This window comes from Candidatus Hydrogenosomobacter endosymbioticus (genome assembly GCF_021654655.1).
Classification (GTDB): domain Bacteria; phylum Pseudomonadota; class Alphaproteobacteria; order Holosporales; family GW7; genus Hydrogenosomobacter; species Hydrogenosomobacter endosymbioticus.
Map to the genome: position 1 here is coordinate 173,015 of NZ_AP025225.1, position 57,671 is coordinate 230,685.

Here is a 57,671-nt window from a genome sequence, read left to right on the forward strand (position 1 = left end):
CTTCAAAATGGTCTGGTTGCAGGTTGCGGAGCGCAGAGCTGATGCCGCTTCCTTCAAGTTGAAATATTCCAACAGTTTCCACATTGCGCAAAAGGTCAAATGTTTTTGCGTCGTCTAGAGGAATATTTGTAATGTCTATGTGAGTTCCGTTTTTCTCTGCCATATTTATGGCATTTTGTATTATGGTAAGCGTCTTTAGTCCTAAAAAATCGAACTTAATAAGGCCGGCTTTTTCTATGTATTTCATAGAAAATTCTGTGGCGGGAAGCGCTGAGTTTTCGTCTTTATAAAGAGGGACAGAGTTGCAAAGGGGCTCGCTGCCAACAACAACTCCAGCTGCATGAACAGACGCGTGTCTATACAACCCTTCGAGGCGAAGGCATACCTTCATCATGTATGCTATTTGTTCATCATTTTTCTCCATCTCGCGAAGTATTGGCTCCATCTTCAGAGCGTCCGAGAGATTTATTGGATGCGCTGGGTTCTGAGGAATGAGCTTGCAAATACCGTCAACCTGTTTATATGGCATCTGTAGCACGCGCCCTACATCACGAACAACGGCTCTTGCCTGGAGCGATCCGAACGTGATTATATGAGCGACCCTGTCTTCTCCGTATTTTTTTCGCACGTAGTCGATCACTTCATCTCGGCGATCTTGACAAAAATCCACATCGAAATCTGGCATGCTCACCCTTTCTGGGTTCAAAAATCGCTCGAATAATAGCCCAAACCTGATTGGATCAACGTCGGTTATGAACAAACTCCATGCTACAAGCGAGCTTGCTCCAGAGCCTCTTCCAGGCCCTACAGGTATTTTTTGCGACTTGGCCCACCTGATGAAATCAGAAACTATAAGAAAATACCCAGCAAATCCAAGTTTACAGATCATCTCTGTTTCATAGCGAAGCCTCGAAACATATCCAGCTTCTTTTTCTCCTCTATTTTCTAATTCCTCTATAGACTGCGCTTCTAATCTTTCGCACAAGCCCCTTTCGCTTCTTTTTATAAGCTCATCGGTCTGAGGAAGCTCGCATTGAAATGATGGAAGAACCGGCGGCTTAGACTTGAGTAAAAAACCACACCTCTCGGCAAAGCACACGGTGTTTTGAAGCGCCTCTGGTATATCTTCAAACAATTTTTCCATCTCTTCGGAAGATCTGAAGTATTTCCACTTTTCTAGGCGTTTTCTATCCGGATCCTGTACATATTTTCCGTCCGCAATACAACTCAGAGTGTCTGTGGATTCAAAATCATCAGGGGTCAGGAAAAGAGCTTCGTTAGATGCGATAACAGGAAGCTTGCGTTCGTATGCAATTTGCAGGACTTGTTTTTCAACGTCATTACTATTAGGGGAATAACGTCCATCTCGAAATATTTCTATATAAAGCCTCGATGGGAACAGTTTTTGAAATTCATCTAGAATGGACAAAGAAGAGTCGAGCTTTCCATCAAGTAGACCTTTGTATAAAAAACCGCTTTCAGAGCCGGAGAGACATAAAAGGCCTTCTGTATGACCCTCTATTTGATTTAGTGTTATTTTTTCTCGCAAATTATTCCCCTGCCCTACCGTTGTCATGGTGACAAGTTTGCATAGATTTGAGTAGCCAGCGTCGTTTTTAGCGAACACAGCAAACGAAAAGTCCGAATCAGCGCTTAGGGTAAGAGAGCATCCTATAATTGGCTGCATCCTAGCATCTTTACATGCGAACGCAAATTCAAGAGCGCCAAATAGGTGACCTCTGTCGCATAGCCCTAGCGCTTGCATTTTTTGTTCTTTTGCAGCTGTCACTAGATTTTTTATTGACATAGAGCTTTGCAAAAGCGAAAACGATGAGCAATTTCTAAGGGCAATGTAACGAGGCCTTACTCTGGATTTTAAACCTTTGTCTTCACGTTCATTCATGATTATGCGGGATTTTATCGTATTGCTCATTAAGTAGTGTTAATTCGATATGTGTATAGTGAACTATTATATAGCGTCATAGCTTGTTTAGAAAATACTGGCTGATGTGGGCGCGGTATTTTTGAAATTTATCAGATTTTAAAAGCTTGGCAGAGCGAAAGTGTATTGATTTTTTATTAAATAAAGGATAGCATCAGGTTGTGTCGCGGGATAGAGCAGCTTGGTAGCTCGTCAGGCTCATAACCTGAAGGTCGTAGGTTCAAATCCTGCTCCCGCAATTTTTTATCTCCTAGTTGGCTTCACTGTATCGTCTTTTCAGAGTTTTGATATACTCTTGCTTTTTTCTCGTCTGTATTTGCTTTTATGGATGAGGTGGCCAGATCTTCCGCTACGGCTCCTGGAATTGAAAATAGTCCTGCGGTTGTAACTCGCACCATATAGTAAAATTTGAATTCTTTTTGAGATGAGCCAAGCTGCAATACTGCATATTGGGTGTTTCCTCTGTTTTCTTGGCTAAGAACGGAAGATTCGCTATGAATTATTTTTTCAAGATGCGGGCTGAGATCTTTTACTTTTTCAACTGCGAAGGCAGCGGCTAGCTTATCAGTCAGCAGAATGCTAGCTGGGCGGCCTGCCACTTCTCTTTTTCCTGAAATAACGACGCATACAAGGTCGTTTTGTCTCAACTCTTTTATGCTTATTAGCTTTCCATCTTGAGAGAAAAATTCCTTCTTTATTAAAATTCCTCTTGGTTCTATGGAATTTACTTGGCCCGACATTGTAACGGATACCCAAATTTTATTTTTCCCGTGGTTTCTTATAGAAACTTTTCTTTGGTTTTCTCCGCAAGTGAATTCTGTTGCGCTGGATGTTTCTGAGATTTTGGCTGTTTGACCGCCGTCGACAGCTGCTTGGATATGAATTTCTGAATTTGCAGAGCAGGAGTAGGATGACCTTAAGTATGACTTTGATAAAAATGCCGCGCGAAGTAATAGTGATTTTTCTTCGCCATTAAGCTCTACAGTCCTTTTCGAAAATAACTCTGTAAGCTTTGTTACTAGAGCTCGCATTAATTCTTCATCCTTTAGATCTGGCAGTGAGTCGAAAATTTCGGATAAGACGATTATTGCAGAACAAATCCTTGAAATTCCCATAGCTTCGCTTGAGATGTCATCTACTTTACTGTTTTTTTTGAGCCCCAAAATTTCATCCATTCCGTTTTTTAAGAAGGGGACAGCGAGGTCTGAGTTGCCATTCAGCGCAAACGCTCCGGCGATGTAAATTTTTGCCAGAGGAGTGGAACAGCTTTCTATATCTTTGACAAAGTGTTTAAAGTCGGACAAAGAAAGGTTGCCAGTTTTCGAAATTACGAAAAATCCATGAGCTATGTTGTTTATATACTCATCTCGATCAGGATTAGAAACGCGCATATCGTGCCTAAAAAGTCTGTAACTATTTACAAGTCGAAAGAAAAACTGTTCAAAATTTTCAAATATACGCTTATCGACTGAGTAACCAGCTTCCGATGCGTTGATGGCAAACTCTGCTTCTTTAATTTTTGACGACGTATAGTGGTAATCCATTCTAATTATTTGTCGGTTACTATTACAGCAGCCCCTCCCCCTTTCTCCGCATAGCAGCCTCATAATTGCTTTGCGTATTGTACTTTTTGCGAATCCAACCGATATTTTACCGCCGGAAATTGCAACAGCAGAGTCTGTATACAAAAGTGGAATAGCTAAGTTTACCAGAGTATCTCCATACAAATCGTGCGCACTGTTTCCAATTGAAAGAAGGAGGTCTCTTAACGGAACCGGGAAATTTTCATTTGCTTGAATTTTGATAAGCACATTTCCAGCGAACTCGCTGGGGATTGAAATTTTCTCGGTTTTTCCTGGGGCTATTTCGGCAACATTATACCTTAACGCGTCGAATTTTTGGTCATAAACGGGAAGAAACACGGTTCTTGTGTATGGGGCATATCCAGGAACTGATATGTTTGCATCCAGTCGCGCGAATTTTTGCGTATGAAAATAGGAAGGGTCCTCGTTATTGGCGTTAGTGCTGTCTATGGCCGATATAAAGAATTTTCCTTCGTATTTTTTTTTGTCGTTTTTGGAGAACGGTAGGTCGGATGCGACGAAATTCTCTTGTGATATGCGGCTGCAATTGGATATTGAAATATTAACAGTCCCGCTTTTGCCGTCTGTTCTGTATATACTATATGGAATAACCGCTTTGTCTCCTTTGGTAAGGAATTTAGGTCCATATGTTTCGAATATAACAGGATCTTTTATAGTAATTAATTTTTCAGAAAGCCCGCTCGCATTTGCAGAAAACGCCATAACGGTAAGGCGTGCGGTTCCTGTAAATTCTGGAAGTTTGAATTTTATAGTAGCTGTTCCGTTTTTTCCTACTTTTGTCATACACGAAGATAAAGCCAAAAGATTGTGTATACTTTGCTTTGGCAAAAATGGTAAGCGGTATGCGTATGAGTTGATAGATCCGACGCCTCCCCCTCCAGTTTTCAGCTCTCCGCTTATAGTTTTTATTCCAAGGTTGATATAGTCGTACAAATCATACAAATTCCCAGAGTATTTATACTTCGAGCTAAAATAACCAGCTGGGGATATAGGTTTGAATTCTGAAATCGAAAGCAGCGCGTCGTCAGTAAGGAAAGCGCATACATAAACAGGTGATGATTCGTCTGCAGGAATTCTCGCGCTTCTGGTATCTATGTTTATTTTAAGGGAGTCTAGTGGTCGGACTGTGTTTGGAGAGTCTGTTTTAATTTCTATGTTTTCGCTTTTCTCTACATCGACCCATGTAATCCCAACAGATCGCAGAGGGAATGCAATTTTCTCTGTTTCAGTAGAACTGTTTTCTGCACAGTGGCAAAACTTCTTTATAAGAGATGCAGCTGGGCCGGAGTATAAGGTTCTTTTTGTTTCGAGAGGCCTGTAGGCATTGACTATTATATACACCCCGTTAGCCCATTTTTTTGTCACAGAGAAGCTTGCTTGAGCGCTTTTTTTATTTATGCGTATGTCTTTAGTATCTAATATTTCGTCGGACATAACGCTTACGTTGGCTACGCCATTTTCAAACGGAGCTGCGAACCTAACAGACAGTTTATCTCCTATTTTGTATGATTTTTTATCAGTTACTAGCGATATTGCCGTTGGAATTTGTGGTGCGTTAGATGCATTTACAGACCCGAGACTAAAATTGTATTTGTTGATAATTTTTCCTGTATCTTCGAAAACCTTTATAACGTAATCGGATGGGGCCTCTATGTCTCGCAAAACAATTTTTGCACTGTTTTTCCCAGTTGGTATGTGCACCCTCCCCTCTTTTACCAAAAATATTTTTGGGTGAGATACGTACGATATAGATCTTGAAGAGTTTTCCAGGCTTCCCTCATCAAGCTTTTTATTGATTCTATAGCTATGCCAATCACTTTTTTTGTATAAGGCAAAATATACAAACCGTTCTTTTGTGTCTGGTTTGTTGTTTTTTATTCTTGCTTTAGCTTTGTTGTCTATTATTTTCGCTAAAAATCCGATAGATGTGCGGCTGGTATTATCATTTGAAGAGTCGTTGACGATGCATTTTTTTGGATCGAACAACGGTTTTATGGCAACGAAGCTTTCTGCGCTGTCGTGAATTGAAACAAATATGTCCTTTTTTACAGTAAAACCTCCCTGATCTGCAACTTTTACTGATATTTTTACTTTTCCTATGACTGGTTTGGACATAATTTGTCTTAGGGGGAGCGCGATTTTTATTTTCCCGTCTTTTCCAAACCTTCCTAAATTTATGGTTTTAGAATGCGCTCCCATTTCCTCTTCAAAGGCGTCGCACTCAAAGCTATAGCCGTTAAGGTCTTTGGGAGACAAACCAGACACAACTGATACTGAGCATTCTGAGTCAAGTCCTTCCGCTGGTATGCCAAAAGAGTGCCTGCATTCTACGTTCAGCGTTATGTTCCCGCTTAGATCAATATCACTTGCAGATGCATCCAATTCTATTGACGGAGAATTAAACGACGCGATTACTATATCTAAAGATTTTAGTGGTCGAGCTGAAGGGTCTGAATATGCTTCTATTTTCCATTGTCCGTGTAGAAAATATTCCTTGAGCTCTATGGGACAAGAAAACGCTCCAGCTTCATTCGTACGCAAAACCTTCACAAGCACGAAGTCACCAGCTGGGTTTTTTAACTTAACTGTGATCGGGACTTTATTTACGCTGGAGGCAATATCGCTGCATTTGATTGCGCCTACAACATTTACTGTTTCCGATGGCCTATATAAAGTTCGGTCAGTTGTAATGAACAAATCTATAGGGTTATCCCTATCTCTGCCTTCAATGTCATAGCCGCTTAGATCTATCGAGTCGTTATTTTTATCGCTTAGGTCAGATATGATAAGAGTTGAGGTTCCTCCGGTCTTATGGGATGCGCATATCTTTGCTGGATAACTTTGTGTATTGGTCGTTAGTTCCGTAGATTTGCCAAGCATCTCATAGGAAATTCTAGCGCCGTCTCCGAAAATTTTGCTGGGGAATAATACTTTGCCATATTTGTCAGTATAGCCTTCTGCCAGAGTCCTTCCATTTTTTGACAGGATTGATACGCGCGCCCCGTGATATGGAGATGTGCTTGAGATAGAGCGCGCTGATACAAGTATATCCCCTGTTTTTGTCCTTATCGCCGAAAGTCCTATGTCCGTTACAAGTAAACGTTCCGTTTGAGCGGAGTCCGAATTATATCCATAGTACTCTGTATCCCCAACTTGCGCGCGAAGAAAATATGAGCATTGGATTGGTAGCGTCCGTACAAACGGCAACATTTTGTCTATAGGAACTTCGACATTTACTACCTTGTTATTGCTGTAAGGAATTTCTATGGATCCCTTCCAAACACGCTTTGTTTTTTGTAATAGAGCGTTGCTCGATAAATACCCAGAGCTTATAAGCCCTCCGGAAGGTTCTAAAACTTGATATAGCTCAAGCTTTATTTTCTTCGTATTTATGCATGAAACGGAGATCTTAGACTCTTTGCTAATTGTTTGTATTTTAGGTAAAACAGCTGCTTTATGTTTGAAAAATACATGGGAAGAAATATCTGGCACCTCCACAGCTAATTGATAATCTTTTACGAGGCTTTCTCCACATGAAGACAGAAGGTCTTTCTTAATTGTGCATTTATAAGATGTTCCGTGCTTTAAGCCTTCTATTTTTATTTTGTTCCCGAATATTTTCACGTCGCCAGCGCTAGGAGTGACCTGTACTAGCTTCTTGATATCGATTGAGGTGTCTATTGTATGTCGAAAATCTAGGTTCAGCTCTATGTATTTTCCTGCAGGCTCTATGTGAAAATGAACAACTTCAAACGGAGAAATATAAGCAAGCTGTGGATATAATGATCGGAGCTTTTTTATTGGGCACAGCTGATTAGATATTTGTATAAGCATTTCTGTATCCGAAAAGGATACGGCGCTTGCTGCTAGCAAAAGCGCGGCTAACTTCTCGTCGCTTAGATCAAATTTGTAAAGATACAGGCATAAGAACTTTGCATGCAATTGAAAAATTTCAGAAACAGTGGCAGAGCTTGCAGAGCCCTCATTTTCATTCTGAGTCTTGCTCGCCTCGCATATAAGCGAGAAAGCCAGCAAAAAGTCAGAAAAAAGCTCGTTCTTAGCTTCTTCTGAATCTAGTTTCGGAAAAGACAAAAGTAAATCGTGAAATTGTATTGATGCTCTTGCAAAGTCTTTGTTTTTTATAAGCTCTCCTATTTTGAATTTTCTCTTTTTATATTCTTCTTTTGAAAGACTTTTTCTGCCTTCAAACATTTTAAAAAAGTTTTCTGTTGAGTCCGGATTTTCATGCGGATAGTACAAAATGGAACTACGTAGCTTTTCGTAATCGAAGCGGGAAACAGAAATATCTTTTTCTTGTGTTAATAGAGGCTGCAGTGCAAGTGAATTGGACGCAACAGACAGGACGGTGATTACGCATGAGCATGTAAGGCAAAAGTTTATAAAAGGCGAGAGAAAAGTAAACACTGAGAGCAGCTAAAGAGTCAGCAAGTTTAAGCGTATAAGAGTATACCAAACAATCAGGGTTTTCCAGCAATGTTTTTCTGTTCTAGAATCCATGAACAAAAATGTTGAGCAACTCTTCGCGGAAACTAGGAAGTATTTAAAATATACAGCAATATGATTTGCTTGCTTCACTCTGCTTTTGCTTTTTCATCGCTTTGTTTGAGTGGCTGGCCTTTTGGCTCTATTACTATTGACCCGGCAAACCTAAGATCGATAGATGCTACTCCGGATAGAGGTATGTTTTTGTTGGACAAACTTTCAAAAGCTGTGCACAGTATGTTTAGCGCCTCTTCTGTATCGGTTTCTGGTAATTTCACAACTATGCCGTTTTCTAGGTGGAGGTTCCATCTGTGATTGCGCAAAAACACAGCAGCTACCACTTTTGGAATTTTTCTCTGAAACTTTGATATAGTTTGAAGCAACCCCTGAAAGTTAGAATTTGCTTGTTCTCCTACTATGGTGATCATATCTTGCGGGAATTCGTTTTCGTCGCATTTTATTGTTGTTCCAGATCTGTCTATAAGAAAAAACTTGCCATTAACTTGCCATACAGCCATTGGAATTCTCTCTGATATGCGGATGTATAGAGATCTCGGTAGCCATCGCTCGATAGAAGCAGAGCTTATCCATGGAAGTTGCTGTAGGTTATTCTTAGCTTTTTCTATGTCTATGGATAAGATAGGGTCGTCGATGCGCGCTCCTAAAGCGGCGCAAATCTCGCTTGTTGTTGTGCGAGATCTCCCGTCAACTATAACGTCTTTCAAAGAAAACCCGATTTTTTTGGATGTGCGCATGCACAGCTTTGCAACTGTTTTTGGAAAAACTAGCGTATATATAACCAAAAACGCGCTTATCATTAAAGCGATTATTTTCGCGTATCTAGCCAACAGCCTGTATATTTCTTTCATATTTTTTTGCCGAATGCGTTTATGCAAGTCTCCAAAGATGCGCAATATCTGATTTCGCATATAGTAATCTATAGCGTAAGTTTTGGAAATTAGCAAAAAAGCAATAAAGAGCACAAGAAACGTTTGACGGTATCAGACTCTATAATTGTGTAATTTTGGAAAAACTGCGTAATACGCGATAGACGCAATTATAGTGTCGTTAGATGACAGAAAAATTTTCTACTAAGGGGCTTGCAAATGGAAAAGTAAACTGGTAGCATTCTGATCAAGCGGTTGCTTTTTCATAGGCCGGTGGTTGGAGCGAGGAGTGTACACACGATCCCATCCCGAACTCGAGCGTGAAAATCCTCAGCGCTGATGGTACTGCGTCTTAAGGCGTGGGAGAGTAGGTCGCTGCCGGTCTTTGAAAGAGCGATTGCTTTTTTCTTTTTTTCTGCCTGATTTTTCCGTTGATTGCGTTTTGTTCTATAGACGGTCTGTTTTGCCGCCTTTCCACTCACTCACTCGCGCTTGCTTGCTTGGATTGCAGTGTGCGGGTGGCCCACTGGGGCTTTTCTGGAGCGGCACTATAATAGATTGGAACTGTTTTTGCGCGGTTTATGTTTGCTTGGGTATGTAGTGGCGCATATAATGGTGAAGAAGAAGTTTTCCTTGTAGCGGTTAAATGCCGAAGTTTTTTGTTATTGCTGGTGAGGCGTCCGGGGATATGATAGGGGCCGATGTAATTTGCGGTTTGCTTGAAGAGTTTTCGAGTAAGATAGAAATTATTGGAGTTGGTGGTCCGATGATGGAAAGGGCCGGAGGGTTCTGCTCTATGTTTCCATTTTCTCAGATTTCTCATATGGGGATTGGAGAGGTAGTAAGGCGACTACCACGAATCATAAAATTAATAAACGCATGCGTTAAAGAGATAGAAAGGGTTAGGCCAGATGCAATTATTACAATAGATTCACCAGAATTTTGTTTTAGGGTTAACAAAAGAGTGAAGGGGAAATTTCCTATAATACACTGTGTGGCCCCAGCTGTGTGGGCGTGGAGACGCGGAAGAGCGAAAAAAATACACAAGTATGCAGACCACATCTTATCGGTGTTTCCTTTTGAAGCCCCTTATTTTGCAAAATCCAAAATAAGCGTGAGTTTTGTTGGCCATCCGGCAGTTCAAAATTTTCACAATTTAGAAGGAGATTGTTTTTTGCAAAAGGATGAAGCTGCTCTTCTTAAAGCTGAACGTAGAAAAAAGTTGATGGACGAGCTTAAAATATCTGGCGACGAGAGGATTCTTTGCGTTCTCCCAGGAAGCCGAAGATATGAAGTATATAATTTTTTACCGATATTTAGTGAAGCGGCTAGGATCGTTCAAAATAATGCTAAGACTAAGGTGTTTCCCGTGATAGTCGCTACAAAACAGTGGCCTGGTGCTACAGACAGATACAGCGGCGGGTATCCAGTGGTCTTGGATGCTGATATGAAGAGAGCTGTATTTGAAAATTCTGCTGTTGCGATTGCTGCGTCTGGGACAGTTGGTCTTGAGCTGGCAGCGCATGGCGTGCCTATGGTTGTTGGATATAAAGCTCCAAAGATTACCGAGCTTATATTAAGGTTTATTTTAAAAACAGAGTGGATATCTCTTGTTAATATTTCTGCAGGCAGGAGAATAGTAAAAGAGTTTTTGCAAAATGAGTTTACTGAACACAATATTTCTGAAGAAATTTTATTGTTATTAGAGGACGAAGACTATGCAAAAGCTCAAAAAGACGAACTCTCTCGTGTTGCTGAATCGTTTGGTCATAGCCTTTCGTTTAAAAAAGCTTGCGCGCAGGAAATAGCTCGTATTTCTGGATTTTTAAGTTGATGTTTTAGCGGAGAGATTACGTTTATGTGTTTTTTGTTTATTTCTATTTCGGGCTTTTTAACTATATCTGCTGGAGCGGTTTGAGCTCTGTATTTGACGAAATCATTTTTGTATAGTTTTGTGCTGATGCTGAAAGTCTTGAATAAATGGTATTACTAATAATAACGCGCTTCTAATAGGCTAGAGTAGATTTCGCCTGGCCCGCTGCGCGAGTTGGGGCAATCTGCAAAAATATTATTGCATCAGCCTATACGAAGCCCTATCCCATATACATTCCGCCGTTAATATGGAGAGTGTGTCCTGTTATGAAGGAGGAACGGTCGCTCGCTAAAAACAGGGCCCCAGAAGCGATGTCGTCAGGAGAGCCTGCGCGCTCAAGAGGAATTGCAGAAAGAAACCTTTCTTTGGCCGAATCGTTCAGTGTCCCTGTCATCGCTGTTTCAATATACCCTGGAGCTATGGCGTTTACCCTTATTCCGTAGCGAGCGTATTCAGATGCTAAGGCCCTGGTAAGCCCTATTAGTCCGGCTTTTGATGCGACATAGTTTGATTGCCATGAATTCCCGCAAAAAGCGACAACAGACGATACGTTTACTATAGCCCCTCGCCTCCTCTTCATCATTTTTTTTATGGCTGATCTCGACAGGAAAAAAGAAGCGCTGAGATTGGTTTCGATAACTTCGTCCCACTCTTCATCTTTCATTCGTACGCACATTTGATCTTGTGTAATGCCTGCGTTGTTGATTAGTATGTCTATCCCTCCGATCTTGTCTTCTATTTCGTCGACAGCTTTTCTAATCTGATCTCTGTTTTTTACATCTAGGAGGTGTATATAGCACCGTTCATTCCCCATTGACTCTGATATTCTTTGCATAGCAGCCGTGTTTCTTCCGCACATGCAAACATTCGCTCCGGCGGAATGAAAGGCTCTGCTGATGGCTTCTCCTATGCCTCCACTCGAACCAGTTATTACTGCTGTTTTTTTATCTAGCGACAACACAGATATGTCCATATCCTCTCTCTACTAACGAATTTCTCACATCTTGGGAAAAGAAGCAAGGTATCAGCTGAATGAGCCGCTATGACGATTAGAAGAGTTTGTCGAACGTAGCGCTAACCGCTTTTTTACTTTTAAAAATATAAAGTCTTACACGTCTTATATGATGTTTAATGCGGGTAAGCTCTTGAAAAATTTTTTCCAACGTTACCGGGATAGTTTTTCTATGATAGCAATGTGTTCTATACTTTTTTACCCGGCGCTATGCATCGCTCATTCGTCTGAAGATCTTTTTTTAGAGGGAGATGATTTTACTGCGAACCATCGGAAATTCTCGGATGACGAGAATTTAGAGGGGGATGATTTTACTGCGAACCATCGAAAATTCTTGGATGACGAGAATTTAGAGGGAGATGATTTTACTGCTAGCTATCGAAAATTCTTGGATGACGAGAATTTAGAGGGAGATGATTTTACTGCTAGCTATCGAAAATTCTTGGATGACGAGAATGCGGCGGAAAGTAATTTTATAGCTAGCGGCAAGAGGTATTCTGTAAAATTTGGAAATAACAGCTTGATGTTGAAAGACTTCAGGGTAAAAGACTCATCTGCTTCGCAAGCCACTTCTATTGGAAGGCTATGCATTTCTGCAACAAAAGACGGGACTACTTATAACGCTACTTTTCTCAACGATTATGAAATGGGCGGGGGTTTTCAGCTTTTTAAAACAGCGCATACAGAGGTAACTGCTGATGACGGATATCACTATACGACAAGCGGAAGCATAACTGACTTCTTCGATATAAAAGTTGATGTAATTGATAAAGGGGGCTTAACAAGCCCAGTAAATGTAAGGTATTCATTTACAGCAAAGGAAGCGCTAACTGATGTGAGCATAGCTCTTATATATGATTTTTGTGATGGCGCTGCTACGCCGTCTTTGTTGAGCAGAGTTAATGCCGGGAAGACAGATTTGAATTTTATTGCTGCATGCGACACAACGCAGGGAAACTATTTTCCTGCCAGCGCTTTTTACATTAGTCCGGCTGATGTGGCCGGAAGCACTGCTTCGGATTGCAAAACCTTTGCTGGATGGCTTCTTTGGGATGATGTAGGAAAGCATATTTCTTTGTCGGTTCCAAGCACAGTGGGGGATTATGCTCCTTCGCTGTATGCTTTAGGGGCAAGCTCTGATCCGTCAACCGACACTATGACTGGATTTTCGATTAATGAAGGTGAGACTGTTGTTATGGACGTTTTTATAAACGCTGTGCCTGGCAAATATAACTCTTATGAAGAAGCCTTCTCAAGTGTCGATGAGCTGTTTCAAGGAGAGAAGACAGACTATTTTTTATGGCTTAAAAAACACTTTTCGCCCGCTGCACAGACATTAAGAGAAGCGATGGGGACCGCTTTCGAAGCGATGATATCGCAAACTCCTCCAACTGATGAGAGTGCTGCCGCGATATGGCAACAAATACACACGCGCGCCAGAAGCAAAAATACTAATTTATGGGTTGAAAAGGCAAAAAAGAATTTCGTAAAAAAACTTAAAAACGAAACAGAGTTATGGGCAGAGTATGAGTGAATCACGAAATGCTATTATTGAGATATAGGCCTTTTGAACGGATGTCTACGCGAAGATGCAGTTCTTTTCCTTATGAGCTTTTTGTTTAAATTTTTGATTTTAGCATGCGCTCTTTTCGATTTTCCTTTGTGTTTAAATGGAGATATTGCGCAGAAATTTTCCGAGTTCTCTCGTTGTGCTGTCATGAATACTAATCCAGGCAAAATTCTTGGACTTTTATAAAACGTTTCGACGAATGTTTGAACGTGCTTATCTCTGATTTGCGAAGTTTTTCCTCCTATGACAACAACAACAACAGGAATTTTTCCTCGAAGTGTTACTGTCGCAAGGTTGAAACCAGAAACAGCAATATATCCCGTTTTTCCAAACACCATTCCGGGAACCTTTCCAATAAGCTTATTAGTGTTTTTGAATATATTTTTTTTAAAGCAAAACGTTTTCCTCCTGAAATATTCAGAATAACTAGAAAACCTTCTCCAAAGGTTCGACGCCAGCACTGCCATATCTCGTGCGCTAGTTTTTTGAGATGCATCTGGAAGGCCTGATGGATTTTTAAAAAAAGAGCAGGACATTCCAAGAGAAGCTGCTTTTGCATTCATCCTGTCAACAAATCGCTCAACAGATCCTGCAAGATTTTCTGCAATTACCACAGCTATGTCATTGGCCGATTTTACTGCTAGGCATGATATGCAGTCTCTGACACATATGAACTCTCCAACTTTGACTCCCGCCTTGGAAGGAGCTTGCGCGACCGCCCTGGCAGAAACCTTAAATTTCGTGAATAAAGAGACGTTGTTTCTTTGTATTTCTTCGAATAGAAGAATAAGAGTCATCATTTTCGTAAGCGATGCAGGACAAACTCTGTCCCACCCATTCGCGCTACAAAAAATACGCTCTGACCTTGGATCCATTACAACTACGGCGAACCTTCTAGAAAACGATTCAGAACAGAAACATATCGCTAGTGATATGAAAAAGGTCCTATAGCTTGATAGTATGAGTTTTGCTGAGCGAAAGATGACTAATCTTGAACTGGCAAGCGCCTTTATGTAACGCAAATCCATAAACACCGGGCGAAAATACTAGAAACTGCTGAACTATATCATATATTTTTAGGAAACTTAATTGAAATATATCTGCCTTATGCCAGAGTCAACGAGAGAAGTTGCTGCTCGTCGTATTATAGACTTTAGCCTGTTTTTTGTTTTATATATTCAAAGCAAAATTCAATTTTGTACTTTTGATAGATATAGTTCTTCTCATAGATTTTTATTGACAACAATTTTTTAATCAAAAATCACTATTATCATGCATAAGAATTTTTATAATTGTTGATGTGGGTAAGGCATATGACTATTAATGGTGAGCATTTTTTGAGCGATGAAGAAATGGAAAAGTTTTACACTATTTTGCACAGCATGAGGGAAGAAGCCGAGCGTAAAATAGAAGTAACTTTGGATGAGATAAAAAATGAGTATTCTTATATGAAGAAAATCTATGATTTTTCAGCGGAAAAAATAACGCATGTCAGCCGCAGCGTGCTTCATCATGAGCAAGAATTACTTTATGAAATAAACTGCGCAATAGACAGGATAAAAGAGAACACATTCGGCTACTGCGAGGAGACAGGGGAGCCAATAGAGATTAAAAGGCTAGAAGCATACCCTATTGCACGGTTCAGCATAAAGGCTCAGGAAGACAGAGAGCGCATCTGCGGGGTGTAACTACAAAACAGAGAGCGTGGGCTCCCCTCCCCTTCTGATTACAGGTGGAGTTCCAGAGCAAAAAGAGCAAACAAGCTCGACGATCTAGCTCTGTTCCTGCTTCCGTTATCACAGAGCAACGTTTCAACCCAGACGTAACCAGACGCAGAATAGCCATTACTTTCGGAGTATAAGCGACGGTGATTCTATCGCTTCTTCGAGTTATGTCTAAGAAATGCTGGTATTGAAAGCTCGCTATGCTGATGGCCGCTTGCCTCAGGCCTTCCTCGAGTAATGCTCGCTAGAGGAGAAGCCGAGTCTTTGAATATATTGCTCTCTCCGCCAGGAATACCTACAGATTGTGATTTCTCACTTCGGTCTGTTGAAAGCGCGCCAGCAACATGGTTTTCGTGGGCTAAAGAGTCCGAAGAAGGCTCAAACAAAGACCGTTGATCATGCGAAAAAGCATCTTTTTTACCTGTCGAACCTGATATAGAAGAAATTCTTTTCTTAAAAAAGTGTCCCCTCCCCATGCTAGCAAGCCTGTTCATGAACGAAGGTTTTTTTGGAGATCCGCCTATAAGGCTGTCGTACTCTCTAGCGTCTTGGCGATCATGCGTTCTGCTGTCGTCTCCGAATTCAACGTCATCTTCTTGAAGCGAAAACTGTGAGGAGAAAGGCTGGTCTTCGAACGAAAAATTGCCGTGTCTACTTCCAACTTGGTCATAGTTTTTGTCATATTCAAACTCAGAATCGAGCGCAGCAGAGTCTACTCCTGAAGATTCTTTTTGATCATAACTGACAGTCTGTCCAGCTCCTGTCAAAGAGCTTTTCGCGTTAGCAAAATAAGCTTCCTCGTTCTTTTTTGAACTTTTTGCAACCACGGAAACGCGAATCGATCCCTGGAGGCTGTCGTCGAAAGTGGCTCCAAATATAATGTTTGCATCTACGCCTAGTTCTTGTTTTACATACCCTGCAGCCTCATCTACGTCATAAAGAGTTAGGTCTGGTCCTCCAGTTATGTTTACAAGCACAGACGCCCCTTCAAGAGATGTCGGTTCTATCAATGGACATGCTATAGCCATCTTAGCGGCGTTAACAGCCCTATCATCGCCTGAAGCCTCTCCAGTTCCCATCATCGCGCTTCCGCCAAGAAGCTCAGGGTCCGGGCTGCGCATAACAGAGCATATGTCTGCAAAATCAAGATTCACTAACCCAGGCTTTATCATCAAATCTGTGAATGTGCGCACAGCAGAGTACAGCACCTCGTCTGCCATTTCGAACGCTCGCGCAAACGTCGTCGAGTCATTAGCAAGTCTAAACAAATTTTGATTAGGAATTATCAAAAGAGTGTCCACAGACCCTTTCATTTTCTCTATACCGGTCTCAGCTGCAGTCATTCGCTGTTGCCCCTCGAAATAAAATGGTTTTGTGACTACCCCAACTGTCAATATCCCGTGTTTTCTAGCTGCTGACGCTATGACCGGGGCGCCCCCAGTTCCAGTTCCGCCTCCCATGCCAGCAGTCACGAAGAGCATATGAACTCCTTCTATTTGCTTCATTACGTCTTCGATACTTTCTTCTGCAGCCAACCTCCCAACATCAGGAGACGACCCTGCTCCCAGCCCTTTTGTCACACCAAAGCCAAGCTTTATCCGCTTTTCTTTCTGGCACAATGACTGTTGTAGCGCCTGAGCATCAGTGTTGCAAACAATGAAATCAACCCCTTCGAGGTTAAGCCTGAGCATATTATCCACAGCATTGCCTCCAGCGCCACCAACACCTATGACAGCTATATTAGGCCCCACAGACTCAGCCGTGATTTGATTCAAAGAACCGCCAACCATACACACATCTCCAAACAAACAAAACAGAACGGCATACATACCATACATGATATCATAAATTTCTTTTTAACAAAGAAGAAAGAGATGAGAAAGGATTTTTAGAGGTATGTACTCCCATGTATGTTTTTTGAAAAGACGGAGATTTTGCATACATAAGAGCGCCAGCAATTGCAGAAAATTCACCTCCAAGAGAAGGAGCATCCTCTATGTATAGCGGTTTTGCTATGCGAACCGGACTTTCTAGTATACGAATAGCCTGCTCTCTTATTCCTGGAAGCCGACTTGTTCCTCCTGTTAGCGCTATTCTGCTAGCTGCAAACCTGCAAATTGATGAGGCTTTTTCTAGTTGCGCCTTGGAATACGATAAAATTTCGTGTGTTCTGGCTTGTATTACGTTTATCAAAAATGAACGAGAAACGGTTGAGGTTTGGTCATCAGAATCTCCTAGCGTTTCAACAGAAAGGACTTCTTTATGGTCGTCTTGTGAGGGGATTGCAGCTCCATAAAGAATTTTTAGCCTTTCTGCGTGAGCGATAGAAGTGTCAAGGCCGCGAGCTATGTCCTGAGTTATATGAGAGCCACCTATAGGCACAAATCCGCAAAATACTATGTTTTTTTCAAAGAAAGAAGTTACAGTGGTGCTTGAATGTCCAATATCTATCACAGTTATCCCAAGGTCTTGTTCGTCGTTTACTGTGCACGCTAGACCAGCGCAATACCCAGACGCAGCAACGTCTTTTATGCTTATATGACGTCTGTTGAAGCAAGCGTATACGCTGCTTAACATCTGAAGAGAACAATGAACCGTATGTATATTTCCGTATAACGTATTACCTATCATTCCAACAGGATTCTTTACATTTCTCTGATCATCAACAGAGAATTCTGTAGCCAAAACATGCAAAGTTGAGTGGTTTTTTGCTTGTGACATTGCTTGTTCTATAATTTTTGATACATCGCCTGTTTTCACTATCCCGTCTTGTATTTTCGATCTAACGGAGGAGTACCTTGAGGCTATATCGCAAAAATTAATCGATAGAACTACTTCGTGAATTCTTGTTTTTGCGGCAGATTCTGCTGAATCCACTGCCAACGCTATGTCAGCTTCCATAGATGGGATGTCTACTATACGTCCGCAACTGAATCCTCTTGATAAAGATCGTCCAGAGCCAAAAATACGAAACTTGTCGTCTATATTTGCGATCCAACAGCAAACTTTGCTGCTTCCTATATCGACTGCTGCAACGGTGTGACGCCTAATACTAGAAAATCCAGGTAAATATTTGCTTTTCACTACTTTTATAATCCGATTACAACGACAAACCACAACATCAGAGGATTATAGCAGGTGCAATAGTTAATTGAAAATGAGTTTATAGGACTGCAAAAATTCGAATGGATCCAGAGCAGGCTATTTTGTTATAAATACGTAGAAAGTTTTGTCTATGAATTTTATAGAAATCAGTTTTTAGTTGTAACCGGTGCGATTGACGTCATTTTAGTCTTTGATTGGACTATGGGGGCAATTCAACCTGGAATAGACAAATACACTGAGTAGGGTGGCTATAAGCCGGGTTCTGTAATCTGCGACCATTCCTCTAGCGAACTAGTTACCTAATACGTCAAGCGGCCTACCCGAATAAAAAGACGTGAAAGCTACGCCTCGCGCAAGTGCACGATTTATCCATATTTGGCCTTGCTCTCGATGGGGTTTGCCGTGCCAGTGATGTTACCACCACTGCGGTGCGCTCTTACCGCACCATTTCACCCTTACCGCGCTATGCACGGCGGTATATTTTCTGTGGCACTTTCCCTCGGGTTTCCCCGGCCGGGCATTACCCGACATCGCGCTTCCATAAAGCCCGGACTTTCCTCCCTTTGAATATTGATTCAAACGGCGGCCGCACGCCACCCAGCTCACGATGGTATACAAAATAATTGATAAGTTCAATATGAATATGATAGGTCAGGATAGCAGAGACTTTTTGCAGATGATATAATTCCTTCTATACTCTGAAAACAGTGGCTGTGCCTTTACGGCAATATTAACCCAAATGATAGAAATTTTTACTGATGGAGCTTGTTCCGGAAATCCAGGGCCAGGCGGATGGGCTGGTCTGATAAGGGTTCCTGGTTGCGAAGATTTTCATGTGAGCGGAGGAGACAGCCACACCACCAACAATCGCATGGAAATGAAAGCTGCTATAAATTCTATCAAATTTGTTATTGAGCGCGAAAAACTTTGTATCGACAGCGAAGTAATTTTGTATTCGGACAGCAAATATGTGATAGATGGTATAACGAGCTGGATACTAAACTGGCGCAAAAATGGATGGAGAACATCGTCTGGCAAACCTGTTGAGAATAAAGATTTATGGGAAGAGCTCCACTCTGTTTGTTGCAAACTAAAGGTTCGGTGGGTATGGGTTAAGGGGCACAGCAATCACTCAGAGAATGAAATAGTGAATGCTGCTGCGCAAAAAATAGCTTCTTCTGGAGGGAAATGATTGGTTTCTAATTCTATTACGTGCACAAGAATTAGGAGATTGCGTCGATGCTATTGGCTTTGCGGAATAAATGGTAAAGAATAACATAGTTGGAGATAACCCTTGTATTGTTTTATGTTTGAATTTTGCCGTGTGCAAATGTGTGTATTTTCTTCGATACATTTTTGTCGGGCTAGAAAGCCGAAGGCAGGCAACCTGATGGATATGGCAGTATGATAGCGTTTCTTACAGGGATCGTCGCTTATGTTAGAGAAGATTGCGTGATACTTAATGTTGGAGGTGTAGGTTATAAGGTTTTCTTAAATGAGCGCGACTTGGGGTATGTCGCAGAAATATGTGCTGGAACCCCTTCGGTTCAGCTTAATCTCTTCATAGAAAGCGTTGCACGTGAAGAAGGGACGGTGCTTGTTGGATTTATTAATGATGATGAGCAGGAGTGGTTTCGCTATCTGACTCAGGTATCTGGTGTTGGCGTACGTATGGCGCTTAGTGTTATTTCAAAGTTTTGCGTCACAGTTCTATGCGATGCTATCATTCGCGAGAAAAAAACTATACTGCAGAAAGCAGACGGTATAGGATCAAGGCTCGCTGCAAGAATAATCGTAGACCTTAAAGATAGAGCAGAAAAATGGATGTCTTCTCGAGGGCTAGAGTCGGGCCAGCATAGTATGGATGGCACTATTGAACAATGCAACGTTCAAACCGGAGATAGTGTATATCTTGATTCTCTCTGCATTATAGAGCAGGAGGCTAACCAAGCCCTCAAGTCATTAGGTTATTCACAAAAAGACATAGATTCTGTGATTGCTAGGATTAAAGAGGCTGGCGATGAATATCGTTCAACTGAAGAGTTGGTTATTTTGTGTCTGAAATATGTGGGAGCAGCGTGATCTCTGCACATTTCTATCGTTGGGTGTTTTTTTAAATCGAATATCCTGGGATAATTGTTTTGGTGTAAGAATGTATGTTGGTTAGGCGATGATAGACGGCAGAATTAGGATAATGAATCCTTCTTCAGATGAATTTATGGATGAGGAGCAAATTGATCGCGCCCTCAGACCAACTACTCTTGCAGCATTCATAGGACAAGAGTCGATTTCTCGTAATCTTAAGGTTTTTGTTGATGCTGCTAGGGCGAGAAAAGAAGCTTTGGATCACGTTCTTTTATCTGGTCCACCAGGCCTTGGAAAAACTACGCTCGCTCATATTGTAGCTAATGAGCTTGGTTCTGGGCTAAAAATGGCGTCTGGGCCCGCTATATCCAAAGCTGGAGAGGTTGCTGCGATACTCACAAACCTTGAGCCTCGCGATGTTTTATTTATAGACGAAATTCATAGATTAAGCATAGCGTGCGAAGAGATTTTATATTCTGCGATGGAAGATTGTAAAATATCACTAATAGTTGGTGAGGGTCCCCACGCGCGTTCTGTTAGCTTGTCTCTTCCTGCGTTTACTCTTGTTGGAGCTACAACTAGGTCTGGACTCCTTTCTTCTCCTCTCCGAGACAGGTTTGGCGTTTTGTTTTCTTTAGAATTTTACTCTTCCGGTGAGCTGTCCGTGATTTTGCGCGCAGCAGCTGCTAAATTGAAGACAGCGATATCAGACGAAGCTTCGTGCGAAATAGCGAAAAGAAGCAGAGGAACCCCAAGAATAGCAATAAGACTTCTTCGCAGAGTAAGAGATTTTGCCGAGGTATTTGGAGACAAAAGCATCTCTCTTGTATCGGCGAAAAAAGCTCTTTCAAGCCTTGGTATTTCGGAGCATGGGCTCGATTCTCTTGATCAAAAATACTTGTCGCTTATAAAAGACACTTTTAATGGAGGACCAGTTGGAATAGAAACACTTTCTTCCGCTATTGGAGAAACAAAAGATACGCTTGAAGATATAACCGAGCCATACCTTATGCAATCTGGATTCATTATGAGAACTCCGCGCGGCAGAGTTCTGACGGAATTCGGTAGAGACCTTCTTGACAGATAGCGCGCTAGTTCATAGCGAACTAATAGGACTATATAAACTGTGCCAGACGGAAACTTCTACTAAGCTCCTTACGTTGCCAACACAGCAATTGCTTCAGAAAGACTCTGTATAATAGACCGTTTTATTATACATTGATTTATTGTGCATTAATAATAGAAATAGCTTCGTCCTGAGACACGAAATATTGCCTTTGATTTTTCATGTCACGAAGGGTAACAAAATTTTCTTCAAACTCTCGCTGTCCTATGATAGAGACGAACGGAATATTAGCTCTGTCCGCATATCGTATTTTTGCTTTTAGCCCCTTATCTCCTAAATACAACTCTGTGTTTATCCCTGCTGTACGCATCCTATTCGCAAAATCAGAACAATATGAAAAATATCGCTGGTCTTGAATTACAACAAGAAGCCTAGAGGTTGAAGAACTGCTTGAGTCAATAATCCCGCGCTCTATAAGTGCAGTTGCAAGCCTGGTAAGCCCTATAGACATTCCAACGCCTGGGAAATTTTTACTTGACAACGTATGAGCAAGATTGTCGTATCTTCCACCGCCAGATATGCTTCCAAGCTCTGGAAACGATGGAAGCACTATTTCGTATATCGTTCCCGTATAGTAGTCAAGTCCGCGCGCAAGAGATGGATCTATAATGATGCTATTTTCGTCAAGCCCCATTGATATTGAAGAATCAACAACAGTGCGCAATTCAGAAACGCCGTTGTCGAACGAATGCTTTCGGAGCATATCTGTAAATTGCTGCTTTTCAAAAAAATCAAACCATTCTTTTTTGCTTTTTTTCGAAAAGAACCACATCAAAAGTTCATTTTCATTGAATTCGTCGCCAATTATATATTGTAATTCTGCTAGGATTTGTTCTACAGCAATCTTCCCTTTTTTATCTATTGCTCGTATCGCTTGATAAATACTTTCGCTGATAGTTTGCGACTTATACAGTAGCGACTCGAAAAATGTCATCAAAATCTTGCGGTTGTTCACCTTAACATGAAAATCGCAAACCCCAATCGCTTTCAAAGCCTTGCATATAACAGTAAGAACCTCAGCATCGAACATCAGCGATAGAGATCCATCACCAACAACGTCTATATCGCACTGATAGAATTGTCTATATCTTCCAGACTGCGGACGCTCTCCTCTCCAAACTGGTGCGATATGGTATCTTCTATATGGAAACGACAATTGTCCATAGTGCTGAGAGACATATCTTGCTAGCGGTACTGTAAGATCGAACCTCAGCCCAAGCTCTCCATCTTTATCTTCTCCTCGAGCTCTGTGCAAAGCATATATTTCGTTAGAGTCGCACCCTTTTGCTAAAAGGGTATCGAGGCGCTCAACCGCAGGCGTGTCAATCGGACAAAACCCATTGCTCTCGAACACTTCAACAATAGTTCTTTTACATTTTTCGAACGCTATCTGCTGCGCCGGAAGAAACTCTGGAAATCCTGATATACGGGATATAGAAATCTCTAATCTCCATGACCAATGGCAAAATCTACGTAAGTCTACTATTTGAACGGAGCAAAGCCAATAGCAGAATGTTTTTATCGAATTGAAAGAGCGTAAAAACATTTTTTATACTTACTGTATAAAATAAATATAATGTGAATATATTTTTGGTAAAATTCATGAAAAAAATAGCTTTTCTTATATTTTTAGCGCAGTTTTGTTGCGATGCTTTTGCGACGTGCCCAGTAGAACTTAACAGTGAGTTGAGCTCAAAGGTGCTTTTGGCTCCGGTCGGAAGCGGAATAGAAACTGACGATGGAGAGTTTGTCATAAAACAAAAGAGAATAGAAATGGTTCCAGCAATTCCTGGTATTGGTCTCAGAACTATAACAGGAACTGCCGTAGTGGATCATTTAAATAACGACGATGCGTGCTCATACCAGATATCAGACGGAACACGAGACATAGCCTATGTTGAGCTGGTTGGATACTAATGACCAGCAGAAGCGAAAAGCTCACAAGATGTCGAATTTCGCTGCAGCACATGAAAGAACAAAGCTCAATGGCTCTTCACTCTACCCTCCAGAAGTTTGATAAAAGAGTCTATGTTGTTGTTAGTTGATCTAAGCATGCTTTGGTATTCTGTTCTTTTTGCGCTTATAACGCTGCCACAATTTTCAACCGTGATATTGTATATTTTTCCACTTTGAACACACACGAGCCACTGTACGTTTATCATCTGCCCGTTAGATTTTTGAACTCTGCTATCAACTTGCTGGTCTGAACCTTTTTGCTTTGACGACAAAACCGAAACCTCATACTCAGCTTTGTCGCAATACTTTCTTAATATGTTGAAATATGTTTTTATGCAGTCTTGTTTGCACAGCTTATAGAATTTTTGTTTTTGGGATTCGCTCGCTCTGCTCATCATGCGTCCGGAAATGTCTTTGACAAAGCGCTGAGCGTCGAACGAAGAGTCGATTATTTTTGCGAAGTCGGCGATTCCAGAAGGTGAATTTACAGCCCTCACTATGTTCGCAGACACCGCTTTTACTATATTTTTTGCCTTCTCCTCGTTTTCGTTGCAGGATTTTGCATTAGAAGCAGAGTAGCATTCGGACTCTGTATAGCATGTTGTTGTCAGTAACGCGGCGGCGGTAGCGAATACGCACGACGTAAAAGCGGTTTTGTATACATTGTTTATATTCATATGGTTCCCTATAAACTCACTTGTTCTTTTCATAATAGAATTTCCTCATTATAGCATATGGATCAAAAAATTCTTCTATTTCTTCAATTGCGCCACTATAGGCGTTTCGTCTGTTTATATAGTCTAGCCCGAATTTTATCGGCTTATATTTCAGCCATTTCATATGTTTTGGATCTAGCACGAATATGTCTATTGCAGCGTCTACGCTCATGCCTAAAGATTCTCTCGTACAGCTTGGGCCGATGATTGGAATCATTAAAAAGCAGCCCTGCGGAACTCCCCAATGTTTCATTGTTTTTCCAAAACCATCAAATTCTATACGCAACCCAATTTTGTCGGAAACATCAACAACTCCGCACATACCAAACGTAAGGTTAAGAGCGCTTCTAGTTGTGTGCATGATAGCTTTTTCAAACTCCAGCTGAAGGAGCGAGTTTACTATGCTGAGATATGAGAATGATAAATCTACAGCATTTGTAATGAATGATTGCACGCAACTCGGTATAAAAAAATCGTAAAATCCAACTATTGGTCTGATAAATATTTTATCAAAAAACATATTAAATACAAATATTTTCCTATTTATGTCTTCGAAAGGGTCTAGTTGTTCTATTTTATCGTCTTCTTCATCTGCAACTATGTCTGTTTCTTCTTTTACAGAATCTAGAGCGTTAATAGACTTTGTTTCGAAATTTTGCTCTATTCTAGCTATAGTGTTTTGAGGGCACCTATCGCAAGCGCACCCGCTGCACATAAGCAAGCCAAGGTACAAGGTTGATAGCAGAAAAAGTTTTGCAGGTGTCATTTGAAGCGCTATTGCAGTTTTCTCTCTTAACTAAATTTACCACCAGGTTTAGTTAGCATATGGTTAACATTGTCAAAATATAGCTTCCCATATTTCTTGTAAAACGAGAAACAGCTTATAGGTATTGAGGCGACGTAAGCGACAGCAAGAGACAGCGCGCTTTCCCATGGAGCAGCTATAAGGCTTGCCGTAATTGCTATCATGCTGACTAGAAACAGCCATATGTGCGAATGATCTATAGATATTTTCTTAAACACAAATGTTGGTATTTTGCTTATCATAAGAACAGCGCTTAAAATCACGCAAAAAGCGCAAACATACGCAGGCGCGCACAACAAATCAGGAGATTGTAGCAAGCCTGTTTGTCTGCTGCTAAAAGAAAATTCAAACATAAATGGCAAAATAGCAATAACTGCTCCACCTGGTGCCGGCACCCCAACAGAGAATGTTGCGGCCCTGTTGTCTGGAAACTTTTTATATGCATTAAATCTCGCAAGCCGAAGAGCACAGCACGCACTGAAAAACAAACAGCAGGCCCAACCACTTCTTCCAAATTGATGCAAAGATGCAAGATAAACCAACACTCCTGGAGCAACACCAAAATTCACTAGATCCGCCAACGAATCTAGCTCCGCTCCAAAATCAGAAGAACTTTTTAGCAAGCGAGCCAACCTTCCATCTATACCATCTAGCAACCCTGCAGCCAACACGCACACTGTCGCCGCCTCCCAATTGCGAGACAATCCGAAATATATAGCAGTCAATCCTATACACAACGCAACAACGGTAACCGCACTCGGAATTATTTTTCCAATTTTAGGATGATAATTTTCATTAAGTTTCTTTTTCTTAAATCGACTTATAAATTTCTTGCGTCTTTCTATTTTTTCTATTCTAAATTTAACATTCATAAAAACCTACTAACTAATCAGCAGCATAGTTATAAGGCCACTTTTTGTAGAGGTAATTATATACGTGATTTATGGTTAGAGGAAGAATATCCAGAAAGAAAACTATCTTAAGTTGCAAGAGATTTGGAAAACCATTGATTAACGTGAATTAAACAGGATCAGTGGTAGCGAATGGATGCCGTGGAGTAGCCATTTCATATGTGTTGCTGTTTTTTATTGCGCATGCATAAACCATGCGATAATTGACTTTTTTCATTTATTTTTGCACAATATAGACTCTGGGGATGTAGCTCAGTTGGTTAGAGCGCCGGCCTGTCACGCTGGAGGCCGCGGGTTCGAGTCCCGTCATCCCCGCCAGGTCTTTGTTTTCATATGTAACGTTGTTTTTTATAGTATCGTTGGTCTGTTTGTTAGAATGGCACGCATTTGCCTCCTTTACTTAGGCAGTCGTTTTTTGCTCCCTCTATGTGGTTATCCATTGGCACACAATTTCCTTTTTTTCTGTGCGTAGAAACCGTAGAATAGGTTTGAGTTCCGTCGGGCATATGGCATACCAAATAGTATTTTTCGTTACATACGCCAGACCCTCCAAAGACTGTGTTACAAAATGCTATAGAGCAAATTATAACTGAAGCGCTCGCCAATACTTTTTTATTCATAGTTTTTCTCCGTGGTGCTTACATTTTTAGATTGCACAGCTTAATTAAGCATCTTTGTTAGTGACATTTGTGCACGTTCCTCCGGGTTTATTGCACGTTCCTCCTGCATTTACGCAGCTGTTTTGTGCCCCGCTAACTCTTCCTGGAATTGGCACGCAATTTCCGTGAGATCTTTCCTGCGGAACTCTATAGACTATTTCCTCATAATCTGAGTTTCTGTTATTCCAATCTGCTGGTTTAAAACAATGCAAGTAAGAGTGGTTGTTGCATGGACCGATCCCTGCCGATGAAACGCCAGATACCGCAAGAGCCGCTATTGCGCAAAAAGCTGTGAATAATGTTTTGCTTTTCATATATTTTTCTCCTTTTTATTTGTTGAATGTGAACAAATATAAAAGTAAACTCATGTAATAAATTATATTTTGCAAACACTAAAAATTAGCTAAAAAAGAGTTATATATGTCACAGCAAAGCAATTTTGGTGTATAATTTTTTATACGTAGGGGCTTTGTCTAAACGTTTTTTCGTTCTTTAAAAGAAAAAAGGAGGCGCTTTGCTATGAATCATTTTTGCCAAAGATCAAAAGGAGAAGAGGCTCAAGTTCGCGGATTTTCTGGTAAACTTGGAGAGCTTACAGGAAGCTTAATCTCTCCTGTTTTTAAGAAAAAAGATAACGCATATGTGCGCCTCGCATTTGACTGGCCTTTTGTAGTGGGAAAAGACATAGCATCTTATACTTATCCACATAGAATAAAGAGCGATGGACTTGATAGTGTTTTCCATATATTAGTGCTACAAGAGAGGATTTTAGATGCGCTACATCAAACTCATCAGATTCTCGAAAGAACAAATGGATACTTTGGGTATATGGCTGTGAACAAGGTTGTATGTAAAAAAACCAGCATTATCTGTGCGTATAATGGATTGGATAATAGGTCTTGCTATAATAAAAAATCAGTTTTTTCGATAGACAAGCAAAAAGGTGGCTATTCAGATATGCCAAGAGATGTCCAAAAAAGGTTTTTGCATTCTAGTAAGGATAGTTTTCTTGACGATAAACTCAGGTCTTTTGCTGAAATTGTTTGTAGAGCAACTTAAACAAGAACGCATTTGTTGTTGCTTGAGTTACATCAGGGTCTGTAATTGTAGTGACTAGTTTGAGTTATTTGCAGCATACAAACAAAATAGCTGTAAGAAGGACAAACAGAGGAGTCAAACACACGATAGCCCATTTTGAATATGCTATAAACGACGGCATTTTGACGCCCCTTTGCTCTGAGACCGCTTTTACAAGAAGGTTTGGAGAGTTTCCTATGTAAGTGAGAGCTCCCATAAATACAGATCCGCAAGATATGGCTTTTAGCAGTATCTTATTACTTTCAATATCTATAAGTGCCGCCTTTCCTCCTGCAGCGTGAAACATCAGAAGGTATGTTGGAGCATTGTCCAATATACTAGACAATATGCCGGTTATCCAAAAATACAGCGCTGGCCTCAGTGGACCGCTATCGTTCAGAATGCTAAAAACCCCGACTGCCTTGCAGCTGCTGATATATTCTACAACTGGCATAGCCGTTATGAATACACCAAGAAATATCATTCCTACTTCCTTAAGCGGCTCTGAAGAAAACCTGTTAAATTTTCTATTTTTCCTGCTTCCAAACCTAAAAACCAGCGCAGCAATTACTAACAGTAAAAAATTTCTCAGCATAGAAATAACGCTTAGGGAAATGGTGCTTGATATCTTCAGTTGTTTTATTGTGATTATTTCAGACCCTATAGTAATAAGAGCAACAACTGGAAACAACGCCATATACGCTATTCCAGACACAGCAACAGATTTATCGGCAGAAGAAAGTTCTCTATCTGCTTTCGGCTTTTGGATGCGCTCTTTTTTATACAGCTTTTTGTCCAGCGCCCAGTAACCGGTTAAAAGAGGAACGAGAACGATTGACATCGGAAGAAACAGGTTTTTGAAAGGCCAGAAGAAGTTGACTCCATTCAAAAATCCTACAAAAAGCGGAGGATCTCCAAGTGGAGAAAGGCACCCACCAATATTAGAAACTGCAAATATAAAGCACAACACTGTGTGCGCTTTATTCCTCCTGCTCCCGTTTATTTGCAAAAGAGGCGTTATAAGAACTATAGAAGCACCAGTTGTTCCCATAACAGACGACAAAATAGCCCCCAAAGATATGATAGAGACATTCATAGCTGGAGTTGCGGCGTAAATTCCTTTAACATCTATCACTATATGTGAAGCGATTATATATAATGCTGATATAAGCAAAATAAAAGGTATATAATCATGAGTTATAGTTTGTATTATAAGATAAAATAGCTGTTTATAATCGCATAAAATAGAAAAAAATATTACAGAAGCAATACAATAAAGCGCTATAACAAGAGTTCTGTTTTTATGCCAAAATTTTTCAAAAAAAGATGGTACAACAGAAATTACTAACAAAAATGCAAAAAAAGGTAGGCATGCCGAAGCAGAAAAGTTACTAAGGTGTTTTGCACAATCGTAAAAATACAACACAAGCAGAAACAGCGAAAACAATCACACAAATACACTCCCATTATTTCTCTCCAAAAGCAACGAAAATAAATGTTTTGCTAGATAGAACGCTTGGAATTCGCTGTGTTAACAAAATATGCAAAAAAGTGTAGCATCATCTCAGGTGACTTAACATGAAGAGATTTGTAATGGTTTCATCTGAATCTGTGAAAAAGCTAAGAGAAATGACTGGTGCCGGCATGATGGCGTGTAAGCAAGCGCTAGAGAGTTCTGGAGGGAGAATGGAAGACGCAGTGCAGTGGCTGCGTAAGAAGGGGCTTGCATCTGCTGGCAAAAAAGCAGATAGGGCGGCTAATGAAGGTTTGATTGGCGTAGCCGTTGATGGCGAATATGGCGTTGCGGTAGAAATAAACTCTGAGACAGATTTTGTCGCTAGAAATGAAGAGTTTAAAAAATTTGCATCGTCTGTTGTTGGAGTCGCTCTTAAAAATAGGGTAAAGTCTGTGGCTGAGCTGATGGAGTGTCCTATTTCTGGCTCAACTAAAGTAAACGATGCTCTTCTTGAGCTAATATCGAAGGTTGGCGAGAACATAGTGATAAAGCGCGTTAAAACAGCGTGTGCACAGGGTGGTGTTGTCGCGTCTTATGTCCATGGGACAGTTGGAGAGTCTTTAGGTCGAATGGTTGCGCTTGTCGCGCTTAAGTCGAGTGCAGGCTCAGATTCTCTTATGGAGATAGGAAGAGACGTCGCAATGCATGTTGTTGCTGCTAGGCCTAGATTTTTGAATATCTCGAGCGTTCCTTCCGATATAGTAGAAAAAGAGACTGCTATGCTTCGTGAACAGGCTTCTGGTTCTAATAAGCCGGAAGCTATAGTTGATAAAATGATTCAAGGGAGAATTTCCAAGTTCTTTAATGAAATCGTCTTGGAAGAACAAAGTTTTGTGAAGGATCCGGAAATATCTGTCAGAGGTTTTGTTGATGAGCGTGGAAAAAAGCTAGGACATAAGATAGTTCTTGTTGATTTTTTTGGTATGTCTGTTGGCGAGACTGCTGGAGAAAGCGGAACCTCTTGTTGCGGTAAATGTTAGCGCTATAAAGTTGCGCTTGGAGAGTGATTGTTTATGTCGGGATATAGGCGAGTTCTTCTAAAGATATCTGGTGAAGCTCTTATGGGAAGTCTTCCTTTTGGATTTTGCCCAAATGCTCTTACTGATGTATGCGCTAGGCTGTGTTCTGTTAACTCGTGCGAAGTTGCAGTTGTTATAGGAGCGGGAAATTTGTTTAGAGGCGGAAGGTGTTCTCATATAAGCAGATTTTCCGCTGATCAAATTGGAATGCTTGCAACAGTTATGAATGCCGTTTCTTTGCGTGACGGTATGCGTTCTTTCGGCAAACGCGCTCGAGTATTTAGCACGTGTTTTTATGCCAGCAACATATGTGAAGGGTATTCTATAGATAGAGCTGCGGCTGCACTTAGCGATGGAGAGATAGCTGTGTGCGCTGGAGGGACCGGAGCCCCTTTTTTTACCACAGACACCGCTGCGGTTTTGCGTGCGTGCGAGCTTAGTTGTGATGCCGTTTTCAAGTGGACCAATGTTGATGGGGTATATAGCGCTGATCCGAAAAAGTATGCGGACGCGGAATTTTATCCGAAACTTTCATATCAAGAAGCTTTGGACAAAAAGCTCGGTGTCATGGACCTTACGGCGATCACGATGGCGTGGGAAAACAACATGCCAATAGTTGTGTTTAGTCCATCAAAAAATTTGTCTGACGATATTGCGCTCAAAAATAAGTGTTCTGTCATAGGCGCTTAGATTGAAGACTAGATTTTACTGCTGAAGCACGATATAAACTAGGAACCATTACGCGTAAGGCATTTGACTTATATAACACGTTCAAGTTCGTCTGCGTTCGGTATTCAGACAGCCGGCAGCGCTAGTCTTGAAACAACCTCGACGCGAATAAGAGCTTAGGAACATAGCGCCCACAAACCGCAAACACGTATTCCTAAATCGACACGCCCCCTTCCCTTTTCAAATCACCCACCATCTAAGCGACAATAGAAAAGCGGTGATAAAAACTGTACATATGACGAAGAATATATCTACACCAAAGACAATTGCTCGCTAAAAGCATCTCTTTTCTTTGATATGAACTCTGCTTCTTTGAATAATTTCCGCTCTGTGTGCTCCCGCTTCTTGCCAGGATTAAAACCATTTCTAGGACGCAAATACCCAACTACTCTCGTCCACACAAGCGTATCTTTCCCGCAGCTCGGGCACTTAGGATTGTCTCCAGGTATGTATCCGTGCTCAGTACATGTAGAGAATACAGGAGTTATGGTAAACTGCGGCAAGCTGTAATTATAAACTACACTTCTTACAAACCTTTTGCACGATTCCCCAGATTTTAGCTTCTCGCTCATATACAGATGAAGCGTTGTGCCGCCGGTATACTTACACTGAAGCTTATCCTGTTTTTCAAGAGCATAATATGGGTCATCAGTGAAGTCAGCTGGAAGCTGGCTGCTGTTCGTATAGTATACACTGTCTCCACTTCCAGACTGAATGATATCTGCATACCGAGCGCGGTCCTCTTTTGCAAGCCTGTGCGACGCCCCTTCAGCAGGCGTTGCTTCTATGTTATAGAGGTTCCCAGTTTCTTTCTGGTATTGCTTTATGGTTTTTTTCATAAAGTCTAAAATCTCTATGCAAAAATCTATTCCTTCGGGCGAGCTTATATTTATCGCTCCATCGCTAAAGTTTAAAAGCATCTCGTTCATACCGTTGACGCCTATAGTACTGAAATGGTTGTGAAACCCGCGCAGATAACGCTTTGTGTATGGATAAAGCCCTCTGTTATACATGTCTTGAACGAACACACGCTTCTTTTCAAGAATTGACCTAGAGAGAAGCATCAGCCGATCGAGCTCTTCCAACAACGCGTCTTTATTTCCCTTAAATCTATACCCAAGACGAGCCATGTTTACTGTTATAACACCTATAGACCCAGTCATTTCTGCTGACCCAAACAGGCCGTTGCCACGCTTCACAAGCTCCCGAAGATCCAATTGAAGCCTGCAACACATGCTGCGCACAGCATCAGGCGTAAATGCGTCCGGGTTTGGAACTCTGTTTCCATTCTCGTCTTCTACGTATTGGCTTCCAACAAAATTCTGAAAATATGCTCCTCCAACGGTAGCGGTGTTTTCAAACAACACATTCGCCGCTTTGCTGTCCCAATCAAAATCCTCAGTAATATTTACATTTGTCAGAGGGAACGTAAATGGCTGACCATTCCCGTCTCCATCCTGCATAACTTCATAGAACGCGACGTCAAGCATTTCCATCTCTTTTTGAAAGTCTTTATACGTGAGTTTGTTAGGACTTTCTGCGCCTCTTTCATTTGCTCTCGCAGTAAGGCTTTCGTCCGAAATCCCGTCGAACAAATGTCTGTTGTTGCACATAGGCACTTGTCCGCGCAGATCCTTTGGGCAAGTGAAGTCTAGGGTTACATTAGTAAATGCCGTCTGCCCTCCTCTAGTCGGAACGTTAAGGTTATATACGAAATATCTAACAGCGCGCTTTACTTCTTTTTCAGACAAATTGTCTTTGAATACATACGGTGCTAGGTATGTATCGAATGAACTAAAAGCCTGAGCTCCGGCCCATTCCGCCTGTAACACGGTCAAGAAATTTACCATCTGTCCAAGCGCCTCCATAAGGTGTTTAGGCGGCCTGCTCGCAGCTTTCCCAAACACTCCGTTAAACCCTTCGTTCAAAAGAGAGCGAAGGCTCCAGCCAGCGCAATACGCCGTTAGACAATCTAAGTCGTGAATGTGAATGTCAGCGTTTCTGTGTGCCGCAGCTTCTTCCTTAGAAAATACTATATCAAGCCAATAGTTCGCGATTACTTTTCCAGAGATCTTGTTCGCAAGCCCAACGCTACTGAAATCCAGGTTTGCATTCTCGTTTATCCTCCAATCTTGCCTGTTTGTATATTCTTCTATTGTCTGCGCGCAGTTTATAGAAGTTCCCCTACTCTCTCGCATAGACTCTCTCCGCATCAGAAAAGACCTCAAAACATCAAATAAGTTTGCATGCTCAAGCTCTTGCTTGACTATATTCATGCAAGAATCTATATCTACAGGGTTTTCTTTTCTCAGCCTATCTTCAAGGGTTTTACAAAATTCAGACGAAGATCCGCGTATACCAGAAGCATCAAAAGCTTCATTTAGCTCATCATATACAGTTTTTGGCATAAGGTCTTTCAGGTTTTCTACGCCGCACTTCCAGTTAAAAGACATATTATCAAACACATCGACCTCCTTGCCGCAACGAATAAAAATATTGCGGTCACAACAATAAACTTATCAGCAATCGGCTACATTCAGAGTGTAACACCGTCTGGTTTTTTTGTAAAACTTCATATTTTTTTAATAATTTCTTTGATATGTGAATTTTTTGTTTGTTTTATTATACTACAAAATTCGTTTCCATATCTGCGTCTTGCCTAGTTTTGAATTTGTCTCAAAGCGCAATTTTTGAAAAAATTATTTCCCAGAAAACATCAAATGAAATCCATTTTTATCACAAAATATCATACAACCCATATTTTTTGGTAATTGATCTATTATCAAAACGCGTTTGTCATCCGTTTTGAAATTTGTTTTTTTAGCTATTACAAAGTCTGTGTGATATTTTTTCATATAAAATTCATTAAGCTCATCGCATACCAATATGCTGAACCCTTTTGGAGTCGAAATAACGCTAAACATTTCTGATGTTGCCTGATCTTCTTTGCTAAATTTTTGGACATGCTCTGCGCCGAAGGCTCTTTTCCATTGAGCGACAGCAAAACGTCCAGACATTTTCGTTGACACAAGCATTTTTTTTCTATCGTAGTCTATAAACGCGAGGACTTTATGATCTGGATCTATTACGAAGTCAGGTTTATAAGAAAAGAAAATACCAGAAAATCCCATTATAAAAACAATAATTCCAAAAATTCGTAACCGAGATTTAAATAGGCAAATAAAAATCCCCCCAGCAATGCTTATAATCAGAAACATTTTTGGATATGGAGCAACGTTCCAAACCAAAAAAGATAAATTTTCAGAGCTTATCTTCGCTGTTTTATACAGAAGCTCTATACTTTTTCCCCATACTGGGAAGAGCGCAGATTCTATGCCGAATGGCATGCTGGCCATAGTCAATATTCCAATCGGAGCTATTAGAAATACCGTTATAGGAACTGCTATTATATTTGCCAGTATACTTTGTACTGAGATTTGATGGAAATAAAACATCGTAAATGGAACAGTTGCTACAGTTGCAACGGCCGTTGAATGTATCGAATTAGAGAAAAATTTTCGTATTTTTTCATAAGCAACGTATAAGGACGAGGCCAGTCCCGTTTGCCTATGCTTTATCAATTTTGGCGGTCGGTTTCTAGTTTCCTCATGCATTACTTCGTTCGCTTTATGTTCATAAAATGCGGCTAATGCAGCAACTGCCGCGAACGATAGCTGAAAACTTATGCTCATAAGTGCGAATGGGTCAAAGGCGAGTATAAAAGACGCGGCTATTGCTAAAGTTCTGAGAGAATCTGTCCTTCTAGAGATTAAAGTTGAGAACACTGCTGCGAACATCATTATGCATGCTCTCTGCGCAGGATAGTTTTTCCCGGATATCTGCAGATACATGAGCCCAACCATAAGAGCCGCAATAGACGATATTCTGTATAGATTTACCCGCAAAGCAACATAAGGAAAAAGCGATAGGAGGCGGTAGAACACAGCGAAACATATAAAGGATACTATGGAAAGGTGGAGTCCGGATATTGCAAGTATGTGCGACAGTCCAGAATCAGAAAATTGTTGTGTAACCTCGCGAGGAAGCGCCGCTTTATCCCCAGTGACAAGCGCGCACGCAATCGCTCCGCACGGAGGTGCGAGGTTTTTGTGTATGGTCCTTGTTATGTGATTGCGAAGACTGCTAATCCTGGAAGTTATAGCACCATCGTTCGAGCTGATCACGCGTATCTTCGATACAGAAAACCCGCGAGCTCCAACTCCTTGTAAAAACGCAGAAAACTTCGGGTCAAAAGATCCAGAAAAAAGCTGGCTAGCAATGGGAGTCAAAAAAACCTTTAAGCGTATTCTTTGACCATTTTCAAGAGGAATGTCGTCAGACTTTATATTGATCACCGCTTTGCTCGGAAGTCCGTTTTGATGTATCTCGCCAATCGTCACTCTTTGAAATAACCTAGTTTTCGACGCTGTATGCTCTATGTTTTCTATCATTCCTTCTATATATACTGGTTTTTCTTGATTTATAAATATCGTATAAGGCGCGCTTAGGTTTGCTGTTTTTATGTACGTCGTATAAAATCCGATAAAAATGAATAAAGTCGCTTTAGAAAAAAACGTAAATAGAGGGATTTGGTGTTTTTTATATAAAACATGAAAAAAAACTGATATAAAAGCTCCGAAGATGCATGTAATTAAAAAATCATTACTTCCTATGATGTCTATATTTTCTTTAAGGTTGAAGCAAAATGCAAAAAAAATAGATATCCCAAGTCCTATTCCTATCGGAGCCCACAGAATCCAATTATGGTATTCGTCTGATACGAACTCGTTTACTCTATAAAATAAGAACGAAACTGAGCTAGAGAAAACCTCAAGCAATCTAATTATCCTAAACCCGGATAATACCAAAGACGCGCACGAAACCAAGAAGGAGCCAACAACCCTGACGTCCACAAAATACCCTCGCCACGGAAAACGAAAGCAGGCGCTATAGGATTCGAACCTATGACCCGCTGATTAAGAGTCAACTGCTCTACCAACTGAGCTAAGCGCCCACATTCTGCCGTATTCTACCACAGCAAATTAGTAAATTCTAGATAAATTTGATTTATAAAACAGTTTTACAGACGGAAATAGACGAAACCGCCTCAAATATCTCAAAACAGAGCTGTATAAAGACGCATGCTGCAAAAGCATCCAGCCCTTTTTGTTTTATTGACCACTATTCAGCAAATCCGAGACAGCTTGTTTTTCATGTTCTAACACGGCTATGTTTTCTCGCTCATCTCCAACAGCTTTCGCTATTTTGTCTATTATAGCATTGACAAGAGAGTGGCTATTAGACAAAAGCATCATATGGCTCAGTTCTATGTATTCGTCTATCACAACAGCTGCCGGCACAGAACCGAAAAAAAGCAACTCGCACACTGCGTTTTCTAGTATGCACCTTGTGCTTAATTCGAGCTTATTTATATCCCACTTATCAGGAAGAGCCCCAGATATAGCAGAATCTATTTTTTCCATATTGTCGCACACAGCATTGAATAAGTTGCGCAGATGAGGAAAGTCTATTTTCGCTATATAGCCATTAAAAAACTTATACCCATTATTATCAACTAAATTCCAATCGACAAATTCTCGAAAGTCCTCATCACAACAACGGTCGTTGAATCTATGCAAAAAAAGAACCTGCACAGCAGCTATTCTTGCAACTCTTCTAGGCAACATTAAGAGCTCCAAAGTCTAAAAACACGATACACAAAAAAACACTCACAAAATCACAGCCCTTATCAAAGATCACAGATCACACACAACTTCGCAGCAACGCATGAAGTACCTAGTGTCAGAGCCACATTATAGCAAAAAACATTCATATCGCAATGCGTCACGACAATGTATACACATCCTGATCGCTAAACACTACCTAACCTACATTGATCGACTAAAAGTCCAAACACAAACCGAAATTCAAAAACTGTTTTTTCTATTGTTAATTGCTGTGCTAATGGTATAGCATTACGCATCGTGTTGTCGATCAATTATTTTTTCGTGCTATGTCGATTGGTAAGAAAAAGCTTTTAGTTGCGCTTGATCTCTTGGCAAAAGCTGTTTTCATAGCGACCCCAACGGCGATTATTATATTGAATTTTCTTACCGTCAACAAAAACGAGCTATTTGACTATGTTGGGCTATTCCTCGCCGCTGTAAGCATATTTTCTTGTTCTGCCGCATTTGCGCTAGCAATACGAACTTTTTCTAGCAACGAACACATAGTAACGTCATACTCCGTACTAGTTTTTTTCATGTATTCAACTGCCTTGAGAAGTATACAGCTTATGATGTATAGAATGGGGCTTGGCGATTTAATAAAATTTACTGAGGTATATTTTGCTATTGCTTGGACGCTGATTTTTTCCGCGATGGTAGTTGTTTTAATAAAGCTGTCCAGTAGGAAATTTTTTGTGGTGTTTTCGAAATATTTGCTTACAACGGCACTTATATCGCAATCCATAGCGTATTATTACAACAACTCATCTATAGAACGCAGTATAAATGTACATTCTTTTGGCAAGCTCAATAAAACTCCAAACGTATATTTTTTCGTGATCGACGCGTATCCTCATAAAGATACCATCAAAGAACTATTCGAAGCTGATGACCCGCTATCTCAGGGCCTTAGTTCCAGAGGCTTTGTTATAGCAGAAAAATCGTTTGCTAACTATCCGTTTACCCCTATGTCTGTTAGCTCTCAGTTGATGTGCGAGTATTATTCCGATAATGAAAATCTTGCATGGTCTGTTATAAGAGGAGGGAAAAGCAACGTCGTACGAACGTTTATGAAAAACGGATACAATATATATCTGAATGTAGGAAAAATATCTAATTCAGCATCTTTGCATGAAACTTTGCTTAACATGCTGTCTCAAACAATTTTGACAAGCGTAGTGAAACTAAGTCATTTTGTGCAATATCTCGAGCCTATAGATATTGTCCAGTTCATACGTGATAGAAATTCAGGCGGGAGCAATTTTGTATATGCGCATTTTTTTCAAGTACACGACAATGCTGTTACTGATGAAAGAGGGAAAATTGTAACCCATGAGTTCGAGATGGTTCTTGACGACAACAGATCCCATTTCATGAAGAGTATAAAAGATTTTTCACAGAAATTTTTAGCTCTTATAGATGAGATACGTCTACGAGATAAAAGCGCTGTTGTTTTAGTCAACAGCGACCACGGACTTCCAGTTTTTATCGGCAATGATTTTAGCAGAAAAGATTTTTTGTTCATGAAAAACGCAAGGCATGGAGAGCTGATACAGCTTTGGTTTAAAACGGCCATTTGCGCCATTAAAAAAGTTAAGGACGGCGGAATGAGCGACATATGGAAATATAGGCAGAAAAATTTTGTTGGAGTGTTCGTTCCGGTCGACTCTGATAATCTCAAGAATAGCGTGAAAGCTTCTGAGTTTGCCAACCCCATATCAAACATAAACTTGTTTCGCGTTTTGTTTTCGCATTTAGGAATAAAAAATTTGCCCAAAATATCAGACGAAGTTTTCGTATCTACTCTGGCGGCGAAAAAAGGCGGACACGCCGAGTTCAAGCTTATAAAAGCACCATATATAAGAGACTCTTTATACAAAAACGGAAATAAAAATAAAAAATAAGGTATGGCGGGCGCGAGCGCTAAACGTTTTCGCGCAAAAGTATTTTTTGGTGCGTTTGGCTTGCTCGTACTTGGTTCGTGATCCTCGCTTCGAAAAAGTATTTGGCGCGCAGGAATTGTATAAGGAGGTTTATTAGTATTAATGTTTTCCAATTTACGCATTTCGCTTGAATCGTTCCGGTCATATAAAAGCTTAAACATGGAGTTTCCGTTCGGCGTAGTGTGCTTACACGGTAAAAACGGCATAGGAAAAACAAATTTGCTAGAAGCTCTATCACTTTTATCACCAGGCAGAGGAATGCGCAAAGTTGCCTCTAATTCTGTGTTTCAGAATAATTCTGCAAATACGCCGTGGAGAGCTCAAATAGAATTCATCACAGATTCAGGTCCTCTACGCATTATGACAACAGCGAACGCAGCATCTAACCGAAGAGAGATATACTTAAATGATGTTCTTCTAAAAAAACACTCAGATATTGCAGACCTAATGTCATTGAACTGGATTACACCAACAATGGATAAACTATTTTCAGAAGGGAAAACAGCTCGCCGTCGCTTTTTTGACAGGATCACATTTTCCATTTTTCCAAAGTATGCAGACCACATAATTTCATACGAAAAAGCTATGCGCGAGCGGCAATATTTGCTCGCTGAAAATCGGTATAGTTCCTCCTCTTGGTGTGATTGCTTAGAGTCTCTAATGGCAGAAAATGCAATAGCAATAGCCGAGTATAGAATGCGCGCAATCAGTCTTATAGAAAGCGAAATACGAAACTGCGTAAATGGATTTCCGAAGGCAACCTTTTCTCTAACAGGAGAATTTGAAAACCTTATAAAAGAGAATTTTTGTCAAAAGGCCAAAGAATCGTTTATAGAAATGCTAAAAACCTCAAGGTCTACAGATTCCGGAAAATCAGGCGCAAAAGCTGGCATTCATAAAACTTTATTCTCTGTCACGCACGAGAATGGACAAGAAGCTTCCCTCTGCTCAACAGGAGAGCAAAAGGCCATTTTGGTTTCCATAATACTCGCAGTAACCATAGTCTCAAAAAAAATGGAGAAAGACGCAATTACAATGCTGCTTATCGATGAAGTAGCGGCCCATTTAGATGACGACAAGCGAGAGCGACTTTTCGACGAACTGATATCCATGAAAATTTCAGTGTGGTTGACAGGAACCGATGCTGGAATATTTTCTTCTATGCTAGGCAGAGCACATGTTGTGGACCTAGAAAAAGTTTTATAAAGAGAAATGGAGCAAGAAAAAAGCTTAGTTCTAAATTTATACCAAGAGAAAACAATAAAAAGCCAATACCCATATGCCAACCTCTCTTCAAGCTCTTCCTTAGTTGCTGACCACAAAAAAGCAGGCTTAGAATGGGGTTTTTATCTGTCGTTGAAGCTTGCTGACTGATACTGACGCAGGACGGTAACCCCGCCCCGGCGATAGGAATTGACAGCATTAGGGCTGTGGCTGGTACTCAAGCTTCACACTTGCAAACAAGACAGTTTCACCAATAATATAAAGCCGCATGCTCCAGAAAAAACAGGTCGGACACCCCCGCTTCGAGCAATACACCTGCCTTCTCTTTCATTCTCGCAGCATCCGCCCCACAATGACAGAGTTCATAAAGTCCAAATTTATGTTGTCGCAGATCACTTATGATGAGCAAATATATCTTCCGAAAAACCGATTGCATCAAGCTGAGATCGAACAGGAATACATCTGCAAACATCTAAGAAAAGCTCATACCTCTCTTCTCTTTTCAAAATCTCGTTGAGTTTTTCTTTAAGGTCGTGAAGGTATAACACGTCGTTTGCTGCATACGATTTTTGCGCATCAGTGAGAAACTTAGCGCCCCAATAAGAACTTCTTTCTGTTTTCGATATATCAACCCCGAGAAGCTCATGACATAACTCTCGCAAACTATGTCTCTCTGTGTACGTTCTGCTTAATACAGAAGCTATTCTTGTGCAATACACTGGCTTACATAAAATTCCCATCGACTTATACAAAAGCGCAACATCAAATCGGGCAAAATGAAAGATTTTTTCTATATTTTCATTGCTTAAAAGAGCCCTGAGCCGTGGCGCTTCCTGCACGTTACGATCTATTTGCACTAAGTGGCACACTCCATCTCCGAACGTAAGCTGCACGAGACACAAACGGTCCCTATAGTGAGCAAGCCCCATAGCCTCGGTATCCACAGCGACACTATCCCCAAACTCCAAATCATCTGGGAGGTCGCTGTGATACAACTTTATAGTCTTTACTTTTCTCATCAGAACACAACATCCATAAGCTCTTCACCAGTAGACAGCGCCATTCGTATGGCTAAATGTATTCAAAAGTGAGCTATTTGTAAAGACGGCCTACCTTAAGCGCGCTTCAAAATCGACAGGATCTGTCGCGCTTTCAAAACTTTTTCCTGCTCCATGTCCTGCTGTAGCACCATAAACTCTCGTCACACTACCGCCCTCTATTGGAAAGCTGATATCTCCAAATCCGCTAATAGCAGCTTGTTTTTTAAGGTTATCAAGAGCTTGTTTCGCCATGTCTGCCAACTTGTACGTCACATCCTTAAGATCTTTTTCCGTAGCGATAAGCTCATTCTCGCGGCCAGCTTGCTTTAGTAAAACTAGGTCCCTTTTCACATCATCAATACCGCCACCAACGCTGTAATTATACCTTTCTAGCCAATGGTGATACAGCTCCTGTAATTTATCGTAGTACATAGGTGTTTTATTTTGTTTAAGAGCATTTTCATAATTACCACATATTTGTACAATCTCCTTGAACATTTCGTTAACACCAGTCGCTCTGCTTTCAGGTGTTTTCAAGTCGAACAGCGGTTCAGAAATGTGAAGGCTAACCGGGCTTGGAGATACTTCACGAAGTCTGCCCTCTCCCTCCCAATGATCTGGGCTATGAAAAGAGCTTTTCGCGGGTTGACTCAACGCCACTGGCTGCGAATACATACGGCTAGCCCAGCGAGATATTGTCGGTTGAACTTGTTCAACCATACGTACTTTTTTTGTATGAGGGAGCTTTCGACCTTGCATCTTACTTTGCGGCTTTCTTTTTTTCGAGAAAGCAACGGAAAGGACTTGATGATGCCTGCGGGCATACTGCCTCTCTCTATCTGAACGCATTCTCTTTATTTTCGCAAGTAGCTTCTTTTTATTAGCTAGCGCCTTACTTTTTCTTCTTAACATTTGCTTTATAGGAAGCCCCTTTCGCGCAGTATGATGATTTTTAACTATAACCGCGCTTGCTTCCAACGACCCGGAAAACAAAACTGCTGCAGCTACGACCATAAAACGACATAACCCTTTATTCATGTCCGTGCTCCTTATGTAAAATTTGTATTAATGAATGAATTATACCTTTTTTAATAAATAAAGCAAGTTCTTAAATCGCTAAAAATCTCGCATAACGCCAAATCTGTGTTTTTCATCGAGCTTTTATTATGACCTGCAGAAACAATCCATCTATTTTTTGCAAACATACAAATCGCTTTTAATATAGTTAGACCTTAAAAATCTCCACACCGCGGCTACTATAGTTGCGACAGGAAGAGCAAGAAATACCCCTGTAACCCCCCTAAGAGATCCACCTATCATAACAGCAAGCAACACAACCACTGGGTGCAGCCCCGTTTTGCCTCCCACTAAATAAGGCGTAAGCACTATAGACTCCAGTACGCTCCCGAAAATATACACCAACGCTATGTCATAAACCATATGAATATTGCCAGATTGGAAAAATGCAACCATAAGAGAAACCAGCATACTCACTGTAAAGCTTACATATGGGATAAACATAAGAGCTCCGGTAAACGCACCTATTGAAAGGCCAAATTTTAAAGAACATACATATAAAGCGGTCGAATAGTACGTTGCCAGTATCGCGCAAACCAAAAGTTGTCCTCGCACATATCCAGAAAGAGCAACGTCTATTTCTTCTACTAGCTTAATGGCGTTTCGCTCCATCCATTTCGGCATAAGAGTCTTTACTCTAAAACATAAATCGTCCCAGTCTTTCATCACATGAAACGCTATTATAGGAGCGAGCGCAACAGAAAAAGCAGAATACGCAAACGACAAACCGTTTTCGACAATGTGTACGGCGGCACTTGTAAGAAACGACGCTATCCATGTTAGCAACTTTCCAAGCTCGACCCCAAATTTCTCCATTTGCTCATTTCCTATATCAATTCTTTGCAGCATGGGTTTTATCATGTCAAAAACCGCATCTGTATTTATAGAAAAATTGTCTATTAAAAAAACCGACAAACCACGCATCGATGGAAACAGCTCAAAAACCGCAAGCATGAAAAGAAGGTATATTGATAGCGTCACGGCAAACGCGCTAAGCGAACGAGGAATCCTCTTCGAATGTAAAAATCCAACTATCGGATGGAATACATAAGCAATAAAAACTCCAAAAATAAAGGGCATTACTACCCTATATGCAACAATAAAAAATAAAATTGCCATTAATAAAACCATGGCAATGAAAAACACCTTTTGTCTATTGGTAATTTTGTTATGTATTTCCATAAACCAGGCCTATCTCCGAACAATCATCCAAGGACAAATCATTTTTGCATACATTAGACGTCCCTGGAAGCGCTTGATCTATTGGCTAATATGATTAAATTATTGTTAATTCGATAAACAATGGTTTTATGTTATGCATTGAATAAAATAACAATCATGTTATGCTGTTATTAAGTTTTATAAAACATTGGTAAAAATGAACAGGATTTTTATAATTTTTTTAATGTCGGTTGCTGCAATCGTCGATGCACGCGCAGCAAAGCATAACGAGAAAAAGCAATTTACGTATACAGAACTTCATCTGAAAAGAGTTTCTTATATACAAAAAACACAAAATCTCAGAGACAAGCTTGATCCAAAGATAAAAGAATTTCTCAAAAGGCAAGAAGATTTTGAAAAAAAGAAACGCAACCTACAAAAAATAGCTCTAAAAGCAAATTCATACACATTTAAGCCTCAAATAAACAAACTATCTAACGGAATAATAGAGAAAAATCGCAAAAAGTCTAAAATTGACTTATCGAAAAATAGAGCGGCATCATTAAAAAAATTACAAAAAGAAAATAAAAGCCCCTTACAATTAGCAAAAATTTTGGACACTCGCTTGGGATTTAACAATAGGGAGCCAAGCAAAGATGTACGTTCATCGATCGAAAAAGCTCAACAACAAACAATAAGCTTCAGATGTTATTTGCAAGCTTGTAATAGCGAACATCCAAAAACACCTACTTCTGGATTAAGCGACGTAAGCATGGGTTTTTTAGAGAAAACTCGCGCAGAACTGCAGGCTCTCCATGACTATATACAAGGCCAAAGAAGCGTAGCGCATGAAAATTACGACGACATTAAAAACCGGATTAATTCGTTGCAAAAACAAATAAACCCTTTGAATCATGATTCAAATAACGTAATTACCTATGGATCTCCAAAAAATAGCAACGTTTCTCGTAAACTTGATTTTAGAGCCTCTTCTGGGAAAGCTAACCGACAAATAGAGCCAGAACGACTTGACACTCCGCTTTTAGAAGGATCAGAAAAAAAATATAACCCCACCAAAACGTTCTATAATCCCAGCAACATTAATCAAAATTAATTATAATTCTAAAAATAGCTCTGCTTATTAAAGAAGAGCTATTTGCTTCATATTTTGTTTCTGTTAAAAGCGAGATTTTATGAAATCTTTCATAGAATACAACCCAGGTTGTTTGTTGGCTAGCCATTTGGCAATTTCTATCGCGCCAGCAGCGAGAACATCTCTATTCAAGATTTCGTGTGAGAATTTGATATTTTCATATCGACCACAGAACATGATCTCGTGCTCTCCGAAAATTTCTCCGCCACGAACAGACAAAATGTCTATATTTTTCTTAACCCCTTCGCCGGACGCTGCATTTAATTCGTTTTTTATAAATAAAGCTGTGCCCGATGGAGCATCTTTCTTATGTATATGATGGCGCTCTATAATTGTGACATCAAACCCGTCTGCAACAGCTTTATAAAATTCGCTAACAGTATTTACAAAAGTGTTAAGCGAAACGCTTGTGTTTGAAGAATACAGTATTGCCGATTCTGCTCCCCCGCCAACGCTTTCTATCACGCTGAACGCGTCTTTATCATGCCCTGTTGTGCAAATGAGAGCCGGCGTTTTTGTTTCCCCCGAAATCTTAACAACTTCTTCGGTCGCATTTTTTGAAGAAAAATCTATCACTACATCAGAATTTTTAAACACCAGATCCAGAGCAGAAAACACCTGAAACCCAGCGCACTCACCACGAACAACATCAGCACCAGCAGAAATAGACACTCCAAATTCGCTGGCTATTTTTGCGATGTTTCTTCCCATCCTTCCAAAACACCCTATTAACCCAACCTTCATCATAAAAACCTCTTATCGTTTAATTTTTAACGCAGTAAATCATAAATTAACAAAATCATCCTGCAATCTATATTTTTTTATATTTTTATTTATAAATAAAATATTTCGCCATTACTTTTTTCTTCTCTCGCGATTCTGGACTTTCATAATAAAAACACTTACAATTTCCTCGCGTAATCCATATAACAGATGATAAAATGAATACAACCATTTCTCAAAGAGTTTTTTTGCTGGCGGCGAGCGTATTTGTAACGGTTTCATACAGCGGCTCACATGCTGCTAGCAAAGAAAAATCTATATCAAAAGAAAAAAGCACTCCCTATAGCCAATTAACAGAAAAGAGACCATTAACTGCCGCAGAATTTCTGTTTCGCAACGTAATAAAAGAACATCCATCGGGAAAATTCATGGATTTTTATGGAGATGTTCAAAAGGCCCCTATGGTCTTCGTATATTATATATCTATGATTTGCCCTGATTGTATAAAGTGTTACTTAGAGATTTTTCCAAAACTAATAGCGTCTAAGGAGTTTAAAGAGAAAAAATTCGCACTTGTAGTCGTTGATCATCCATACGACAGGCTCAGCATGAATTTAACAGCGTTTGCATGGTCAGCGAAAAAGACGCTCGCATCTGATATTAGGAAAATACTTTTTACAGAACTAAGAGACAATAAAAAACTAACAGAAGCCGTAGAAAAAAAAGACGAAAAGACCATTTATGCTATGTGTAAGGAAGTATTACTAAAAAACATAAAGCATCCCGAAGACAAGCCCCTTATAGAAAATGCTATGCAGAATGAAGAGCTTCTTAGAATTATATTTGACGCTAGGGTCAGGAACAGAATGTCCCCGCTTAGTATAAACGGCGTTCCAACAGCATTTTTTGTATCTAAAAAAGGAGAGGCGCCGTCGTCTTGGAAGGTGATTGAAATGAAATCTCCAAGCGATGGGGCAGAAATAGTGTCTCTTGTAAAAGAGAATTCTAAAGCTGAAATAGTTCCTTCTCAACCAAAGGAAAAACTAATTCCTAACTGCAATGATGAGCCAAATTCGAAAAATGCTACTGACAAAACCAGCGCCGAACCAGAAAAAAAAGGCCGCGTCAGGTCTATCGTAGATAAATTGAAAGAAAAAACAAACGAAACCAAAAATACAGAAGCGAAAAAGGAGCAAGCTATCAAATGACGATAAGAAAAAACAAAGGCAATATTGCTATTTCTATTAGCTTAAGTTGATACGTTACACGAGACTATGCTAGGTTTGTCGCCAGCATAGTCTTTTTGTTTTCGACTACGCGCGTTCGCCGATGAACTCACGTTGTTAAAAGTTGACATAGCATCACAATTGTTGCATATGATTCTAATGTGGCTCTAGGATTTTCAAGGGTAAATATGCGTATATTAAAAAATGATTTTTTTGCGGCTGCTTTGTGCGCGTTTTGTGTTGGAGTGGGCTCTTCGATGGCTGTATGGCTGACGCCGGAACAACGCCATAATATTTTGAACATTGCGCATTCCGGATACGATAAACTAGACCATAAGTCCAAGAAACTTATAGAACATGTGGTAGATAAGATAATCGCAGATCCCAATATTCAAAAAGACGCTGTAATGAAAATTTTCCTCGGGGTTTTTAAATGCAACAATAAAGAGCAAAAAGAGAAACTAGACATAAAAATAAAAAATACTCTATGCAAAATTGCAGAATTTAAAGAAGCGAATAATTATAAAAATGACGCTGACACCGATATAAAAGAAAAACACCAAAACATCGATAGGCTAAAGGAAAACGTAGAAATTACAGCAAAACCTAGAGAACAAACAAAAATGCCTATAGGGCAAATGGCTCATCAGACCATAGTCCAAGATACACACCCAAAAAATGATATAAGTAATGAGGATGAAGAAAAACTTTATTACATAGAATTAGCAAATAAATTACGATTAGAAAACGCTCTTCTTAAAAAAGAAATAGAATCTCTAACAAATAAACATGCAAAAGAATGCGAGGAATTGTTGGATAAGAATAATTCATATTTACTAATAATTAAGCAACTTGAGAGTGAAAAAGAGCGTCTTTTGGAAAATAACACTTTATATAACTATGCGAACCTGAAAGAGATGAAAAAACAGGATTTTTTTAAAGGACTTCAAGAGGCGATTACGACACAGGCCAGAAAAGCTCCGAATAGTAGGACCAATTACTATTTCGACGCTAACAGCAGCGCTGGTCAGAGAAAAAAATAACTAGCTGGTTTGTAGTTGGTTCAGCTTCTTTGATTATGCTCGCTCTGCGAAAAAAGACCTACGCACCATTCTATCCATGTCGCATAAAGGATATAGCGCGGTTGAAAGCCCTCTCAGCAGAGCTATCCTTGCGGCAAAACAGCCCTCCTCCATAACCTTCACATTGTCGAAAAAGTCATCTATTGCTCTGCTCCACAAATCAAACCGTTCTATCAATAATGTTTCCATAGAACAAGATCCAATACCAGAAAAGTCATTTCTCATAAACTTGATAATGTCGAACACGCGCTTTTCATAGTCAGTAGCAAATGAATTCTCATCAACATCAGACTTTTTAGCATATTCGTTTTGACACAATATTGAAGAAACTCTTTTGTATGAAGATAAAAATTTCTGCCCGCTATTAGAAGAGAAAACACGCATAAGCATATTAGCTGTTTCTGAAATTTTTTTGAACCTTATCTCTTCGCTCTGCTCAATCGCCGCCAATACAAATCTTTCCTCAACTCCTTCCTCGCGCATAATATTTATAAATTTTTCTGTACAAAATTTTTCAAGCCCTAGGACATTTGAAAGCGCCGTTTCTGAGAGCAGCCCCTGAGATTTATAACAATCCGAAGATATTCTTATTAGCTCTTTCAAAGAGAAATCGCGTTCGCACATTTGCATAAGTCGCGCTAGTCCATAAGAAGCCCTGCGCAACCCAAACGGGTCTTTCGATCCAGAAGGAACTTTCCCAATAGCAAAAAACCCAACTAACGTATCCATCCTATCAAAAATTCCAAGAACCCTTCCCTCCTCCGATTGAGACAAAAGATTTTCTTGGTTTTTTTCTCCTTGCGGCCAATAATGATCCTCTATAGATCTTGCAACTGATATACGCTTGTTTTCCAGCAGAGCAAGATGCTTCCCTATAGATCCCTGCAAAGATGGAAACTCTGAGACTGTCTCCGTTTCAAGATCCGCCTTGAAAATCCGAGCAGCATCAGAAACACTGTTTGCGAACCCCGCTCCATCTCCAAAAAATTCTATGCACATCATTCGAACGCGCTCAGATTTATCGTACACTGATCCTAGCCCGTCAAACAACGCTCTATTCTTTAGCCTTTCAGCAAAATGCTCGAGCTTTTTCGATTTATCACAGGACCAAAAAAACAATGCATCCGATAGACGAGCCCTAACAACACGCTCGCACCCTTCTTTCATCTCGTTTGTTGTTTTCGCGGTATTTGTTACTATGCAAAACATGTTGTGCAGCTTATCGTCTTTTTTCATCGGGAAATAGCGCTGGTTTTCTCGTATTGTTGTCGCAATCACTTCTTGCGGAATCGATAAGAATTTTTCGTCGAAAGAGCCAACTATGCAGCTCGGAAATTCCACAAGGCCGCAAACTTCGTCAACGAGCCCGCCGTTTTCTAAATCCTCAGAAAATGGCTCGCACGCAACCCCTTCACATGCGCGCAAAACCATGTCTCTTATGAGTTGCTTTCTCTCGTCTTGGCGCAGTATAACGAAATTATCTCTTAAAAGCTGTTCGTATTCACTTATATTTTTAACGCATAGCTCTTCTTTCTTAGAATTCTTATAGCCGCTATATCTGTTCGCAAACCTATGGCCGCATGTCTTGCTCGAGCTTACTAAATTACCAAAAGAAAAATCGACAACTCTAGCATCAGATCGGCCATCGCAATCTTGTTGGACGCACAATATAGATCGTATTGGCCTTATCCAGCAAATTTCACAATTTCTACCTGTTTTGTCATCGGCCCAGCGCATTGTCTTTGGCCAATTAATGGTTTCGAGTATATGAAAGCACATACAGGAAAACACACGCTCCAACGATTTCTGCGAAATTTTAACAGGAGCGAACCAAAATTCTCCCTTCTCAGTGCTTTTTTTGTAACATTCCGCAGCACTCACAGCGTTTGACTCGCAGAATTTCTTCAAAGCAACTTCAGCCACTCCAACAGGCGGTCCTTTTTTATCCAGTGCCACGCAAGACGAGTCTCTTGTTGCTTTACTTACTATAAGAGAAAGGCGCCTAGGAGTGACAAATGACTCTATTTCCAAAAACCGCACGCCTTCCGCTAACAAAAAAGACTCTGCCAATTTTTTAATTTGCTCTGCAGCAGAAGCTTGCATCCGAGCAGGTATTTCCTCTGAAAAAATCTCTAGTAAAAAGCTAGTCACATCCATGTTTTCTTGCGCACCATTTTTCACGATAAACCAACGGCAAAAATCTTCACAACTAATTATAGTGGCTTCGCTTCGTACAAGCAAAAATCATCATGATCTGCGCGCCATCTAATGAACGAAAAACGACTCACCTCACACGTCCTGCATCCACCTGAGTAACAGATTCCATTCATGATTCGCTATTTTTCCACTTTTCACAGCACAAACATGCTAAAGACCTTATTTTTTGTATATATCCAGCTCTTTGAGCCACGCTTATCACCTTTCTAGACTCGAGCAAATTGAACAAATGACTAGCTTTTATACACAGTTCAAATGCCGGAAGAACCACATTTTTCCCCAGCAAAACGCGTGCGCACGATATAGATTTTTGAAACTCCGATTCCATATCTTCTATAGGAGCTTCTTCAAAATTCCACACCGAAAACTCTTGTTCTTGCCTCATGAACAGCTCTCCATACGTTTTATAGTAGCCTTCGTTAGCGCAACATTTGGGGGCGAGCAGGCTTCCACTTACTTCATTTCCGTTCCAAACGATATCAAACACAGATTCTTTTTTCTGTATATTCATTGCTAGCCGCTCTAGACCATAAGTCACTTCCACCGCCACTGGAAAACACGAAATCCCACCTATTTGTTGGAAATAAGTAAGCTGTACTACCTCCATACCGTCCAGCCAAACCTCCCATCCAAGACCAGACGCCCCAAGAGTAGGGCTCTGCCAATCATCTTCAACAAACCGCACATCATGGCGCTCCAGGTCAATCCCAAGACATTCAAAGCTGTCTAGAAGCTGTTCTTGTATATTGCTTGGAGACGGCTTTATTATCACTTGAAACTGAAAATATTTTTGAAACCTGTTCGGGTTTTCTCCATATCTACCATCCTGAGGCCTCCTACATGGTTGAACAAAAGCAACTCTCCACTCATTCATGCTAAGAGTATACAAAGAAGTAGCTGGATGAAACGTAGCAGCCCCCATCTCAACGTCAAATGGCTGCATCACAGCACACCCAACATCAGCCCAAAATTTTTGAAGAGAAAAAATTATATCTTGGAAAGAAAATGCCATACAACAAAGGAAAAAACTTCACCCACCCATCCAGTTTAAAGTATCATCGCTTATTCACATATGTGTCAATAGACCGCGATCTACTTCTGCCTTGCTTTGGCAAAAGAGCCAGCTCTAGTGTAAGAAAAAAGGCCCCGAGCATAAGGCGCCCGGGGAGGGGATAGCGATAATAGCATAAAGCAGTCTGGATTTTGCCTTTATTATTTACGACCCTATATTTCAGAATTTGCTGGAATTTGCTGAGTAATTATCATGTCCTTTAACCATATTATAAGTCAACTGCATACCCAACGGAATAGAATTCTGGAAATTTGCGCCTTGTTCAATAACTTCTGACATTGATCTCCCTTTCATACCGCGGAATTTTTCTAAAAGCGCAGAAGCATCCGCTTGTAGTTTTTGTTCCATAAGGTTCAACTCTTCTTCAGTAGGCTTTCGTCCATCAAATAGCGGCTTCGCATCTTCTCCAAGAAGAATCACATCCTTCGGTGAAATTTTTATCTGTTTTTTACTCTTTAATGGAACTATTGATTGATTAGAGGATAGACTTAGTGCACTGCCTACGGGCTCTTCAGCTTGATCTTGGATTAACATTTTGGAATTAGGATGCCCCTGCATCCCCGATGGAATTTGCTCTAGATCTTGTGGAGCGCCTTCCTCAACGAACTCAGCTAGCTGTTGTTGAGGCTGCCCATACTCACTCCCTATTCTACTCTGATTAGCCGACCTTTGGTTTTCCTGATTATCTTCTGGCAGAAACTCTTGCTCTTGCTGATGCTCACTCCCTATTCTACTCTGATTAGCCGACCTTTGGTTTTCCTGATTATCTTCTGGCAGAAACTCTTGCTCTTGCTGATGCTCACTCCCTATTCTACTCTGATTAGCCGACCCTTGGTTTTCCTGATTATCTTCTGGCAGAAACTCTTGCTCTTGCTGATGCATGCTTTGAATTTGCGCAACTGCAAAATCGCGAAGATTTTCTATATCGGCTGGGTTTTTCTGTACATCTTCTATAATTTTTCTTAAAGCAGTAAGAAATTTCAAGTTCTCAGAGAACGTTGTATCTCTTTCTTTCTTGCTATAATAGCCTCTTGCATCTTTAACCATAAGGGCTTTAATGTTTTTTAATTCAGAGGCGAGCCTATCTTTGCTGTACCCCATTATCTTTCCGGAAGCTACCTCAGATAAAAATCCCATTATACGGGCTATTTGTGGGTCGTAAGGATTTCTTTGTTCAATCTCACGATTTTCATTACGATTTTGAAAAAAGTTAACTAATTTTTCATTTCTTTCTTCGTATTGCTCTTCATTTCTTTCAAACAAATTTCTTATGTCTCTTTTGTTGCTTAAGTCCCGAGCTTGCTCAATTTTCTCAAGAAACCATTTAATATTTTCTATGTTTCTTATGGCGTCTTCTCTTTTCTGCAACTTTGTAGCATCTGCGCGAACTTTACTAAGCGGGTAAATGTTCTTAGACTCCTGCACCATAATAGCCCTGGTTTTTTTCGCCTCTTCATCGAACCATTCTTTGCTAGCCTTTCCTGCTCTTACATAATTCATAACTCTGTCGACATGTTGATCAAGATTGAATTCAGCGTTTGCGACGCCGCTAAAAAGTAAAAATAGAGATATATATCTTTTTATGTTCATGACTTTTTTAGTTAATAAACCATTTTGTTATTATACAATAAAAACCAGCTATTTTTCTTTAGATTTTCTTTAAAAAAATTTTTGTTGTTGATAACACAGTTATATTTCTATTAATTAGCAAAACCTTTGTTAAGATTTTTAGCAAACTATCAACATATCTAAAAATTTCATGTATCATTCGAGCACGCGTTCAATAAAATATAAGCAACAGGTATGTTTTTGTCTGCCTACAGGTATATGTCTGTATCTCTTTTTTTGTGTGGGTATGCCTGTTTATTTGCGCCCGCTGGTGTAGCTGTCGCAGAGATTGTCGAAAGTCCTATGCGAGCTAGACCAAGCGACAAAACTTCTATAGAGAGCGCAAACAGCAAGCACGGCTCGGGCTCGGCAGCGGACGAATCTAAAGACGTTGACTATATAGACTACCAAAAAAAACCTGAAGAGAATGAAGAAATACTGTTGTTAAAAAATAGAATACGCTCACTGGAAGAGATAGTAGACCATCTAAAAAATGATCTCGACCATATGAAAGGGTGCGTTGGTGTTTTGGGGCAGAATAGTCAGCAAGTTACAAAGCAGGATCAGACTAAGCAAAAAAGTCAAAACCGTCATAAAGACGCAGAAAGCGATATAAACCAAACGAGGCCAAAGCTGCCCGAACAATCTGTGAAAAGAAAAAACAAAACCAGCGCACCATCATATAATAAAACCTTAGATACGCGAGATTTAGATCAAAATACCGGGGCTAAAGAGACTTTAAAAGATATAGGCGATACACACATATTTGACGAAGCAATGGGAGCGCTAAAATCAGGAAAACCTGGAATAGCAAAACAGCTATTTCTAAAAATATCTCAGAACGAAAACTCTTCCAACTACGCGCCATCCCTGTATTGGCTAGGACTTATATACCTCCATCAAGAAAAAAACAATCGCGAGGCAGAAAAAATTCTGGCAAGCGCTTGTTCATATTTCACAGAAAAAATGTCCAAAAACCATTCCCTTTCTGACGGAGATAAATTCTATTATTTATCTTCACTTTTAAAACTTGCTCAAGCATTCAAAAACGATGGGAAAAATGGAAACGCAAAGGTTGTATTGCAGCAACTTCTTTCTATAAAAAGTGTTAATACTAAGGACAAGCGACTACCAGATATACTAAGGCGCGCTGGCATGATGCTTGATGCGATAGACAAATAGCATATACGTACGTGTGTCTGATTGTTTATGAGGTTACTGTTTCCAGTTTTTAAATAAGGCCTCTTTAAATTTTATTACGGTTTTTATATAATTGACATCGGTGGGGGATAGTTTAGCGGCAGAACATTCGGCTCTGGACCGAAGAACCTTGGTTCGAATCCAGGTCCCCCAGTCTTTTTCTAGGCACAAAGCTGTAAAGCAACATTTTTATGTCAGACTGATTTAATATCCCGTCTCCTATCCCGACTCTCTTAGTTCAATTGTTTTTGCTATTTTCTTATGACTTTAGCATGGTTTATACTATACTCCTCGGGCTGCCTGCGCATAATGTAATGTTTTTGGAATTGGTAATAGCATGGAGATATTTAAGGTCTAAAAATCAGGATGGTTTTATTTCTGTAATAGCGTGGTTCTCTTTTTTTGGGATATTTCTCGGAGTAGCTACTTTGATCATAGTCATGTCTGTAATGAATGGGTTTAAGCACGAGCTTTTATCGAGAGTTTTAGGCATAAGCAGCCATCTTACAGTCTATAGCAACAACAAAAAATTCGATGACTATGAGCGGCTGCAGAAATTGCTATCCGATCTTCCAGACGTTGTCTCCACAAGCCCTCTTATAGAAAAGCAAGGATTATTTATGTCTTCCGGCGGAGCTTGTGGTGGAATAATCCACGGTACGTTAAAAAAAGATTTCATCGAAAAAAAGATGATTTCAGAAAAGCTTATTCGAGGGAGTATGAATAATTTCGCGAACGACTCTCAGTCTGCCATGATTGGGAGCAAGCTCGCGAGAAAACTAGGACTAGAAATAGGCGGCCAAATTAGGATAATGTCCGCAGATATGAGCGCAACCGCGTTCGGCTTTATACCAAAAACCCGACACTTCACTGTAAGCGCGATATTCGAAAGCGGTATGTATGAATATGACAGCGCATTTGTGTTCATACCGCTGAAAAGTGCGCAAGAGTTTTTTGACCTTGGCAACTCAATCAGCGGTCTAGAGGTTTTTGTAAAAGATCCTTCAGACATGGAATACACAAAACAAGAAATAACAAGAATAGTTAATCCTGTGAGATTTTTCGTACACGATTGGCAGCAAGCAAACTCAAGTATTTTTGGCGCTATTCAAGTGGAGAAAAATGTTATGTTTCTTATATTAACTCTTATAGTGCTTGTTGCTGTGTTCAATATAGTTTCTTGCCTTGTCATGCTAGTAAAAGACAAATCAAAAGACATAGCAATACTGCGAACAATTGGAGCGACTCAAAATTCTATTTTGCGTATATTTATGTTTTCCGGAGCATATATTGGGGTTATAGGAACTATTTCTGGAGCAATTTCAGGTCTGTTATTTTCGTATAACATAGAAAAGATAAGAAAGATTATCGAGGGAGCGACAGGAACCAACCTGTTCAGAGAAGAGATATATTTTTTGTCTACCCTTCCTTCTCGAGTGGACGTTTTTCAAGCTCTTACAATTATACTGATGGCTCTTTTTTTCAGCGTGTTTGCCACTATATATCCTGCCAGAAAAGCCGCAAGGCTAAATCCCATAGAAGTACTGCGATATGAATAAAGAGATGACCCCTTTTCTTTTCTGAAATATTTGGAATACATGGATTAAAGTGACTAGTTTATATGAATAACATGTTAACGGGCCGCTTCTTTCATGAAGCAGCCATTATGCGCGCTGTGCTGTTATTTTTTTATGTCGCTATACACTTTTTCCGGATCTTTTTTAGCATATTTATTTGCTATTTCATCTATAGATTTACCGGATTTAGATGCGTAAGTTGATAAGTGCGGTGCAAACACACAAACGCATCCCAAAATGACAGCCGCCTTAATTTTATTAATCATATCTTTTCCTCCTACTTACAATATTAATATTTAAATTTTTTTCATCACGATAAGCTTATTCTCAGATCTTCGACGGTTTTTTATTTTTATTACCTTTATTTGCGCTGCCATGTTCAGCGTTTTGCTTTTTTCCCTTGCTTTTACTACCGTTTGAATTTTTTGGCTTTTCTTCGCCTTTTTTGTCTTTCTTTTTTTCGCTATTATCTTTACGCTTGTGGCCGGTCTTTGATCTCTCTGCCTTATTTTTATGATCATGTTTTTCTTTACTATTACTATTTTGTCTACCGCCATTGCTTATATCGCTGTGAGCATTTTTCTCAGCTCCAACCTCTGTGTTTTGTAACTCTCGTCTCACGTTAGTATGCAGAGCTTTTTGATGCATTGCAGCGACCAAAGGTCTAACTTTATGAACGTTAGGGTTATCCTCGGAAGAAGACGCGTTATCTAAGCCGCTATCACTACCAGCGACTTCTATGCTGTTTGTACTTTTTTTGTGAGATCCGTGACTGCCCTTTTTTTTGCTTTTAGAACCAGTTCCCTGCTGAGTAGAGGAACTGTTTTGGCCGAAACTTGAGTCTGAAGAGAAAAATGGATCATTGTAACTCGAAGAGGAGGCGCCAGAAAAAGGGTCTGCGCTCGGATCAACACCTGCTCCGGTTGGCACATCATCTGCCATTACTGGCGTACCATATAAAGACATAACTGTAATACAGATTAATATAAATACTATCCGTTTCTCCATTTTTTTCTCCATTCAAATTCGCGTGCTTCTAAAAACATAAAAGCTGACTAAGTGATAAAATTAAATTGTCTGTTTTATATGTTGCGTATAACGTTGCTTTTTTATACTATATCATTTAATATTTAATTATTTATTTTATATAATGAAAAATACACGCCTATATACTGCTTAAAACAAAACAATTCCTGTTAACACAAATATAGCCGCATAACAAATAACATATAGGGAATTTCCCGCATCCCTATGTTAACGTGCAGGAGTTTTGTATACTGTTTCTTCGACATAGTCAACATTACTATATTTCATTATGATCTAACGCAAGATCAACAGAAAATCTCAAAAGCCCCGCCCATGCAACGCGTTTCTGTCCTGGAGATCGAAGCAAGTATGCCGGATGGTATATGGCAAATCCTTTTATCTTACGAGACATATGCCTGTTCGAGTATGCGAGAAATTTTCCTTGCAAAACACTTATCGCGGACGACTTACCCACAAGCGCCTTAAGAGCGACTCCTCCAACAAACACTATAACTTCAGGATCTATTATGGCTATGTGCTTTTCTATAAAAGGCAAACACAAAGCTATTTCCGAGGATGTTGGCTGTCTGTTACCTGGCGGACGCCATGGAATTATATTACTTACATAAAGAGAATCGCGCCTGATCCCTATAGATGCGAACATCTTGTCTAGAAGTTTTCCGCTCATCCCCACAAACGGTAAACCCTGCTTGTCCTCTTCAGCGCCAGGAGCTTCTCCTACCAGCATAATTTTGCTGTTAATATCTCCGGCTCCAAAGACCGTGCTAGAGGCGGTGTTCTTTATAGGGCACCCTTCGAGTGCCATTAGCTCTTTTTGAAGAGCCAAAAGAGAGTCTTTTTTATTGATTTTATTGGCTGAATCAAAAGCGCCATCTCTAAACGTTCTACCTAAACTCTGCCCTTCTTCTCTCTCTTCTCGACATTCATAAACATATTCTTTCTTACTGCGTTCGATAAAAGAAGATCTCATACCGCAAGAATCTTCACACCGCTCATCAGCAGAAAGCCCCTCATCACTCTGTACCCCGCTCTTCACTAGAGGACATGAGCAAACAGTCTCATCTATCCCTAAATCACTGTGCAACAAGAACAAACACGCAGCAGCTTCTTTTTTTTGCATAATAACAGGCGTTTTATCGCTGCACTCAATTATCGATCCGCACAGCGCAGAACTCTCAGGCAACACTGGTTTACTATACCACAGCATTTGCAAATCTCAGATATCAGAAACCAAACATATATCATATTCTTTAGAAAAAATTTATTTCCTTCTGCACGCTTCCGCAGCGCACTTTGAGTCAGAAAACTTGACCGCAGAACCGCCAACTATTTGAAATTCCTCATGTCCTTTTCCTGCAATCAAAAGCACATCTCCAGCTCGAAGAGTTGAAACCGCTTCCTCTATGGCAGCCCTTCTGCCAGCTATTTCTTTAACTACAGCAGACTTACTGGCCGCTACTCCTTTCATAATCTCCGCACGTATCGACGATGCATCTTCCGATCTCGGATTATCATCTGTAACAAAAACAAAATCGGAATGCTGAGACGCTATCTCCCCCATCAACATCCTTTTTGAAGGATCTCTGTCTCCGCCACACCCAAACACAACACAAATCTTAGCTCCGACTTTAATGGTCTCTCTAAGCTGAGCAAGAGCAGACCTAAGCGCCCCAGGAGTATGCGCATAGTCAACAAATACAAGAGCTCCGTCAGATGTTCTAGCAACAAGTTCCATCCTGCCTCGAATATTAAAGAGCTCATTGATAACCCCGCGAG

Annotated in this window: 45 protein-coding genes, 4 tRNA genes, 1 rRNA gene and 1 other RNA gene (2 of these 51 running past the window's edge); 21 read left to right on the forward strand and 30 right to left on the reverse strand. The window is 40.3% G+C overall.

The annotated features are described in order from the left end of the window. A protein-coding gene (gene dnaE, locus HYD_RS00865) for a DNA polymerase III subunit alpha (protein WP_236865388.1) crosses the window boundary here: on the reverse strand, positions 1–1,903 show its 5' portion. Its footprint begins 1,547 nt before the window's first position; 1,903 of the gene's 3,450 nt are visible here — the first part of the coding sequence; its start codon is at positions 1,901–1,903; its stop codon lies beyond the left edge, outside the window. 204 nt (positions 1,904–2,107) lie between these two features. Here dnaE and HYD_RS00870 point away from each other — a divergent pair. After that, a tRNA-Met gene (locus HYD_RS00870) sits at positions 2,108–2,181 on the forward strand. Positions 2,182–2,202: 21 nt separating this feature from the next. Here the strand turns inward: HYD_RS00870 and HYD_RS00875 are convergent. Continuing rightward, positions 2,203–7,758 (reverse strand): alpha-2-macroglobulin family protein, encoded by a 5,556-nt coding sequence (locus HYD_RS00875; protein WP_236865390.1) that lies wholly within the window; start codon positions 7,756–7,758, stop codon positions 2,203–2,205. A gap of 380 nt (positions 7,759–8,138) precedes the next feature. Beyond that, the gene (locus tag HYD_RS00880) at positions 8,139–8,918 is read right to left on the reverse strand and encodes a cell division protein FtsQ/DivIB (protein ID WP_236865391.1); all 780 of its coding nucleotides are present in this window, start codon (positions 8,916–8,918) and stop codon (positions 8,139–8,141) included. A 287-nt stretch (positions 8,919–9,205) separates the two neighbouring features. Here HYD_RS00880 and rrf point away from each other — a divergent pair. Next, positions 9,206–9,320 (forward strand): 5S ribosomal RNA (gene rrf / locus HYD_RS00885). A gap of 262 nt (positions 9,321–9,582) precedes the next feature. Next, positions 9,583–10,770: a lipid-A-disaccharide synthase gene (lpxB, locus tag HYD_RS00890; protein ID WP_236865393.1), complete on the forward strand. Its 1,188-nt coding sequence runs from the start codon at positions 9,583–9,585 to the stop codon at positions 10,768–10,770. Between the two features lie 259 nt (positions 10,771–11,029). Here lpxB and fabG read toward each other — a convergent pair whose 3' ends face one another. Then, complete coding sequence (fabG, locus tag HYD_RS00895) at positions 11,030–11,782, reverse strand: 3-oxoacyl-[acyl-carrier-protein] reductase (protein ID WP_236865395.1); 753 nt, start codon at positions 11,780–11,782, stop codon at positions 11,030–11,032. 211 nt (positions 11,783–11,993) lie between these two features. Between fabG and HYD_RS00900 the strand changes: the two genes are divergently transcribed. Next, positions 11,994–13,355: a hypothetical protein gene (locus tag HYD_RS00900; RefSeq protein ID WP_236865397.1), complete on the forward strand. Its 1,362-nt coding sequence runs from the start codon at positions 11,994–11,996 to the stop codon at positions 13,353–13,355. Between the two features lie 14 nt (positions 13,356–13,369). Here HYD_RS00900 and HYD_RS00905 read toward each other — a convergent pair whose 3' ends face one another. Beyond that, positions 13,370–14,419 (reverse strand): D-alanyl-D-alanine carboxypeptidase family protein, encoded by a 1,050-nt coding sequence (locus HYD_RS00905; RefSeq protein WP_236865399.1) that lies wholly within the window; start codon positions 14,417–14,419, stop codon positions 13,370–13,372. 285 nt (positions 14,420–14,704) lie between these two features. On the opposite strand from HYD_RS00905, the gene HYD_RS00910 reads away from it, so the two are divergent. Continuing rightward, positions 14,705–15,079, forward strand: a complete 375-nt coding sequence (locus tag HYD_RS00910; RefSeq protein WP_236865401.1) for a TraR/DksA family transcriptional regulator — start codon at positions 14,705–14,707, stop codon at positions 15,077–15,079. A gap of 185 nt (positions 15,080–15,264) precedes the next feature. Here the strand turns inward: HYD_RS00910 and ftsZ are convergent, their stop codons facing one another. The 3 genes from ftsZ to rnpB all read right to left on the reverse strand — a co-directional run bounded on the left by ftsZ (position 15,265) and on the right by rnpB (position 18,822). Beyond that, entirely contained in the window at positions 15,265–16,905 is a 1,641-nt protein-coding gene (ftsZ, locus tag HYD_RS00915) for a cell division protein FtsZ (RefSeq protein WP_236865402.1), read from the reverse strand. A gap of 52 nt (positions 16,906–16,957) precedes the next feature. Continuing rightward, the gene (ftsA, locus tag HYD_RS00920; RefSeq protein ID WP_236865403.1) at positions 16,958–18,199 is read right to left on the reverse strand and encodes a cell division protein FtsA; all 1,242 of its coding nucleotides are present in this window, start codon (positions 18,197–18,199) and stop codon (positions 16,958–16,960) included. A gap of 256 nt (positions 18,200–18,455) precedes the next feature. Further along, an RNA gene (rnpB, locus tag HYD_RS00925) (RNase P RNA component class A) lies at positions 18,456–18,822 on the reverse strand. A gap of 137 nt (positions 18,823–18,959) precedes the next feature. Between rnpB and rnhA the strand changes: the two genes are divergently transcribed. The 3 genes from rnhA to ruvB all read left to right on the forward strand — a co-directional run bounded on the left by rnhA (position 18,960) and on the right by ruvB (position 21,392). Then, positions 18,960–19,412 carry a ribonuclease HI gene (gene rnhA, locus HYD_RS00930; RefSeq protein WP_236865404.1) on the forward strand — a complete coding sequence of 151 codons (453 nt, stop codon included), beginning with the start codon at positions 18,960–18,962 and terminating at the stop codon, positions 19,410–19,412. A 212-nt stretch (positions 19,413–19,624) separates the two neighbouring features. Continuing rightward, positions 19,625–20,302: a Holliday junction branch migration protein RuvA gene (ruvA, locus tag HYD_RS00935; protein WP_236865409.1), complete on the forward strand. Its 678-nt coding sequence runs from the start codon at positions 19,625–19,627 to the stop codon at positions 20,300–20,302. 88 nt (positions 20,303–20,390) lie between these two features. After that, positions 20,391–21,392 carry a Holliday junction branch migration DNA helicase RuvB gene (ruvB, locus tag HYD_RS00940; RefSeq protein ID WP_236865411.1) on the forward strand — a complete coding sequence of 334 codons (1,002 nt, stop codon included), beginning with the start codon at positions 20,391–20,393 and terminating at the stop codon, positions 21,390–21,392. A 136-nt stretch (positions 21,393–21,528) separates the two neighbouring features. On the opposite strand, the gene hisS is transcribed toward ruvB, so the two are convergent. Further along, positions 21,529–22,977: a histidine--tRNA ligase gene (hisS, locus tag HYD_RS00945; protein WP_236865412.1), complete on the reverse strand. Its 1,449-nt coding sequence runs from the start codon at positions 22,975–22,977 to the stop codon at positions 21,529–21,531. A gap of 56 nt (positions 22,978–23,033) precedes the next feature. Here hisS and HYD_RS00950 point away from each other — a divergent pair, with 56 nt between their 5' ends. Next, on the forward strand, positions 23,034–23,348 hold the full coding sequence (locus HYD_RS00950; protein ID WP_236865413.1) for a hypothetical protein: 315 nt from the start codon (positions 23,034–23,036) through the stop codon (positions 23,346–23,348). Between the two features lie 65 nt (positions 23,349–23,413). Here HYD_RS00950 and HYD_RS00955 read toward each other — a convergent pair whose 3' ends face one another. From HYD_RS00955 to HYD_RS00965, 3 genes are all read right to left on the reverse strand, one after another. Further along, a complete protein-coding gene (locus HYD_RS00955) occupies positions 23,414–24,097 on the reverse strand; it encodes an MlaC/ttg2D family ABC transporter substrate-binding protein (protein ID WP_236865415.1) in 684 nt (227 codons plus the stop codon). Further along, positions 24,081–24,818: an MlaA family lipoprotein gene (locus tag HYD_RS00960; RefSeq protein WP_236865417.1), complete on the reverse strand. Its 738-nt coding sequence runs from the start codon at positions 24,816–24,818 to the stop codon at positions 24,081–24,083. Before HYD_RS00960 ends, HYD_RS00955 begins: the two co-directional genes overlap by 17 nt. A gap of 77 nt (positions 24,819–24,895) precedes the next feature. Then, positions 24,896–25,780, reverse strand: a complete 885-nt coding sequence (locus tag HYD_RS00965; RefSeq protein WP_236865419.1) for a CDP-alcohol phosphatidyltransferase family protein — start codon at positions 25,778–25,780, stop codon at positions 24,896–24,898. Between the two features lie 280 nt (positions 25,781–26,060). Here HYD_RS00965 and HYD_RS00970 point away from each other — a divergent pair. Then, positions 26,061–26,137, forward strand: a tRNA-Asp gene (locus HYD_RS00970). Positions 26,138–26,190: 53 nt separating this feature from the next. Here HYD_RS00970 and HYD_RS00975 read toward each other — a convergent pair. Together HYD_RS00975 and HYD_RS00980 are read right to left on the reverse strand one after the other, a co-directional pair. After that, positions 26,191–26,439 (reverse strand): hypothetical protein, encoded by a 249-nt coding sequence (locus tag HYD_RS00975; protein WP_236865421.1) that lies wholly within the window; start codon positions 26,437–26,439, stop codon positions 26,191–26,193. A gap of 44 nt (positions 26,440–26,483) precedes the next feature. Next, positions 26,484–26,792: a hypothetical protein gene (locus tag HYD_RS00980; protein ID WP_236865423.1), complete on the reverse strand. Its 309-nt coding sequence runs from the start codon at positions 26,790–26,792 to the stop codon at positions 26,484–26,486. A gap of 205 nt (positions 26,793–26,997) precedes the next feature. Here HYD_RS00980 and HYD_RS00985 point away from each other — a divergent pair, with 205 nt between their 5' ends. Beyond that, a complete protein-coding gene (locus HYD_RS00985) occupies positions 26,998–27,537 on the forward strand; it encodes a DciA family protein (protein ID WP_236865432.1) in 540 nt (179 codons plus the stop codon). A 64-nt stretch (positions 27,538–27,601) separates the two neighbouring features. On the opposite strand, the gene HYD_RS00990 is transcribed toward HYD_RS00985, so the two are convergent. Then, the gene (locus HYD_RS00990) at positions 27,602–28,981 is read right to left on the reverse strand and encodes a sodium:proton antiporter (protein ID WP_236865434.1); all 1,380 of its coding nucleotides are present in this window, start codon (positions 28,979–28,981) and stop codon (positions 27,602–27,604) included. Positions 28,982–29,133: 152 nt separating this feature from the next. On the opposite strand from HYD_RS00990, the gene tsf reads away from it, so the two are divergent. Together tsf and HYD_RS01000 are read left to right on the forward strand one after the other, a co-directional pair. Then, on the forward strand, positions 29,134–30,051 hold the full coding sequence (gene tsf, locus HYD_RS00995) for a translation elongation factor Ts (protein ID WP_236865436.1): 918 nt from the start codon (positions 29,134–29,136) through the stop codon (positions 30,049–30,051). 33 nt (positions 30,052–30,084) lie between these two features. Further along, on the forward strand, positions 30,085–30,780 hold the full coding sequence (locus HYD_RS01000) for a uridine monophosphate kinase (RefSeq protein ID WP_236865438.1): 696 nt from the start codon (positions 30,085–30,087) through the stop codon (positions 30,778–30,780). A 290-nt stretch (positions 30,781–31,070) separates the two neighbouring features. On the opposite strand, the gene HYD_RS01005 is transcribed toward HYD_RS01000, so the two are convergent. The 4 genes from HYD_RS01005 to HYD_RS01020 form a co-directional block, all read right to left on the reverse strand. Beyond that, positions 31,071–33,272: a ribonucleoside triphosphate reductase gene (locus tag HYD_RS01005; protein WP_419469452.1), complete on the reverse strand. Its 2,202-nt coding sequence runs from the start codon at positions 33,270–33,272 to the stop codon at positions 31,071–31,073. A 246-nt stretch (positions 33,273–33,518) separates the two neighbouring features. Further along, a complete protein-coding gene (locus tag HYD_RS01010; protein WP_236865442.1) occupies positions 33,519–35,732 on the reverse strand; it encodes a ComEC/Rec2 family competence protein in 2,214 nt (737 codons plus the stop codon). Between the two features lie 28 nt (positions 35,733–35,760). After that, a tRNA-Lys gene (locus tag HYD_RS01015) sits at positions 35,761–35,833 on the reverse strand. A gap of 157 nt (positions 35,834–35,990) precedes the next feature. Next, entirely contained in the window at positions 35,991–36,506 is a 516-nt protein-coding gene (locus HYD_RS01020) for a transcription antitermination factor NusB (RefSeq protein ID WP_236865445.1), read from the reverse strand. A 326-nt stretch (positions 36,507–36,832) separates the two neighbouring features. Between HYD_RS01020 and HYD_RS01025 the strand changes: the two genes are divergently transcribed. Further along, positions 36,833–38,449, forward strand: coding sequence for a hypothetical protein (locus HYD_RS01025; RefSeq protein WP_236865447.1), 1,617 nt, complete (start codon positions 36,833–36,835; stop codon positions 38,447–38,449). Positions 38,450–38,590: 141 nt separating this feature from the next. Continuing rightward, a complete protein-coding gene (gene recF / locus HYD_RS01030; protein ID WP_236865449.1) occupies positions 38,591–39,694 on the forward strand; it encodes a DNA replication/repair protein RecF in 1,104 nt (367 codons plus the stop codon). Positions 39,695–40,104: 410 nt separating this feature from the next. Here recF and HYD_RS01035 read toward each other — a convergent pair whose 3' ends face one another. The 3 genes from HYD_RS01035 to HYD_RS01045 all read right to left on the reverse strand — a co-directional run bounded on the left by HYD_RS01035 (position 40,105) and on the right by HYD_RS01045 (position 43,011). Continuing rightward, a complete protein-coding gene (locus HYD_RS01035; RefSeq protein WP_236865451.1) occupies positions 40,105–40,731 on the reverse strand; it encodes a ribonuclease D in 627 nt (208 codons plus the stop codon). A gap of 90 nt (positions 40,732–40,821) precedes the next feature. Next, positions 40,822–41,790 (reverse strand): hypothetical protein, encoded by a 969-nt coding sequence (locus HYD_RS01040; RefSeq protein WP_236865453.1) that lies wholly within the window; start codon positions 41,788–41,790, stop codon positions 40,822–40,824. Between the two features lie 150 nt (positions 41,791–41,940). Further along, a complete protein-coding gene (locus HYD_RS01045; protein ID WP_236865455.1) occupies positions 41,941–43,011 on the reverse strand; it encodes an AI-2E family transporter in 1,071 nt (356 codons plus the stop codon). A gap of 196 nt (positions 43,012–43,207) precedes the next feature. Between HYD_RS01045 and HYD_RS01050 the strand changes: the two genes are divergently transcribed. Continuing rightward, on the forward strand, positions 43,208–44,104 hold the full coding sequence (locus HYD_RS01050) for a hypothetical protein (RefSeq protein WP_236865457.1): 897 nt from the start codon (positions 43,208–43,210) through the stop codon (positions 44,102–44,104). 63 nt (positions 44,105–44,167) lie between these two features. On the opposite strand, the gene dapB is transcribed toward HYD_RS01050, so the two are convergent. Continuing rightward, entirely contained in the window at positions 44,168–44,890 is a 723-nt protein-coding gene (gene dapB, locus HYD_RS01055) for a 4-hydroxy-tetrahydrodipicolinate reductase (protein ID WP_236865459.1), read from the reverse strand. Between the two features lie 194 nt (positions 44,891–45,084). On the opposite strand from dapB, the gene HYD_RS01060 reads away from it, so the two are divergent. Together HYD_RS01060 and HYD_RS01065 are read left to right on the forward strand one after the other, a co-directional pair. Continuing rightward, positions 45,085–46,074 carry a thioredoxin domain-containing protein gene (locus HYD_RS01060; protein WP_236865461.1) on the forward strand — a complete coding sequence of 330 codons (990 nt, stop codon included), beginning with the start codon at positions 45,085–45,087 and terminating at the stop codon, positions 46,072–46,074. Between the two features lie 206 nt (positions 46,075–46,280). After that, positions 46,281–47,135, forward strand: a complete 855-nt coding sequence (locus HYD_RS01065; RefSeq protein WP_236865463.1) for a hypothetical protein — start codon at positions 46,281–46,283, stop codon at positions 47,133–47,135. 33 nt (positions 47,136–47,168) lie between these two features. Here HYD_RS01065 and glyS read toward each other — a convergent pair whose 3' ends face one another. The 3 genes from glyS to HYD_RS01080 all read right to left on the reverse strand — a co-directional run bounded on the left by glyS (position 47,169) and on the right by HYD_RS01080 (position 51,963). Next, entirely contained in the window at positions 47,169–49,355 is a 2,187-nt protein-coding gene (glyS, locus tag HYD_RS01070) for a glycine--tRNA ligase subunit beta (protein WP_236865465.1), read from the reverse strand. A gap of 145 nt (positions 49,356–49,500) precedes the next feature. After that, on the reverse strand, positions 49,501–50,403 hold the full coding sequence (locus tag HYD_RS01075) for a glycine--tRNA ligase subunit alpha (RefSeq protein WP_236865466.1): 903 nt from the start codon (positions 50,401–50,403) through the stop codon (positions 49,501–49,503). A 219-nt stretch (positions 50,404–50,622) separates the two neighbouring features. Next, positions 50,623–51,963 (reverse strand): hypothetical protein, encoded by a 1,341-nt coding sequence (locus HYD_RS01080; RefSeq protein ID WP_236865467.1) that lies wholly within the window; start codon positions 51,961–51,963, stop codon positions 50,623–50,625. A gap of 303 nt (positions 51,964–52,266) precedes the next feature. Here HYD_RS01080 and HYD_RS01085 point away from each other — a divergent pair, with 303 nt between their 5' ends. The 3 genes from HYD_RS01085 to HYD_RS01095 all read left to right on the forward strand — a co-directional run bounded on the left by HYD_RS01085 (position 52,267) and on the right by HYD_RS01095 (position 54,830). Next, positions 52,267–53,253, forward strand: coding sequence for a tetratricopeptide repeat protein (locus tag HYD_RS01085; RefSeq protein ID WP_236865468.1), 987 nt, complete (start codon positions 52,267–52,269; stop codon positions 53,251–53,253). Positions 53,254–53,354: 101 nt separating this feature from the next. Beyond that, positions 53,355–53,425, forward strand: a tRNA-Gln gene (locus HYD_RS01090). A 160-nt stretch (positions 53,426–53,585) separates the two neighbouring features. Beyond that, complete coding sequence (locus HYD_RS01095; RefSeq protein ID WP_236865469.1) at positions 53,586–54,830, forward strand: lipoprotein-releasing ABC transporter permease subunit; 1,245 nt, start codon at positions 53,586–53,588, stop codon at positions 54,828–54,830. Between the two features lie 122 nt (positions 54,831–54,952). On the opposite strand, the gene HYD_RS01100 is transcribed toward HYD_RS01095, so the two are convergent. The 4 genes from HYD_RS01100 to HYD_RS01115 form a co-directional block, all read right to left on the reverse strand. Then, the gene (locus tag HYD_RS01100) at positions 54,953–55,114 is read right to left on the reverse strand and encodes a hypothetical protein (protein WP_236865470.1); all 162 of its coding nucleotides are present in this window, start codon (positions 55,112–55,114) and stop codon (positions 54,953–54,955) included. 61 nt (positions 55,115–55,175) lie between these two features. Beyond that, complete coding sequence (locus tag HYD_RS01105) at positions 55,176–55,856, reverse strand: hypothetical protein (protein ID WP_236865472.1); 681 nt, start codon at positions 55,854–55,856, stop codon at positions 55,176–55,178. 295 nt (positions 55,857–56,151) lie between these two features. After that, positions 56,152–57,102, reverse strand: a complete 951-nt coding sequence (locus tag HYD_RS01110; protein WP_236865474.1) for a uracil-DNA glycosylase — start codon at positions 57,100–57,102, stop codon at positions 56,152–56,154. Positions 57,103–57,156: 54 nt separating this feature from the next. Next, positions 57,157–57,671, reverse strand: the 3' portion of a protein-coding gene (locus HYD_RS01115; RefSeq protein WP_236865476.1) for a Mur ligase family protein. 1,441 nt of this gene lie beyond the right edge of the window; only the last 515 of its 1,956 coding nucleotides appear in the window; the start codon falls outside the window, past its right edge — the gene reads right to left on this strand; the stop codon is at positions 57,157–57,159.

Bases quoted from the DNA above. Each gene is read 5' to 3' on its own strand.
- HYD_RS00875 (WP_236865390.1), bottom strand. From the start codon at position 7,758: ATGTTTGAAGGCAGAAAAAGTCTTTCAAAAGAAGAATATAAAAAGAGA.
- HYD_RS00880 (WP_236865391.1), bottom strand. From the start codon at position 8,918: ATGAAAGAAATATACAGGCTGTTGGCTAGATACGCGAAAATAATCGCT.
- lpxB (WP_236865393.1), top strand. From the start codon at position 9,583: ATGCCGAAGTTTTTTGTTATTGCTGGTGAGGCGTCCGGGGATATGATA.
- fabG (WP_236865395.1), bottom strand. From the start codon at position 11,782: ATGGACATATCTGTGTTGTCGCTAGATAAAAAAACAGCAGTAATAACT.
- HYD_RS00900 (WP_236865397.1), top strand. From the start codon at position 11,994: ATGATAGCAATGTGTTCTATACTTTTTTACCCGGCGCTATGCATCGCT.
- HYD_RS00905 (WP_236865399.1), bottom strand. From the start codon at position 14,419: ATGGATTTGCGTTACATAAAGGCGCTTGCCAGTTCAAGATTAGTCATC.
- HYD_RS00910 (WP_236865401.1), top strand. From the start codon at position 14,705: ATGACTATTAATGGTGAGCATTTTTTGAGCGATGAAGAAATGGAAAAG.
- ftsZ (WP_236865402.1), bottom strand. From the start codon at position 16,905: ATGGTTGGCGGTTCTTTGAATCAAATCACGGCTGAGTCTGTGGGGCCT.
- rnhA (WP_236865404.1), top strand. From the start codon at position 18,960: ATGATAGAAATTTTTACTGATGGAGCTTGTTCCGGAAATCCAGGGCCA.
- ruvA (WP_236865409.1), top strand. From the start codon at position 19,625: ATGATAGCGTTTCTTACAGGGATCGTCGCTTATGTTAGAGAAGATTGC.
- ruvB (WP_236865411.1), top strand. From the start codon at position 20,391: ATGATAGACGGCAGAATTAGGATAATGAATCCTTCTTCAGATGAATTT.
- hisS (WP_236865412.1), bottom strand. From the start codon at position 22,977: ATGTTTTTACGCTCTTTCAATTCGATAAAAACATTCTGCTATTGGCTT.
- HYD_RS00950 (WP_236865413.1), top strand. From the start codon at position 23,034: ATGAAAAAAATAGCTTTTCTTATATTTTTAGCGCAGTTTTGTTGCGAT.
- HYD_RS00955 (WP_236865415.1), bottom strand. From the start codon at position 24,097: ATGAAAAGAACAAGTGAGTTTATAGGGAACCATATGAATATAAACAAT.
- HYD_RS00960 (WP_236865417.1), bottom strand. From the start codon at position 24,818: ATGTGCAGCGGGTGCGCTTGCGATAGGTGCCCTCAAAACACTATAGCT.
- HYD_RS00965 (WP_236865419.1), bottom strand. From the start codon at position 25,780: ATGAATGTTAAATTTAGAATAGAAAAAATAGAAAGACGCAAGAAATTT.
- HYD_RS00975 (WP_236865421.1), bottom strand. From the start codon at position 26,439: ATGAATAAAAAAGTATTGGCGAGCGCTTCAGTTATAATTTGCTCTATA.
- HYD_RS00980 (WP_236865423.1), bottom strand. From the start codon at position 26,792: ATGAAAAGCAAAACATTATTCACAGCTTTTTGCGCAATAGCGGCTCTT.
- HYD_RS00985 (WP_236865432.1), top strand. From the start codon at position 26,998: ATGAATCATTTTTGCCAAAGATCAAAAGGAGAAGAGGCTCAAGTTCGC.
- tsf (WP_236865436.1), top strand. From the start codon at position 29,134: ATGAAGAGATTTGTAATGGTTTCATCTGAATCTGTGAAAAAGCTAAGA.
- HYD_RS01000 (WP_236865438.1), top strand. From the start codon at position 30,085: ATGTCGGGATATAGGCGAGTTCTTCTAAAGATATCTGGTGAAGCTCTT.
- HYD_RS01005 (WP_419469452.1), bottom strand. From the start codon at position 33,272: ATGTCTTTTAACTGGAAGTGCGGCGTAGAAAACCTGAAAGACCTTATG.
- HYD_RS01020 (WP_236865445.1), bottom strand. From the start codon at position 36,506: ATGTTGCCTAGAAGAGTTGCAAGAATAGCTGCTGTGCAGGTTCTTTTT.
- HYD_RS01025 (WP_236865447.1), top strand. From the start codon at position 36,833: ATGTCGATTGGTAAGAAAAAGCTTTTAGTTGCGCTTGATCTCTTGGCA.
- recF (WP_236865449.1), top strand. From the start codon at position 38,591: ATGTTTTCCAATTTACGCATTTCGCTTGAATCGTTCCGGTCATATAAA.
- HYD_RS01035 (WP_236865451.1), bottom strand. From the start codon at position 40,731: ATGAGAAAAGTAAAGACTATAAAGTTGTATCACAGCGACCTCCCAGAT.
- HYD_RS01040 (WP_236865453.1), bottom strand. From the start codon at position 41,790: ATGAATAAAGGGTTATGTCGTTTTATGGTCGTAGCTGCAGCAGTTTTG.
- HYD_RS01045 (WP_236865455.1), bottom strand. From the start codon at position 43,011: ATGGAAATACATAACAAAATTACCAATAGACAAAAGGTGTTTTTCATT.
- HYD_RS01050 (WP_236865457.1), top strand. From the start codon at position 43,208: ATGAACAGGATTTTTATAATTTTTTTAATGTCGGTTGCTGCAATCGTC.
- dapB (WP_236865459.1), bottom strand. From the start codon at position 44,890: ATGATGAAGGTTGGGTTAATAGGGTGTTTTGGAAGGATGGGAAGAAAC.
- HYD_RS01060 (WP_236865461.1), top strand. From the start codon at position 45,085: ATGAATACAACCATTTCTCAAAGAGTTTTTTTGCTGGCGGCGAGCGTA.
- HYD_RS01065 (WP_236865463.1), top strand. From the start codon at position 46,281: ATGCGTATATTAAAAAATGATTTTTTTGCGGCTGCTTTGTGCGCGTTT.
- HYD_RS01075 (WP_236865466.1), bottom strand. From the start codon at position 50,403: ATGGCATTTTCTTTCCAAGATATAATTTTTTCTCTTCAAAAATTTTGG.
- HYD_RS01080 (WP_236865467.1), bottom strand. From the start codon at position 51,963: ATGAATTATGTAAGAGCAGGAAAGGCTAGCAAAGAATGGTTCGATGAA.
- HYD_RS01085 (WP_236865468.1), top strand. From the start codon at position 52,267: ATGTTTTTGTCTGCCTACAGGTATATGTCTGTATCTCTTTTTTTGTGT.
- HYD_RS01095 (WP_236865469.1), top strand. From the start codon at position 53,586: ATGTTTTTGGAATTGGTAATAGCATGGAGATATTTAAGGTCTAAAAAT.
- HYD_RS01100 (WP_236865470.1), bottom strand. From the start codon at position 55,114: ATGATTAATAAAATTAAGGCGGCTGTCATTTTGGGATGCGTTTGTGTG.
- HYD_RS01105 (WP_236865472.1), bottom strand. From the start codon at position 55,856: ATGGAGAAACGGATAGTATTTATATTAATCTGTATTACAGTTATGTCT.
- HYD_RS01110 (WP_236865474.1), bottom strand. From the start codon at position 57,102: ATGCTGTGGTATAGTAAACCAGTGTTGCCTGAGAGTTCTGCGCTGTGC.